Source organism: Mesorhizobium kowhaii, from assembly GCF_003253745.1.
In the GTDB taxonomy this organism is placed as follows: domain Bacteria; phylum Pseudomonadota; class Alphaproteobacteria; order Rhizobiales; family Rhizobiaceae; genus Mesorhizobium; species Mesorhizobium kowhaii.
Genome location: NZ_MZXV01000070.1, coordinates 1 through 57086, shown reverse-complemented (window position 1 = coordinate 57086; position 57086 = coordinate 1). Strand labels below are relative to the sequence as shown.

At 62.6% G+C, this 57086-nt stretch carries 51 protein-coding genes (1 of these 51 running past the window's edge); 21 read left to right on the top strand and 30 right to left on the bottom strand.

All coding sequences use genetic code 11. From position 1 onward, the window contains the following. The 8 genes from B5V02_RS31265 to B5V02_RS31235 form a co-directional block, all read right to left on the bottom strand. Positions 1-4131, bottom strand: the 5' portion of a protein-coding gene (locus B5V02_RS31265) for a trifunctional serine/threonine-protein kinase/ATP-binding protein/sensor histidine kinase (protein ID WP_245446316.1). Its footprint begins 1419 nt before the window's first position; only the first 4131 of its 5550 coding nucleotides appear in the window; its start codon is at positions 4129-4131; its stop codon lies beyond the left edge, outside the window. Between the two features lie 136 nt (positions 4132-4267). Continuing rightward, the gene (locus B5V02_RS31260) at positions 4268-4663 is read right to left on the bottom strand and encodes a response regulator transcription factor (protein ID WP_111547867.1); all 396 of its coding nucleotides are present in this window, start codon (positions 4661-4663) and stop codon (positions 4268-4270) included. A 775-nt stretch (positions 4664-5438) separates the two neighbouring features. Beyond that, positions 5439-5999: a DNA-3-methyladenine glycosylase I gene (locus B5V02_RS31255; protein WP_111547866.1), complete on the bottom strand. Its 561-nt coding sequence runs from the start codon at positions 5997-5999 to the stop codon at positions 5439-5441. A gap of 13 nt (positions 6000-6012) precedes the next feature. Next, on the bottom strand, positions 6013-6189 hold the full coding sequence (locus tag B5V02_RS41990; RefSeq protein ID WP_245446314.1) for a hypothetical protein: 177 nt from the start codon (positions 6187-6189) through the stop codon (positions 6013-6015). A 17-nt stretch (positions 6190-6206) separates the two neighbouring features. Then, positions 6207-6995, bottom strand: a complete 789-nt coding sequence (locus tag B5V02_RS31250; protein WP_245446312.1) for a saccharopine dehydrogenase NADP-binding domain-containing protein — start codon at positions 6993-6995, stop codon at positions 6207-6209. Positions 6996-7030: 35 nt separating this feature from the next. Next, positions 7031-7375: a nuclear transport factor 2 family protein gene (locus tag B5V02_RS31245; RefSeq protein ID WP_245446310.1), complete on the bottom strand. Its 345-nt coding sequence runs from the start codon at positions 7373-7375 to the stop codon at positions 7031-7033. Positions 7376-7379: 4 nt separating this feature from the next. Then, a complete protein-coding gene (locus B5V02_RS31240; RefSeq protein ID WP_111547865.1) occupies positions 7380-7781 on the bottom strand; it encodes a VOC family protein in 402 nt (133 codons plus the stop codon). A gap of 16 nt (positions 7782-7797) precedes the next feature. Further along, positions 7798-8541 carry an SDR family NAD(P)-dependent oxidoreductase gene (locus tag B5V02_RS31235; RefSeq protein WP_111547864.1) on the bottom strand — a complete coding sequence of 248 codons (744 nt, stop codon included), beginning with the start codon at positions 8539-8541 and terminating at the stop codon, positions 7798-7800. 116 nt (positions 8542-8657) lie between these two features. Between B5V02_RS31235 and B5V02_RS31230 the strand changes: the two genes are divergently transcribed. Then, entirely contained in the window at positions 8658-9542 is an 885-nt protein-coding gene (locus B5V02_RS31230) for an AraC family transcriptional regulator (protein WP_111548049.1), read from the top strand. Between the two features lie 484 nt (positions 9543-10026). Further along, positions 10027-10296 (top strand): helix-turn-helix transcriptional regulator, encoded by a 270-nt coding sequence (locus B5V02_RS31225; protein ID WP_111547863.1) that lies wholly within the window; start codon positions 10027-10029, stop codon positions 10294-10296. Here B5V02_RS31225 and B5V02_RS31220 read toward each other — a convergent pair. From B5V02_RS31220 to B5V02_RS31210, 3 genes are all read right to left on the bottom strand, one after another. Next, the gene (locus B5V02_RS31220; protein ID WP_111547862.1) at positions 10286-11542 is read right to left on the bottom strand and encodes a tyrosine-type recombinase/integrase; all 1257 of its coding nucleotides are present in this window, start codon (positions 11540-11542) and stop codon (positions 10286-10288) included. The two genes, B5V02_RS31225 and B5V02_RS31220, sit on opposite strands and share 11 nt — an antisense overlap. A gap of 318 nt (positions 11543-11860) precedes the next feature. Then, entirely contained in the window at positions 11861-13423 is a 1563-nt protein-coding gene (gene guaA, locus B5V02_RS31215; RefSeq protein WP_111547861.1) for a glutamine-hydrolyzing GMP synthase, read from the bottom strand. Positions 13424-13479: 56 nt separating this feature from the next. Beyond that, complete coding sequence (locus B5V02_RS31210; protein ID WP_111547860.1) at positions 13480-13983, bottom strand: MarR family winged helix-turn-helix transcriptional regulator; 504 nt, start codon at positions 13981-13983, stop codon at positions 13480-13482. An 85-nt stretch (positions 13984-14068) separates the two neighbouring features. Between B5V02_RS31210 and B5V02_RS31205 the strand changes: the two genes are divergently transcribed. Beyond that, positions 14069-14386 carry a hypothetical protein gene (locus B5V02_RS31205; protein ID WP_111547859.1) on the top strand — a complete coding sequence of 106 codons (318 nt, stop codon included), beginning with the start codon at positions 14069-14071 and terminating at the stop codon, positions 14384-14386. Between the two features lie 12 nt (positions 14387-14398). On the opposite strand, the gene B5V02_RS31200 is transcribed toward B5V02_RS31205, so the two are convergent. The 3 genes from B5V02_RS31200 to B5V02_RS31190 form a co-directional block, all read right to left on the bottom strand. Then, positions 14399-15034 (bottom strand): 5'-methylthioadenosine/S-adenosylhomocysteine nucleosidase, encoded by a 636-nt coding sequence (locus B5V02_RS31200; RefSeq protein WP_111548048.1) that lies wholly within the window; start codon positions 15032-15034, stop codon positions 14399-14401. 4 nt (positions 15035-15038) lie between these two features. Further along, positions 15039-15497, bottom strand: coding sequence for a PaaI family thioesterase (locus tag B5V02_RS31195; RefSeq protein WP_013530371.1), 459 nt, complete (start codon positions 15495-15497; stop codon positions 15039-15041). 141 nt (positions 15498-15638) lie between these two features. Then, entirely contained in the window at positions 15639-16928 is a 1290-nt protein-coding gene (locus tag B5V02_RS31190; protein WP_111547858.1) for an RsmB/NOP family class I SAM-dependent RNA methyltransferase, read from the bottom strand. Between the two features lie 319 nt (positions 16929-17247). Between B5V02_RS31190 and B5V02_RS31185 the strand changes: the two genes are divergently transcribed. The 4 genes from B5V02_RS31185 (at position 17248) to B5V02_RS31170 (ending at position 22940) form a co-directional block, all read left to right on the top strand. Next, on the top strand, positions 17248-17925 hold the full coding sequence (locus B5V02_RS31185) for an MIP/aquaporin family protein (RefSeq protein WP_111547857.1): 678 nt from the start codon (positions 17248-17250) through the stop codon (positions 17923-17925). A gap of 260 nt (positions 17926-18185) precedes the next feature. Then, positions 18186-19280, top strand: coding sequence for a branched-chain amino acid ABC transporter substrate-binding protein (locus tag B5V02_RS31180; RefSeq protein WP_111547856.1), 1095 nt, complete (start codon positions 18186-18188; stop codon positions 19278-19280). A gap of 11 nt (positions 19281-19291) precedes the next feature. After that, on the top strand, positions 19292-20386 hold the full coding sequence (locus tag B5V02_RS31175; RefSeq protein ID WP_111547855.1) for a branched-chain amino acid ABC transporter substrate-binding protein: 1095 nt from the start codon (positions 19292-19294) through the stop codon (positions 20384-20386). 82 nt (positions 20387-20468) lie between these two features. Next, complete coding sequence (locus B5V02_RS31170) at positions 20469-22940, top strand: adenylate/guanylate cyclase domain-containing protein (RefSeq protein ID WP_111548047.1); 2472 nt, start codon at positions 20469-20471, stop codon at positions 22938-22940. 273 nt (positions 22941-23213) lie between these two features. Here B5V02_RS31170 and B5V02_RS31165 read toward each other — a convergent pair whose 3' ends face one another. The 6 genes from B5V02_RS31165 to hisS all read right to left on the bottom strand — a co-directional run bounded on the left by B5V02_RS31165 (position 23214) and on the right by hisS (position 31721). Beyond that, a complete protein-coding gene (locus B5V02_RS31165) occupies positions 23214-24755 on the bottom strand; it encodes an FAD-dependent monooxygenase (protein WP_111547854.1) in 1542 nt (513 codons plus the stop codon). A gap of 323 nt (positions 24756-25078) precedes the next feature. Next, positions 25079-26182 carry a calcium:cation antiporter gene (locus B5V02_RS31160; protein ID WP_111547853.1) on the bottom strand — a complete coding sequence of 368 codons (1104 nt, stop codon included), beginning with the start codon at positions 26180-26182 and terminating at the stop codon, positions 25079-25081. Positions 26183-26373: 191 nt separating this feature from the next. Beyond that, positions 26374-28146: an AMP-binding protein gene (locus B5V02_RS31155; protein ID WP_111547852.1), complete on the bottom strand. Its 1773-nt coding sequence runs from the start codon at positions 28144-28146 to the stop codon at positions 26374-26376. A gap of 81 nt (positions 28147-28227) precedes the next feature. After that, entirely contained in the window at positions 28228-28926 is a 699-nt protein-coding gene (gene hisG / locus B5V02_RS31150; RefSeq protein WP_111547851.1) for an ATP phosphoribosyltransferase, read from the bottom strand. Next, positions 28923-30044 (bottom strand): ATP phosphoribosyltransferase regulatory subunit, encoded by a 1122-nt coding sequence (locus B5V02_RS31145; RefSeq protein ID WP_111547850.1) that lies wholly within the window; start codon positions 30042-30044, stop codon positions 28923-28925. The genes hisG and B5V02_RS31145 overlap by 4 nt, the downstream gene beginning before the upstream one ends. Before the next feature lie 174 nt (positions 30045-30218). Continuing rightward, positions 30219-31721 (bottom strand): histidine--tRNA ligase, encoded by a 1503-nt coding sequence (hisS, locus tag B5V02_RS31140; protein ID WP_111547849.1) that lies wholly within the window; start codon positions 31719-31721, stop codon positions 30219-30221. 249 nt (positions 31722-31970) lie between these two features. Here hisS and B5V02_RS31135 point away from each other — a divergent pair, with 249 nt between their 5' ends. Continuing rightward, a complete protein-coding gene (locus B5V02_RS31135; RefSeq protein WP_111547848.1) occupies positions 31971-32225 on the top strand; it encodes a hypothetical protein in 255 nt (84 codons plus the stop codon). Positions 32226-32280: 55 nt separating this feature from the next. Here B5V02_RS31135 and B5V02_RS31130 read toward each other — a convergent pair whose 3' ends face one another. Continuing rightward, positions 32281-32919: a DNA-3-methyladenine glycosylase I gene (locus B5V02_RS31130; protein WP_111547847.1), complete on the bottom strand. Its 639-nt coding sequence runs from the start codon at positions 32917-32919 to the stop codon at positions 32281-32283. 213 nt (positions 32920-33132) lie between these two features. Between B5V02_RS31130 and B5V02_RS31125 the strand changes: the two genes are divergently transcribed. Next, positions 33133-33876 carry a L,D-transpeptidase gene (locus tag B5V02_RS31125; protein ID WP_111547846.1) on the top strand — a complete coding sequence of 248 codons (744 nt, stop codon included), beginning with the start codon at positions 33133-33135 and terminating at the stop codon, positions 33874-33876. Between the two features lie 271 nt (positions 33877-34147). Further along, positions 34148-35068: a bifunctional 5,10-methylenetetrahydrofolate dehydrogenase/5,10-methenyltetrahydrofolate cyclohydrolase gene (locus tag B5V02_RS31120; protein WP_111547845.1), complete on the top strand. Its 921-nt coding sequence runs from the start codon at positions 34148-34150 to the stop codon at positions 35066-35068. A 16-nt stretch (positions 35069-35084) separates the two neighbouring features. Here the strand turns inward: B5V02_RS31120 and glcF are convergent, their stop codons facing one another. The 4 genes from glcF to B5V02_RS31095 all read right to left on the bottom strand — a co-directional run bounded on the left by glcF (position 35085) and on the right by B5V02_RS31095 (position 40833). Then, positions 35085-36410: a glycolate oxidase subunit GlcF gene (gene glcF, locus B5V02_RS31115; RefSeq protein ID WP_111547844.1), complete on the bottom strand. Its 1326-nt coding sequence runs from the start codon at positions 36408-36410 to the stop codon at positions 35085-35087. 13 nt (positions 36411-36423) lie between these two features. Beyond that, positions 36424-37629, bottom strand: coding sequence for an FAD-binding protein (locus tag B5V02_RS31110; protein ID WP_111547843.1), 1206 nt, complete (start codon positions 37627-37629; stop codon positions 36424-36426). 247 nt (positions 37630-37876) lie between these two features. Continuing rightward, a complete protein-coding gene (locus B5V02_RS31100; RefSeq protein WP_111547842.1) occupies positions 37877-39373 on the bottom strand; it encodes an FAD-linked oxidase C-terminal domain-containing protein in 1497 nt (498 codons plus the stop codon). A gap of 137 nt (positions 39374-39510) precedes the next feature. Next, on the bottom strand, positions 39511-40833 hold the full coding sequence (locus B5V02_RS31095; RefSeq protein WP_111547841.1) for a DUF3422 family protein: 1323 nt from the start codon (positions 40831-40833) through the stop codon (positions 39511-39513). A gap of 208 nt (positions 40834-41041) precedes the next feature. Here B5V02_RS31095 and B5V02_RS31090 point away from each other — a divergent pair, with 208 nt between their 5' ends. The 3 genes from B5V02_RS31090 to B5V02_RS31080 are packed head-to-tail and all read left to right on the top strand — an operon-like array spanning position 41042 to position 43832. Next, on the top strand, positions 41042-41851 hold the full coding sequence (locus B5V02_RS31090) for a FadR/GntR family transcriptional regulator (RefSeq protein ID WP_111547840.1): 810 nt from the start codon (positions 41042-41044) through the stop codon (positions 41849-41851). Between the two features lie 15 nt (positions 41852-41866). Beyond that, on the top strand, positions 41867-43003 hold the full coding sequence (locus tag B5V02_RS31085; protein ID WP_111547839.1) for an alpha-hydroxy acid oxidase: 1137 nt from the start codon (positions 41867-41869) through the stop codon (positions 43001-43003). Between the two features lie 37 nt (positions 43004-43040). Continuing rightward, positions 43041-43832: a metallophosphoesterase gene (locus B5V02_RS31080; protein WP_111547838.1), complete on the top strand. Its 792-nt coding sequence runs from the start codon at positions 43041-43043 to the stop codon at positions 43830-43832. A gap of 37 nt (positions 43833-43869) precedes the next feature. Here B5V02_RS31080 and B5V02_RS42325 read toward each other — a convergent pair whose 3' ends face one another. Together B5V02_RS42325 and B5V02_RS31070 are read right to left on the bottom strand one after the other, a co-directional pair. Further along, positions 43870-44001 (bottom strand): hypothetical protein, encoded by a 132-nt coding sequence (locus tag B5V02_RS42325; RefSeq protein WP_257784452.1) that lies wholly within the window; start codon positions 43999-44001, stop codon positions 43870-43872. A 429-nt stretch (positions 44002-44430) separates the two neighbouring features. After that, complete coding sequence (locus tag B5V02_RS31070; RefSeq protein WP_111548045.1) at positions 44431-45129, bottom strand: type 1 glutamine amidotransferase; 699 nt, start codon at positions 45127-45129, stop codon at positions 44431-44433. 87 nt (positions 45130-45216) lie between these two features. On the opposite strand from B5V02_RS31070, the gene B5V02_RS31065 reads away from it, so the two are divergent. The 4 genes from B5V02_RS31065 to B5V02_RS31050 all read left to right on the top strand — a co-directional run bounded on the left by B5V02_RS31065 (position 45217) and on the right by B5V02_RS31050 (position 49392). Beyond that, positions 45217-45879, top strand: a complete 663-nt coding sequence (locus B5V02_RS31065) for a hypothetical protein (RefSeq protein WP_111547837.1) — start codon at positions 45217-45219, stop codon at positions 45877-45879. 31 nt (positions 45880-45910) lie between these two features. Beyond that, the gene (locus B5V02_RS31060) at positions 45911-46645 is read left to right on the top strand and encodes a 16S rRNA (uracil(1498)-N(3))-methyltransferase (RefSeq protein WP_111547836.1); all 735 of its coding nucleotides are present in this window, start codon (positions 45911-45913) and stop codon (positions 46643-46645) included. 245 nt (positions 46646-46890) lie between these two features. Continuing rightward, positions 46891-48264: a glutamate--cysteine ligase gene (locus B5V02_RS31055; RefSeq protein ID WP_111547835.1), complete on the top strand. Its 1374-nt coding sequence runs from the start codon at positions 46891-46893 to the stop codon at positions 48262-48264. 102 nt (positions 48265-48366) lie between these two features. Beyond that, on the top strand, positions 48367-49392 hold the full coding sequence (locus B5V02_RS31050; protein WP_111547834.1) for a DUF937 domain-containing protein: 1026 nt from the start codon (positions 48367-48369) through the stop codon (positions 49390-49392). A 165-nt stretch (positions 49393-49557) separates the two neighbouring features. On the opposite strand, the gene B5V02_RS31045 is transcribed toward B5V02_RS31050, so the two are convergent. Then, positions 49558-49848 (bottom strand): DUF1127 domain-containing protein, encoded by a 291-nt coding sequence (locus tag B5V02_RS31045; RefSeq protein WP_111547833.1) that lies wholly within the window; start codon positions 49846-49848, stop codon positions 49558-49560. Between the two features lie 232 nt (positions 49849-50080). Here B5V02_RS31045 and B5V02_RS31040 point away from each other — a divergent pair, with 232 nt between their 5' ends. The 3 genes from B5V02_RS31040 (at position 50081) to B5V02_RS31030 (ending at position 53807) form a co-directional block, all read left to right on the top strand. Then, a complete protein-coding gene (locus B5V02_RS31040) occupies positions 50081-51037 on the top strand; it encodes a LysR substrate-binding domain-containing protein (protein WP_111547832.1) in 957 nt (318 codons plus the stop codon). A gap of 81 nt (positions 51038-51118) precedes the next feature. Continuing rightward, complete coding sequence (xseA, locus tag B5V02_RS31035; RefSeq protein ID WP_111547831.1) at positions 51119-52684, top strand: exodeoxyribonuclease VII large subunit; 1566 nt, start codon at positions 51119-51121, stop codon at positions 52682-52684. A gap of 4 nt (positions 52685-52688) precedes the next feature. Then, positions 52689-53807 carry a DmpA family aminopeptidase gene (locus B5V02_RS31030; protein ID WP_111547830.1) on the top strand — a complete coding sequence of 373 codons (1119 nt, stop codon included), beginning with the start codon at positions 52689-52691 and terminating at the stop codon, positions 53805-53807. 73 nt (positions 53808-53880) lie between these two features. Here the strand turns inward: B5V02_RS31030 and B5V02_RS31025 are convergent, their stop codons facing one another. After that, a complete protein-coding gene (locus tag B5V02_RS31025) occupies positions 53881-54132 on the bottom strand; it encodes a DUF768 domain-containing protein (RefSeq protein ID WP_111547829.1) in 252 nt (83 codons plus the stop codon). A 1007-nt stretch (positions 54133-55139) separates the two neighbouring features. Next, complete coding sequence (locus tag B5V02_RS31020; protein ID WP_111547828.1) at positions 55140-55958, bottom strand: SDR family NAD(P)-dependent oxidoreductase; 819 nt, start codon at positions 55956-55958, stop codon at positions 55140-55142. Positions 55959-56734: 776 nt separating this feature from the next. Here B5V02_RS31020 and B5V02_RS31015 point away from each other — a divergent pair. After that, positions 56735-57086: LysR family transcriptional regulator (locus B5V02_RS31015; protein WP_146606183.1), on the top strand; the 352-nt coding region annotated here is incomplete at its 3' end.

Sequence of the window (57086 nt, the reverse complement as noted above, 5' to 3'; positions counted from 1 at the left end):
CAGGTCTTCGCCGGTCACCCGCGCTTGGCGGAGCTCGACCTTCACCGCGTCACTGCTGGTCGTCGCCTCCGCTTCGATCCGATACTCATCGTCCCGGGGCACGATCAGCAGACCGCGTGTCGCGCCCGCGTATTCGAGTGCCGTGCGCATGAGCGTGTCCAGCAGCTTCTCGAGCACGAGCTCGCCGGAAACCGCTTGCGACACCTTGATCACGGTCGCAAGGTCGAGCCGCTCGACCGGGGCGAGGATCGTACTCGTGCTCACGGCGTCGGAGGATGTCGATTCCTCCCGGAGCCTCGGATACAAGTGCTCGAGCTGCCGGACCTTCCCGTCGGCCCCCCATCGCTGGTAGCCGCGCCTGGCGTCCCGCAGGTACAGGTCGCTGATCCTCTGAAAGCCGCGCGCCGCGTAGAAGCGCGCCGCAAGCTCGCTGGCCAGCGCTTCGTTGTGCACAAAGCCGCCTGCGTGTGCCGATTCAATGGCGCGTTCATAATGCCGCTCCGCATCGAGTTCGCGGCCTTCGATCCGTGCCATCTCCGCACTCAGCAAGGCGAGGCGATTTTCGAAGTTCGCGGGACCGTTCCGCGCCCATACCTCGAATTTCCGCTGGTGAACCGCCAGCTTCTCGAGATGCGCTTCCCGAGCCTCGGGCATCCCGGGATCGCAAGCCGCGGCATGGCTGAGTGCATCGTAGAAATGGAACTCGACCGTCTCCAACGCCGAGAGCGATGCCCAAAGCATCGGCTCCGCTCGGGTCGCTGCATTGAGCGCTCCCACATAGTCTCCCGACAGGTAGCGCGCTTGCAGCTTGCGGATCCAATACCAGCATTCGGGCAGCGCCAGGGCGGGATTGCGCGCCAAGTCGCCTTCGAACTCGATTTCATTGAATCCCGGCTCATCGAACGAGCCGAACCTGTCGGTCAGGCCGCGAAGCATCCGGATGAGGCGAAGCTGGCCGGTGATCCAGCCGACGATCAATCCGAACCGGACTCGGACTGCAAACTCCAAGCCGATTTCGGCTTCCTTCTGCGCCTCGACCAGTGGATCGCCCGCGAGAAGGAAGTTGGTCGTGATCTGGCCGCGGGCATAGCCGGAATAGGTGATGTCGCCGGTTCGACTCGCGATCTCGAAGGACCGGGTCAACAGATCGCGACCGGCACGGACATGCTGTGTCCAGGGTATGACGAAGCCGAAGGTCTCGTAGGTTCTGGCCTGGAAACGCTGCAGTTCAGGTCGTTCGACCAACTCGCAGCCAAGCTGGCCGATCCGGTATCCGGCGTCGTAGTTTCCGAAATGGGGTCCGGCCAGCATCGCAAACAATTCGTAGGCAATGCAGGACGCGTCGCTGTTGCCGTGTTGCAGGCTGAGGCTGACGGCCCTGCAGACCGCCACGGCGAAGAGATGGAAAGATACAAAGAACGCCGGAATGGCGACCCTGACGAGCAGATCGAGAGTTGCCAGGGAAATCGGGTCGGTCATCAAAGGCGAATCCGTCAGCTCCTCGATGGTACGATCCCCGAGCAGGACCCAGATGCCTTGGTATTCGCTATAGGCCTCTTCCTCGGTCGGACGTGGGGACCACTCGATGCCGACTTTCCGAAGCGCCTCCAGACCGACGCTCACCGCATAGTCGCTTCGGTCGATCGACATGTACAAATCCACCCGCAAGCATGCGACGGTGGCTTGCTCGATCGTCTTCACGGCGCGGCCTGACAGCGCGCTCAGGCGCTTCTCCGCCTGGTCGACGGCTCCAGACACAAACTCGCATTGGGCCCGCGCCAGCTCGATGGAGAAAACCAGGGCGTGGCGCCGCTGCCAGCAGTCATCGGTGAGCAGTGCCGCACCGATCTCCAGATAATTGAGAGCCGAGGCATACGCGGTCGACGTTTGGGCTCGCTTGCCGGCGATCAAGTTGAATTCCGCCAGCTGCTCGCGTTCTTCGATCGAGGAGATGAGCGCCGCGCCGCGGTTGAGCTGGCTGACGATCTCGAAGATCGCCTCCTCGCGCCGTTCCGGCGGGATTGTTGCCGCGAGCCTCCTGCCAATTCCGAGATGCGCTTTCGCGCGGGACGCTTCCGGGATCAAGGAATAGGCGGCTTCGTGAACCCGGTCGTGCACGAACTTGTAGGAGCCGTTCGAGTGAACGATAAGTTCGACACGAAGCGCCTCCCAGAGATTCGCGATGACCTCGTGCTCGAGAACGGAGCGCAATGTCGCGGCATCGGCGCTGTTCCCGACGCAGGCCAGGCCTTGGAGCGCGCCTTGGGTCCCGGCCGGAAGCCGGCTCAGCCGCGCCACCATCAGGTCGACCACGTTGTCGGTATGGCCCTTTGCCGCGATCCGATCGAGGTCCCAGCGCCACGCGCTCTTGTCATGAGAGAAGGAGAGCAGGCCCTCTTCGACCAGGGCGTAGATGAATTGAATCGCAAAGAACGGATTTCCCGCCGTCTTCTGATGGATGAGCGCCGCCAGCGGTGCGGCCTCGTTCGGTTCGCAGCGCAGCGCATCCGCGACCAACCGGGCCCAGTCTTCGCTCGCAAGGGGCCCAAGATCGATCTCCAGCACGCTGGCCCCGCATTTTCGGATCGACTCGAGCTTGCGCATCAGCGGATGATCGCGGCCGACCTCATTGTCACGGTACGCACCGATCAACAGCAAGTGGCGCACGTCGGGCTGGGTGAGGAGATCTTCGATCAGATCCAGTGTTGCAAGGTCGAGCCACTGCAGATCGTCGAGGAACAGAGCCAGTGGGTGCTCAGGCCGTGCGAACACGTTGATGAATTGGCGAAACACCACCTGGAAGCGGGCCCTGGCTTCGTGCGGCGGAAGGTCGGGGACCGGCGGCTGCTCTCCTATGATGAATTTCAGTTCGGGCACGAGATCGATCACTAGCGCTCCGTTCGATCCCAATGTCTGGTGAAACTGATCGCGCCACGTCGCCAATTCCGCTTCCGGTTTGCTCAGAAGCGGGCGTATCAGGCTCTGCAGGGCCTGCGCCAAGGTCGCGTAGGGGATATCGCGCTTGTACTGGTCGAATTTGCCCGTGGCAAAGAGGCCGCGCGGCAAGACCAGGACTTTGTGCAATTCGTTGATCACGGAAGACTTGCCGATGCCGGCATAGCCGGAAACGAGCAACAGCTCCGGGGTTCCCTCCGTCGCAATCCGATCGAAGGACCTGAGCAGAGTTTCTACCTCGGTTTCGCGACCATAGAGTTTTTCCGGGACGACGAGCTGATCGGATGTGTCGCGTTCGCCAAGTGGAAAGGCGGCGATGGCACGCCGCGCCTCCCACTCGACCAGGCACCGCCGAAAATCACTCTCGAGGCCCGCTGCCGTCTGGTAGCGTTCCTCGGGGACTTTGGCGAGCAGCTTCATCAGAATTGCGGAGATCTGATTGGGGGTCGCGATTCCGCGCTCGTTTGGCGACGCCGGAGTGCGCGCGAGGTGACAGTGCACCCATCCCATCGGGTCGGTCGCGGCAAATGGGAGGCTTCCCGTGAGCGCTTCGTAGAGCACAATGCCAAGCGAATAGATGTCGCTCCGAGAGTCGATTGAACGGTTCATGCGTCCGGTCTGCTCTGGCGCCATGTAGGCGAGTGTGCCAGCGATGAACTCGGGGAGCTCAGGCGACTGACGTTCGCGTCGGAGCCGAGAGGCGATTCCAAAACCCGTCAGCCAGGCTTTACCGATTGTGAGATCGACGACGATGTTCGACGGCTTGATGTCCTTATGAATAAGGCCGTGCTCGTGCAGGCCGCGAACCGCGACCGAAGTTGCGATGGCGAGGCCCAGAAACTTGCCGACTTCCATCGGTACCCCGAGGGCGCGATCAAGCGGCTCGCCGCCGGGGAATTCGAGCGTCAGCGCAGTGCGACCCGACTCGTGGAGGAGCTTCAGAGGGCGCAATGCCCAAGCGCTGTCGAGGTAGTCCTTTAGTCCGTATTCATGTGCGAGAATATCGCCGCCGCGAGAGGCTGCCGACTCCGACCCCGCTTGCGCAGAATGCCGTGGGTATTGCTGGCTGCCCTCGTCGGCGTAGCACGTTCTGCAGAAGACGCGCTCACCGTCCTCCCATAGCACTTCGAGGGGAAGATCCTTTTCAGAGCCGTTGAAGCCGGAATACGTGCTCAATTTCTGGGTTTCCCGCGGCTGATCCTCCCAGCCAACCTGCTTTGCTCGTTGCCCCTAGTCAGCGGCTGGACAACTTGCCACAGGGAATGCGGCGCCGATACCCTTAAGTCTCCTGTTGGCCAGATCGGCGGCTGGCTCAGTCGTGTTGTTCTTCCTCCGCTGTGCCCAAGGCGACGCGGAGACACCCCAATAGGACTTCATCGTCAAACGGCTTTGTCAGATAGCAAACGACGCCGTCCGCCAGGCTTCGCACGCGCGTCTCGTCATCTGGGTAGGCCGTAATGAGAATCGTTGGAATGGCATAGCCCGAGCCAACCAGACGACGATACAACTCCACTCCAGTGATCTTCGGCATGTTGATGTCGGCGATCAAGCAAGACGTATTCTTGATGGCAGAGGACGAGAGGAAAGCGCTGGCGGACGGGAATGACTGCGCCCTAAATCCCAAGGACCGCATTAGAGCCTCCGTAGCCTCTCGCACCGACACGTCGTCATCCACAATCGAAATTAACGGCGTTGCCTGTTCCGACATCTAGCGATCTTCCGACGTCGATGTGTCGCATCCCATCAAAATGCTGCCGTCTTGCATGAAGGTCTGCAGCCATCGTCACCAAATCGTCGAGAAGCATGTCCGATGCGGACCAATGCCAGCCTCCATACCCTCGCTTCCATTCGCCCAAGCTTGAGTGCCTCCGGGGTGGGAGCGTCAATTATATGTTGGTATTGGTACGCCCTAGGCCGAGCTGCTACAAAACGACGCGAATGGGTGCAACCCGATTTGACATCGGGCAGTTAGGGGACCTCATCAAACGGAGACTGGTTCGCCTGTGACTGCTCTGTTCACCATGCTTTTCAATGGCTTAGCGAATTGTCGCCGTACTGTTTTGCAAATTGGCGAACCGGTCAATAAACCATTGATAAATAACGATAATGGTGGGCCCGGGGGGACAGGATTTTCAATAGAAACTCAAGGATTTAGCGGCCGGTTCGCCAACCCATATCCGTCGTATGTTCCCGTATGGTCTGGCGAACCCATAAAGGCGATATCCGGCACCGTCGACTCCTCTATGAGAACCCTGCATTCGCAGCGGCATTTCTAAATCCCCACAAAGGTTCGACCCGGAACACGTTGTGCAAACCGGCGTCACACGAAAAATGGACCGCGCATCAGAGAAGTATGAGTCCTCTTGACGACCGACGTCTGTTCATGACGAGCGGATGAATGATACAGTGAAGCCATCCATCCTCAGTCCTGGAGCCGGATTGAGAGGCGTATTCTTAGTGACCCGCAGTCATTTTCAACTCTACTATTCTCCTGGTATTTCATGGGTCCGAAAGCATGTCGGCGAATGATCATTCACAATCCCAATCGCCTGCATCCAGGCGTATACGATTGTCGGCCCGACGAACTTGAATCCTCTACGTTTCAGTTCTTTCGATATCCGGGCGGATAGCTCGGTTTGGGTGTTGTATCCCAACCCCTGCACCGGCTTGCCGTCCGTGAAAGACCAGCAGAACGCTGCGAAATCGTCGCCGCGTTCCTGCATGTCGTTGAAGATCTGTGCACCCCGTATGGTCGCCTCGATCTTCGCACGGGCCCGGACGATACCGGCGTTGCCCATCAGCCTTTCAATATCATCGGTACCGAAGGCGGCGACCGCTTTCGGGTCGAAGTTCGAGAAGGCCGCGCGGAAGGCCTCTCGCTTGCGCAGGATGATTTCCCAGGACAAGCCCGCCTGGAATCCTTCCAGCATCAGCGTCTCCCATAACACGCGAGCGTCGCGCTCGGGCACGCCCCATTCTGTGTCGTGGTAGTCGCGCATGAGTGGGCTGGAATTCGCCCAGCCGCAGCGATGCATGTGATCCATGATACCCCCTTGATCAGACGTCGACGATCGTTGTGTCGGCAATCGTCTCGGCGAAACCGTCGCCGAACAGTCTGGCGGGTGTCTGGAATCCGGGAACCGCTTCGCCTTCCAGCACCCGCCGTCCGGCCTCGGCTGCTGCCATCGCGGTGAAGGTGTAGCCGTTGACCGTGTCGAGAAGCGCGCGGGCCATAGTACCGTCGGCACCCATCACCTCGACGACGGCCTGATATCGGTTTGCCCGTCGCTCTTCCTCACTCGGACCGTCGGGAAGCGCTGAAAGATCGCCCTGCGGGAAGCCGTCCCCCGTGACATGAACGAAGGTCTCGATATTCGGACACCGGTGGCCTGCCAGATCGTGATCAGATCCGGCAGCGTGACCGGAAAGCAATCCACGGCCCCATTGCCGAAGTCGAATTGTTGAATATCGCTGACGGCCTTGTTGACCAGCTTGCCATCAACGCGCTGCAAGGTTTCGACGGTGAGGTTTTCGCTCGCGCTGATTGCCGATCCACGCGACAAGCCGCCAGCGACATGAAGCGCGATCCTGATCTTCCTGGGATCCACGACCCTATCGACAGCGTGACCGGCTAGGCTTCCTAGCATCGCGACGCTGCCACCGCCGCCTGGCAGGAGCATCACGCCCGCCGCAGCTGCCTGGCCACCGAGGACTTCTGCCAGCCGGTAGCTATCGAGTTCCGCAGCCGTGTCGAGATAGTGCACGCCATTGCGGATGGAGGCCTTCATCAGGATTTCTGCCGTCCGCATGAACGGGCCGGCGCAGTTCAGTATAACCGAGATGTCCGTCAGCATCTGGTTGATGGCTGCGGCATCATCGAGTGCGAAAACGCGGTATTGCACACCAAGTTCAGAGGCAAGCTTGGCAAGGGTCGCTTCGTTGCGTCCTGCTAGGACTAGAGGCGTTCCAGCCGCGTGAGCATGCTGGGCGGCCATACTTCCGGTATAGCCAGCGGCTCCGTAGATCATCAGTTTCTTCATGTCAGTGCTTCCGTTCTGTTCGACCCACATAGGCCCTATTCAAGATCGGCATCTATGCGAGCGATCAGGCCGCCAGGATCGAAAGTGAGGTCGAGCAGCCCTATCTCGTGCCCAAAGTCGCCTGTGAATTCGACACGAGCACGAACACGGCTCGCATCGAGGGACTTGACCGACAGGAGCTTTGAAACGGTGTGATAGTTGACGAAAAATCGCTCTACATATTCTTGGATGCCAAGATGTCCATCAAATCGCTCGCCTGTCGACGGGTCGTCGATGACGGCGTTAGGCGTGAAGAGCGCAAGTACCGCTTCGACATCGTACCCGTTGGTGGCGTTGAGCAGAGCATCCACGATCCTGCTATCGGCTTCTTTCATGGTCATAGCTTCACCTTTCGTGCTGCCAGCTTTTATAGACGAACTCGATGCTGTAGCCGTCCGGGTCGGTAACCTGGGCGGCGTAGTATCGGGGGTCGTAGTGAAGCTGCGGTCCAGGCGGATGGATTTCCGCGGCACCCGCTGCCATGGCGGCTGCATAGGCGGCATCAACTTCGGGCTTGCCGTTGGCGACGAAACCGACGTGAGCGGCGCGGCCTTCGACGACACCATTGCGAAGCCAGAAGAACACCCGGCCGTTCGCGCCGAATCCCTTGAGATCGGGATGACCGGGAGGGCCATCCTTCCCGTCGTAGTCGACCGCATGAGCGATACCGAGTGGCGCAAGTGCTTTTTCGTAGAAAGCGACTGAGCGGTCGATGTCGCTGACTGAAATGAAGACGTGGTCGAGCATGGTGCTCTCCTGCGGGTTAGATGATGTAGCCGCCCGCGACCTCGATGTTTTGGGCGTTGATCCAGCGGTTCTCATCGGAGAGTAGACTGGCGATAACGCCACCAATTTCCTCAGGCTCGCCGACGCGACCGAGCGCCGTCTGACCTGCAAGTACGGATTCGAACTCGTCGTTCAGTCCGCCGCCGAGTTCGGTGCGGATGGCGCCTGGAGCGATGGAATTTGCCCTGATCCGGCGCTCCCCGAATTCCTTGGCCATGTAGCGCGTCAGCACCTCAAGACCGCCTTTGAACGCCGCATAGGGAGCAACGCCGGCTGTGGCGACGCGGGTGGTGGCACTCGTCATATTGATGATGTGCCCGCCATCCTCCATTTGCGGAAGAAGGGTTTGGGTCAGGAAGAATGGACCCTTCAGATGGACGTTGAACAGGCCGTCGAACTGTTCTTCGGTCACCGTCGCGATTGGATTGAAAAGGCCATATCCGGCATTGTTGACCAAGTAGTCGAAGGTCTGACGGCCCCATACCGTGTCGAGCTGGGCGACAACGGCATCCCGGAAGGCCGGGAACGTGCGGCTGTCGGCGACATCCAGCTTAAGAGCCACGGCCTTGCCGCCCTCTGTCGTGATGGTATTGACCACATCCTCGGCCGACTTAGGGTTATTATTGTAGGTGACAATTACACCCATGCCGCGCTCCGCGCATTTGAGGGCGGTGCTGGCTCCGAGGCCGCGGCTGCCTCCGGTGATGATGACGATCTTCATGCGTCTCTCCTTCGTGTTTGGTGAGAGGAACCTACGTCCATCGAACGCTGCGCACTCACCCGATCCTCCTCGATGCTTGCCTATTCCTGCTTTTAACTTGTGTGCGCCTCGAACCCCTGCCAGAGTTACAGGAACTCCGGGCACTGGCCTCAAAGGCCGAGAACAAGCGCACCGAGACGGGTATTCCGCGCGTTGCCATGGTTCAGGGCGAAATCCCCGAACACCAGCTCGCCGCCATATACGATCCGATGGTCAACCTGATCCTCACGGGCAGCAAAACCATGACGGTCGGTGACAGAACATTCCACTACGACCCGGCGACCTATTTCGTCATGTCGGTCGATCTGCCGGCGGTAGGTTCAGTCCATTCATCTGAGGGGGGCGCCCCCTATTTGGCCATCAGCCTCACGCTGGATCCGACAATCGTTGCCAAGCTGCTGTCCGATATCCCAAAGCCGTCCGGTGGAGGCTTGTTCGATTCGGCATTCTCGGTCGCTCCGGTGACTCCTGAGCTTCTCGACGCCTGGCTGCGGATGATGCGGCTCCTGGACCGCCCGGATGAGATCGCGGCGCTGGCCCCTGCCTACGAGCGGGAGATCCTCTTCCGTGTGCTACAGGGCCCGCACGGCTGGATGCTGCGCGACATTGCAACGCCCGACACCGCGCTGTCGCGCATCAGTGTGGCGATCGACTGGATCAGACGGAACTTTGCCCAGCAGATCAGGGTAGAGGCGCTGGCGGAAATGGCGGCCTTGAGCGTTTCGGCTTTCCATCGGCACTTCAAGGCGGTCACGGCGCTGAGCCCTCTTCAATATCAAAAGCGCGTCCGCCTTCTGCATGCGCGCTCGCAGCTCATCGCGGGCCATGGCAGCGCGACATCTATTGCATTCGGCGTAGGTTATGAAAGCCCGAACCAGTTCAGCCGAGAATACGCCCGCCTGTTCGGTCTGCCGCCGTCGAGAGATCTGGCGAAGGCCATGCGTGAGTTGAAAGCGGCATAGCGGCGCCGTGTTGAACGCCCCCGTTTCAATCGCGACGAGTAGGAATGAAGTCGGTCGCCTTGAAAGTCGGTCGCCTTGAAAGAATGTGAACCATCGGCACGTCCCTCGACTGAGATAAGCCGCTGACACACTTCAATCAAAACTAATCCTAGAGCAATTTCCATCAGAATGCCCCATATCTGCGGCGCCGGCTTATCCTTTAGATAAAGGTGGTGCGGGTGGTCGGAATCGAACCGACACTCCTCTCGGAACCGGATTTTGAAGTGAATCGCGGGTTCCACCGGATTGAAATTCCGCGGCTGGCGCCGGTTCGAACAAGAGCCGAAGGGTCGGCCGACACTCCCAGACGACACTTGCCCGTTGAGACCACCCGTCCGATTTACACGCTATAGCCCGATATTACCGCACACGTTCACGCGCGGGCTTCAAAGCGGAGGATCTATCGCCTTCTATCTCCACAAGAGCAAAGAAGTGGAGATACGGTATGAGCGCTGCCCCACATGTCGCCCGAAGAACAATTCGCCGGCAGCAGTTACGAGAGATCGTACCGCTTGCCGACAGCACGATTTACGACATGGAGCAGCGGGGAGAATTCCCGCAGCGCTTCTATCTCACCTCGCGCTGCGTCGTCTGGGATTTGGCAGAGGTAGAAGCCTGGCTCGATGCTCGGCGCCATGCCTCTCGCGCAAATGCCATCAAACGTGTTCCAAGCCCTGACGTGAGGCTGCGCCGTTCGCGGCCCGTCAAACACTAGGCTCCAACTCAAGCAACTCCATTGTGGCCGGGAGCAGCGTCGGACGATACTTCTGACCCAAAACCCAGGCGTCCAACATATTGGACCACTCCTGCATCATATGCCGGCGTTGATGCTCGTACTCCGCCTTGTTATAGACGCCACGCGAGGATCTTCCGTCCTCATGCGCCAAGCACTTCTCGATCCAGTCGCTATTGAAGCCCAGTTCATTCAGCAGGGTAGAACCTGTGCGTCGTAAATCATGGACAGTGAACGGTTCGAGCGGCAGCCCCTCTTTTTTCGCTCTGACAACGACCGCTGTCGTTATCCGATTGAATGTCGCCCGCGACATCGGTGCGTCAGCGTCGTATCGCGAAGGAAGGACATAGCGCGAGTTACCCGCGCAAGTTTTCAGCGCGATGAAGATGTCCACCGCCTGTTCCGACAGGTAGACGTTGTGTGCCTTCGACCGCTTCATTCGCTCTTTTGGGATCGACCAGACGGCGTTCTCGAAATCGACTTCATCCCAGGTCGCATCCTGCAGCTCGCTTTTCCTGACCATCGTCAGAAGGAAGAGCTTCATTCCCAGCCGTATAGTCGGCAGGGTCGGTACATGCTCGAGCTGACCGAGCATGACGCGGATCTCCGCGGGTGATAGCGAACGATCCTTCGGTACGAAGGTTGCGATAGACGCGGGCCCCACTTCATCCGCCGGGTTGGCGACCTTCTCGCCATGCAAGATCGCGAACGCAAAGATCAGCTTCACGATATCCCGCACATGGACGGCCGTAGCTGGAGCACCGCGATCCTTCACTTTTCCGCACATCATGCGGAGATCGTCAGGCGCGATCTCCGTCAAAAGCTTGTTTCGGAACATTGGTAGAATGTCGCGCTCGTAGATCGAGCGTCGCATGGCGCGTGTGCTGTCGGCCATGCGCGACTCCTGGAACCATTTCTCGCCGAACTCGCCGAACCTCTTCGCCTCCTTCAGTCGCCGCTTGTCGTGCTGCTTCTCCTGGGCCGGAGACCTCCCCTCTGAAATGGCCCGCTTGGCATCGATCAGCTTTTCCCGAGCGCGGGCCAGCGAAAGGCCTTCTGGCCCGTACCGACCGAGCGTTAGCGTCTCGCGACGGCCGTTTAGGCGGTAGTCATACCGGAACACGATCGCACCCGACGGCTGCACCACGACGTACATACCGTCACGGTCGCTCACCTTATATAATTTATGCTGTGCTTTCAGCGCCTTAATCGCCGTGTCGGTAAGCATGGGGGCCTCCAAAATCGTCCCAAAAATCGGGGAGAAGCGCCAATTATACCGTCAGGCCAAAACAGACGATGCTGGAAGCATGATTCCTTTTGGAAATCAGCCTGTTATGTCTGAAAAAAATACCGTCAGCAGCTCTCTTGGCCCTGACGGTATCGCGAATTCGCTGATCGAACAAGATTCCCCATACCGTCCGCTATACCGTCAAATCGGAGCACTACCCCTCGATAGATGGCGATAGACCTAGTTAGGATTATCCTTTTCCATCAATATCTTATAGCGCATCCTGGCGTACAAGGGATACTGGCGGATGGGCCTAAATCATTCCCACTCGATTGTGCCGGGCGGCTTCGAGGTGACGTCGTAGACGACGCGGTTGATGCCGCGTACTTCGTTGATGATGCGGGTGGCGGCAGCGCCGAGGAACGCCATGTCGTAGTGGTAGAAATCCGCCGTCATGCCGTCGACCGAGGTGACGGCGCGCAATGCGCAGACGAACTCGTAGGTGCGGCCGTCGCCCATGACGCCGACGGTCTGCACCGGCAGCAGCACGGCGAAGGCCTGCCAAATGGCGTCGTAGAGGCCGGCCTTGCGGATCTCGTCGAGATAGATGGCGTCGGCCTCGCGCAGGATCTCCAGCTTCTCGCGGGTGATGCCGCCCGGGCAGCGGATGGCGAGACCAGGACCCGGGAACGGATGCCGGCCGATGAAGCTTTCGGGCAGGCCGAGTTCCTTGCCGAGCGCCCTTACCTCGTCCTTGAACAGTTCGCGCAGCGGCTCGACGAGCTGCATGTTCATGCGCGCGGGCAGGCCACCGACATTGTGGTGCGACTTGATGGTCACCGACGGACCGCCGGTGAAGGAGACGCTCTCGATGACATCGGGATAGAGCGTGCCTTGCGCCAGGAAGTCGGCGCCGCCGAGCTTCTTCGCCTCCTCCTCGAACACCTCGATGAACAGCCGGCCGATGGTCTTGCGCTTCTTCTCGGGATCGGCCTCGCCTTCCAGCGCCGAGATGAACTTGTCCGCGGCATCGACCAGGATCAGCGGCAGATTGTAGTGCTGGCGGAACATCGCCACCACGCCGGCTGCTTCGTCCTTGCGCATCAGTCCGTGGTCGACGAGGATGCAGGTGAGCTGGTCGCCAACCGCTTCATGGATCAAGAGGGCCGCGACCGAGGAATCGACGCCGCCCGACAGCGCGCAAATGACCTTGCCCTTGCCGACCTGCTTGCGGATCGCCTCAACCGCATGTTCGCGGTAGGCGCGCATGGTCCAGTCGCCTTCAATGCCGGCTATGTTGTGGACGAAGTTGCGCAGCAGCCTTGCACCATCCGGGGTGTGCACCACCTCGGGGTGGAACATGATGCCGTACATCTTGCGCTCGATATTGCCGAAAATGGCGAAAGGCGAGCCTTCCGACTTGCCTAACACCTCGAAGCCCTTGGGCAAGGATATGACGCGGTCGCCATGGCTCATCCACACCTGGTGGCGCTGACCGGGCGCCCACAGGCCCTCGAACAGCGGACTGTCCTTCTCGATCTCGACGAAGGCGCGGCCGAATTCGCGATGGTCCGAGCTTTCGGCGACGCCGCCCATCTGCACGCACATCGCCATCTGGCCATAGCAGATGCCGAGCACCGGCACGCCGGCATCGAAGACGATCTGTGGCGCGCGCGGGCTGCCGATATCGCTGGTGGAGGCCGGGCCGCCGGAGAGGATCACGGCTTTCGGATTGATGCGCTTGAACGCCGCCTCGGCCGACTGGAACGGCACGATCTCGGAAAACACGCCGGCCTCGCGGATGCGGCGGGCGATGAGCTGCGTAAACTGGCTGCCGAAATCGACAATCAGGACGGTGTCGGGATGATTGGCTGTTTTCATGGCGAGCGTTTAGAGAAAGAAATGAGTCGACGCAATGGGTTGCGAGGCCTTGGCCGTCACTTCGATTCCACGACTTCGCCTTCAGCGCCAGCATCCTCATCCATCGCCGCAGCCTGGGCGGCCGCAAGCGCCCGCAAAGCGTCCATCAGCGCCGTGAACCGCTCCTTGCCAATGCGACCGATATAGCGCCGCTCAATCTCCATCTTGACCCGGTCGCCGTCATGCAAGGCATCCAGCCCCTTGCGCGTGTAGCGCACCAGCTTGCCGCGGCCATCTTGCGGATCGGGCAGACGCTCGACGATGCCCTCCGCCTCGAGGCCGTCGAGCAGTTGCTGGATCGCCTGCTTGGAGATTGCCGAGCGTTCGATCAACGCCGACTGGCGCATGCCGTTCCTGGCGATGTGTCCAAGCAGTCCGGCGCGCGCTTCGGTGAACCAGCCGTGGCCGGCGGCCCGCATCGCGGCGGCGAACTCGGCCTGCCAGGCACGGCTTGCCTGCCATAGACGCCAGCCAACGTGATCGGGCAGGGCCTCGATTTTTTTGTCAAGCTCCTTGACCATTTTATCCCAACTCCATATAGTCAAGATACTTGACGATACTCATCCCGTCGAGGCTCTTTCGAACTCAAGCACGTGGACAGGGACCATGACAATTCTCGACAGGAACACGCTGGCCGTTATCATGATTGGCACCACGCATGTCATCGACATGGGCGGCAAGGACGCGTTCATCCACTACGAAAACGAGAACCAGGCGCATATGCTGCTGCCGGATGGTACCCTTTTCCATGGACTTTGGACGCTGCTCGATGACGGCTACAAGGTCGAATGGAACGATGGCCCCACCGGCTCGTGGAAACTCGATCATTCGCCGGGAGCAATCGACTATGTCGATGCGAACGGTGCCGTGCGCGGCCGCATTTCGCGCATCGATTTCGGCGATCCAGCGAGCTTGGCGGCTTGAGCTATTTGCGGGTCAAGCGCCCAGCAAGCCATCGCCGATCGCCTGTTCCAGCAGCCCGACCGCGTCCGCCAGCTTCTCATCGATGACGTGCAGATATTCGGTCCAGTCGCCGACGTGCCGCAGATCCGCCGCCCCATCGGAAATGCCGCGCAGGCCGATCAGCGGGATGTCGAACAGCTGGCAGGCGCGCAGGCAGGCGAAGGTCTCCATATCGACCATGTCGGCGGCGATCGCGTCATAGGCGGCGCCGGTGACGATCGCGCCACCGGTGGACAGCGTTGCCTCCCTTAAGTCGGGAATCCTGAACGGCAGCGGCACGGTCACCGGCAGGTCGAGAAACGGCGTCGCCCCCTTCTCGAAGCCGAGCGGCGAGGCGTCGATGTCGCGGTAGCTGACCGAGACGGCCTGGTAGATTTCCGTCTGCTCCAGCGTTCGGCTACCGGCTGAGCCGAGCGAGACGACGAGATCCGGCAGGGCTTTTTGGGACTTCATCAAGGATAATTGGGCGCCCAGCCTGACGCCGGCCTCGACCGGCCCAACGCCGGTCATGAAAGGTGCGAACAATCGCTTCAGGTGCGGACCATACTCGGCCTCGGCGGCCATGACGAAGAGGACGTCCTTGCCGCCAAGTCGCACAATTTTACCCATCGGATCAGCCTTCGATGCCATCACGCCCGACCACCGTCATCATCGTGCCGGTCATGGTGGCGATCAGCTTGGCCTCGCCGTCGGCGGCGAAGGCATAGGCCTGGCCGTCGGCGACGATGATGGTGCGGCCGGGTTTTGTCACCGAGCCGCGAAACAGGAAGCGCTCGCCCCTGCCCGGCGCCAGCAGATTGACCTTGAACTCGATGGTCAGCACGCCGGAGTTTTCCGGCATCAGCGAGAAGGCGGCATAGCCGCAGGCCGAGTCCAGCGCCGTGGAAATGACGCCGGCATGCAGGAAACCATGCTGCTGGGTCAGTGCCGCCGAATAAGGCATCTCGATCTCGATGATGCCCGGCGTCACCAGCGTCAGTTCGGCGCCGATCGTGGCCATAGCCTTCTGGCGCGCGAAGGAGGTCCTGACGCGATCCTCATAGTCCGGGGCGGGTACGATCTTTGCTGCCATGGCCGCTGCCTTCCTTTATGCGGATAAGCTTATTGCAGAGGCATGGGCGACAGGCAAATGCTTTTGCTGCACTGCAACATTGAACTCACCTGCAGGCGGGGAAACACGCATCCACCAAGGATTGGCGATATCCGGTGAGGTTCAGGCCGACCTTCGCATGGCACAGAAGTAAAATCCGTCAGTGCCGCTCAGCGCCGGCGACAGCGAGATGTCGCTGGCCGCGCCGATCCGCGCGGCTGCCGCATGGCCGGGAAAACGACTGTCCCAGAGCGCCCGATGATCGACCGGGACAAAGCCGCTGTTGCGGTGCCGGAACGCCGCGACCTGCTCGCCATTCTCCTCGTCGAACACCGAGCAGGTGATGTAGACCAGCAGGCCGCCCGGTTTGACATAGGCTTTGGCCGCTTCGAGGATCGCCGACTGCTCACCCTTGCGGGCGTCGAGCTGTCTTTGCGTCAGCCGCCATTTGGCATCGGGACGACGCCGCCAGGTGCCGCTGCCGGTACAAGGCGCGTCGACCAGCACGATGTCCATGTGGTTGCCGAGCGGAGCGAGTTCGGCCGGCTTGGTGACGACCTGCACATTGCGGTTTTCCGAGCGGCGGATGCGGTCGAAGATCGGCGCCAGCCGCGCCTTTTCGGCGTCGTGGGCAAAGATCTGGCCGCGATTGCCCATCGCAGCCGACAGCGCCAGTGTCTTGCCGCCGGCGCCGGCGCAGAAGTCGAGCACCTGCATGCCGGCTTCGGCCCCGGCAAGGGCTGCCGCGACCTGCGAGCCTTCGTCCTGGACCTCGAACCAGCCTTTCTGGAAAGCCGGCTCGGCTTGCACGTTCGGATGCCTGCCGTCGCCATCGATCGGCGGGATGCGGATGCCTTGCGGCGCGATGGCGGCAGGTTTGGCGCCGGTTCCCATCAGTTCGGCCAGCACCTTGTCACGGTTGGCCTGTAACGTGTTGACCCTGAGATCGAGCGGCGGGCGCGTCGCCAGCGCCGCACCCTCATCGGCCCAGGTCGCGCCGAAGGTTTTCTCGAAAAGCGGCGCGCACCAATCCGGTACGTCGGCCCGTACTGCGTCCGGCGCATCGGCAAGCCGGCGTTCGGCAATTGCCTGAAGCTCGGTGGTCGTCAGCAGCGGTGGCGCGAATTTGTCACCATCGAGTGCCTCGTTGAGCGACTGCGCCGTCTGGCCCCATTCGAGCAGCAGCGCGCCGAAGCCGATGGCGCGCGGCGTGTCTTCGCCGAGCAGCCAGCCGGCGGAACGCTTGCGGCGCAAGGCATCATAGACGATGTTGCCGATCGCGGCGCGATCGCCGCCGCCGGCGAAGCGGTGCGACAGGCCCCAATCCTTCAGCGCGTCCGCAACCGGCCGGTGACGCCGTCCGATGTCTTCCAGCACTTCGATGGCCGCAGCCAGCCGTCCGCCCAGTCGCATTCTTCATTCCACCAAATCGAGCACATTTCTCCGGGCCTGCTCTTAGAGCCTTTCACGTCCGGAATGAACCCCCGCTTCCGTCCCGCGAGCCGACGCGATCTTGGCCAGCCTGCGAGCCTGCCCGACCAATGAAATGTCCCAAGGCTGCAGCACAGATCGATAATAGATGAAAGGTCTCTAATGTTCGCAACTGGCGCCTGCAAGCACGGCTCGTGGCGCAACCGCTCTGCTTCCCAAGGTTTTCGGTTGGGAATACTCTTGCCGTCATGATTCGCGGCGCAGAAAAGGCGGACCGGCGGATCGTTACGAGGAGAGGGCAATGAAGACTTATCTGGCGGAAGTTCTAGGCACATTTTTATTGGTGTTCATCGGTACGGCTTCTGTGGTGACGGGCGGCTTCGGCGGTGCGCTGCCGCTTGGCCAGGAAGGCATCGGTCTGGCGTTCGGCATCGGCCTCATTGCGGCGGCCTATGCGATCGGCCCTATTTCGGGCGCGCATCTCAATCCGGCGGTGACGCTGGGTGTCTTCCTTGCCGGCCGGCTGCCGGCCAAGGATGTCATCCCCTACTGGATCGCGCAGATCATCGGCGCCATCCTCGCTTCGCTGGCGCTGTGGATCATCGTCTCCGGCCAGACCGGCGGACACACCGGCGGCTTCGGCGCCAATGGCTGGGACGTGGCGAAATGGGGCGTCAGCTCGGCGTTCCTGTGGGAACTGATCGGCACCTTCACCTTCGTCACCGTGATCCTCGGCGTCACCGCGGAAAAGCACTCGACGGCGTTCGCCGGACTGGTCATCGGCCTGACGCTGGCAGGGTTGCACTTCGCCATCATCCCGGTGACCGGCACGTCGCTCAATCCGGCCCGGTCGATCGGCCCGGCGTTGTTTTCCGGTAGTGCGGCGATCGGCCAGCTCTGGCTGTTCATCGTCGCACCGTTGATCGGCGGCGCCATTGCCGGCATCGTCGCCAAGGCGCGCGTCTTCGAGAAGGACTGAGCTTTGGAAGCTTGAACACGAAAAAGGCGCGGGCCATGGCCCGCGCCTTTTGTGATTGGCGCAAAAGACCCATCAGGTCTGTCCGGATTTGGCGCGCGATTCCGACCTCAGCGAACGAAGTTATGACAAGCCATTCCAGTGTATGATCGCGTCGCCAAATTGGGTGTGCGCTGCAAATAGCAGCCGAGATAGTCGCGCTTGCCGAAGGGGCTGTCGGCTCTGACGGGATTGGCGTAAGCTACAGTTAAGGGGGTGCACACATGCACCGCATCATCGCCATAGCGATCGTAGTTCTCGCGGCCGTGTTCAGTTCCGCGCGGGCTGAGGTGCTGATCGGGGTCTCGGCTGCGATGACAGGACGGCTTGCCTGGATCGGCGAGCAGGGACAGCGCGGCGCGGAGATGGCGGTGGCCGATGTGAACGCGGCGGGCGGCGTGCTCGGCCAGAAGGTGAGGCTCATCTCGGTCGACGATTTCTGCGATCCCGAGCAAGCGGTCGCGGCCGCCCAGAAGCTGGTGGCTGACGGGGTCGTGCTCGTCGTCGGGCATTATTGCTCCGGGGCCTCGATCCCCGCGTCAAAAGTGTACGAGGAGGCGGGCGTCGTTGAGATATCCCCAGGCTCGACCAATCCGCAGCTGACCGAACAGGGCCGTGCCAATGTCTTTCGCACCATTGGCCGCGACGACGCGCAAGGTTTCATCGCCGGCAACTACCTTGCCGATCGCTGGGGCAACAAAAAGATTGCGATCCTCCACGACAACTCGACCTATGGGAAGGGTCTCGCCGACGAGACCAGGAAGCAGCTGAACAAGCGGGGAGTGACTGAGGCCGTTTTCGACGCATACCTTCCCGGGAAGGACGACTATTCGGCCGAGGTCGCTGCGTTGCAGACCGCCGGCGTCTCCGCCTTATATGTGGGTGGGTATCATGCCGAGGTTGCGCTGATTGCTCGCGCTGCACACGACCGTGGCTACACGATTCAGCTCATATCCGGAGATGCTTTGGCGACCGAGGAATTTGCCCTGATCGCAGGCTCAGCGGCGGAGGGAACCCTGTTCACCTTCCCGGCGGACCCGCGACGAGATGCCGGCGCGGCCGCGATCGTGGAGCAGTTCCGTGCGGAGAACTTCGAACCCGCTGGCTACACGCTGTTGAGCTACTGCGCGGTCCAGGTCTGGGCCCAGGCAGTCTCGAAGGCAGGTTCGCTGGAGCCGAAGGCCGTCATTGCGGCACTGCACGAACAGGAATTCGACACCGTAATCGGCCGGGTCGATTTCGACGACAAGGGCGACCTCACGAAGCAGAGCTGGGTTTGGTACGTCTGGCGCGGCGGAGAGTACGTGCCGGTTGAATAGGGGCTGCATCCATGCACCGCATCATCGCCACAGCCATCGTCGCGCTCGCGGCCGCGTTCAGCTCCGCGCGGGCGGAGGTGCTGATCGGCGCGGCAGGCCCGCTAACGGGGCAGCTTGCCTGGATCGGCGAGCAGCTGGAGCGCGGCACAGAGATGGCTGTGGCCGACATCAATGAGGCGGGCGGGGTACTCGACCAGAAGGTGAGGCTCGTCACGGTCGATGACTTCTGCGATCCCGAGCAAGCAATGGCGGCAGCCCAAAAGCTAGTGGCTGACGGTGTCGTTTTCGTCGTCGGGCACATGTGCTCTGAGTCGTCGATCCCGGTATCGAAAGTCTATGAGGCAGCAGGGGTACTGCAGATATCCCCGGCATCGACCAATCCGCAGCTGACCGAACAGGGCCGTGCCAATGTCTTTCGCACCATTGGCCGCGACGACGCGCAAGGTTTCATCGCCGGCAACTACCTTGCCGATCGCTGGGGCAACAAGAAGATTGCGATCCTCCACGACAACTCGACCTATGGGAAGGGTCTCGCCGACGAGACTAGAAAGCAGTTGAACAAGCGGGGCGTAACCGAAGCGATCTATGAAGCTTACGACCCCGGAAAGACGGATTATTCAGCTGAAATCGCTGCTCTGGAGGCAGCGGATATTGCCGTGTTGTACCTCGGCGGTCGCCATCACGCAGCCGCGCTCATGGCCCGTGCTGCACGCGACCGCGGATACTCGCTTCAACTCGTCTCGGGCGATCCTATGTCGACCGAGGAATTTGCCCTGATCGCCGGCCCCGCGGCGGAGGGAACCCTCTTCACGTTCCCGGCGGACCCGAGGCGAAGCCCCGAAGCGGCCGCGGTCGTTGAGCAGTTCCGTGTGGAGAACTTCGAACCCGCGGGCTACACGCTGTTGAGCTACTGCGCGGTCCAGGTCTGGGCCCAGGCAGTCTCGAAGGCAGGTTCGCTGGAGCCGAAGGCCGTCATTGCGGCACTGCACGAACAGGAATTCGACACCGTAATCGGCCGGGTCGATTTCGACGACAAGGGCGACCTCACGAAGCAGAGCTGGGTTTGGTACGTCTGGCGCGGCGGAGAGTATGTGCCGGTTGAATAGGGGTTCGCTGATCGCCGGCGTGCCGGCTGAGACGTCTAGTCTGATGCAGACCAGTGTGGCCGGACTGTTCCGACTCGCCGAGATGCTTGAACGCCTCGGCATACGCGGCCGGCTGTTGCTCGCCTTTTTCGGGATCAGCGCCCTTGCGGTGCTGGCAACCGCTGCGGCGCTTTATGCCTTCCTCCAGGTTGGCGACGTCGTCGACCGAATTACCACGGATCGAGTGCCGTCGGCGCTCGCCTCCCTCCAGCTGTCGCGCCAGGCCGAACGGGTCGCTGCTGCCGCGCCATCGGTGCTGGCAGCGACAAGCAGGGCTCAGCACAGCGAGGTCTCGGCTGCCGTCGCGCTCGAGATGTCCCGCCTCGAGGCCCTGCGCACGGACCTCCGGGATGCCACGTTGGGCACAGTGCCTTTGGCCGAGATCGAGGAAGCCGCGATTGTTCTGAGGCGCAACCTGAAGGAGCTCGACTCTCTTGTTGTCGCCCGGCTCGACGTGGTCGCCCGCAAGGAGGAGCTCCTGAACCGCCTCGCCGCGACGACGACCGGAAGCCAGCGCCTTGTCGCCACCGGCATCCTAGTGATGGATTCCAGGCTCCCGCAATGGCGGGCGGTCGCGGCCGACACGTCGCTGTCGCCCGATCGACGCGCAGCGGCGATGGCCGACCTGGTCCAGGCGATTGCGGCCTACATCCCCCAGCAGAAGGCGCAGCTGGAGATCTCGGCGGTCAACGACGCGCTGGTGAAGGTCGCGAACGCGCCGACGCCGGGCGACCTGGCGTTGATCCTTTTTCCGCTACGCCGTTCGCTCACTGCTCTTGAAAAGGTTTCCACGGAGATCGACGAAAAGCTGCGGACCCGCTTCCGGCAGCGTGTCGACGAATTCAAGGGTTTGACCGACGGCGAGGACAGCATCCCCAAGGCGCGGGAGGACGAGTTTGCTGTCCTGGCACAGGGCGAAAGGCTTCTGGCCGAGAACAATCGACTGTCGCGCAATCTCACCGCTGGCGTCGATCGCCTGGTCGCCACGGCAAACCAGGAGATCGCTGCGTCCGGTCGCGAAGCCGCGCTCGTCCAGCGCTACGGCACCGCGGTTGTGCTCGGCTCCGCCTTCCTCAGCCTCCTGAGTTCGGTTCTGGTTGTTTGGCTCTATGTCGACCGCAGCCTCCTCGCCCGACTGGGGGCCGTGAGCCAGGGCATGCTCGCGATTGCGGGGGGCAACCTTCGTGCCCCGCTGCCAGCCGCGGGCAGCGACGAAATCGGGCGCATGGCCGAAGCGCTGAGACTCTTCCGGGATACTGCTGTCGAGGTCGAGGAAAAGAACCTGCGCGACGTTGCGGAAGCTCGCCAGCGGCTCATCGATGCCATCGAAAGCATCTCCGAAGGGTTCGCTCTGTACGATGGGGAGGACCGGCTCGTCCTCAGCAACAGCCGCTACCGCGAATTGCTCTACACCGGTCTGGAGACCGAACTGACACCCGGCACGACATTCGAGCAGATCATTCGCCGATCCGCTGAGCGCGGCTACATCAGGGACGCCGAGGGGCGGGTCGAGGAGTGGGTCGCCGAGCGCCTCTCGCGGCACCGCAACCCTGGGGAACCTTGGGTGCAGCGGCGAGGCGACGGGCGATGGGTCATGATCAGCGAGCGGCGGATCAGCGCCGGCGGCACGGTCGCCGTCTATTCGGACATCACTGAGCTGAAGCAAAGGGAGGAGAACCTCGCCGAGAAATCCGTGGTTCTGGAGGCGCTTTCCAGCAAGCTGGCGAAGTATCTGGCGCCCCAAGTGTATCGCTCGATATTCACCGGCCGCCAGGAGGTCAGGATCGCCAGCCAGCGGAAGAAACTGACAATATGCTTCTCCGATATCGCCGGCTTTACCGAGACCACTGACAAAATGGAATCCGAGGATCTCACCCAACTCCTCAATCACTATCTGACGGAAATGTCGAAAATTGCTTCGGACCACGGCGCGACGATCGACAAATATGTCGGCGACGCGATCCTGATGTTTTTCGGCGATCCCGAGACTCGCGGCGTCAAGGAGGACGCGCTGGCTTGCGCGCAGATGGCACTTGCAATGCAAAAGCGGATTAGCGAGCTTGCCGAAGTCTGGCGGGACATGGGGATCGAAACACCGCTGCGCTGTCGCATCGGCATCCATACCGACTACTGCACCGTCGGTAACTTCGGCAGCGAGGACCGAATGGACTACACGATAATCGGCGGCGCCGTGAATCTCGCCTCGCGCCTGGAGCAGGAGGCGCCGCCGGGGGCCATCCTCATTTCCTACGAGACGTTTGCGCAAGTGAAGGACTCAATCGACTGTGAGGAGCTGGGGCACGTCCAGGTCAAGGGGATCGCCTATCCCGTCGCCACCTACCGCGTCATCGATCTGAAGGCCAATCTGGCGGCCGCTCGTCGTGCCGTTCGAACCGAGCTGCCGCACTTCAGGCTGGAACTTGAACCGGAGCTGATGTCCCCTGACGAGCGTGGCGATGCCGCCACTGCACTTCGAGACGCGCTGGATCGGCTTTGTCACAAGCCCGGGGAGTAGGGCTTGGTCCACAACGACCCCTCCCAATGACGCAAGGAGTGGGATGTGGGACGCCGCTCATTGGCGCTATCGATGCGAAGGCCGCAGAACGGTCGCGGTCAGTCTTCGAACTCGGGCGGAACGTCCGCATCGGAGCCGAGACTTAACATTCACGGCATCACTGGCAAGGTCCGGCTATGGCGACCCGTAGCAGCCATTCCGGTCTGTACGAAAGTCACGGATTATGCACTGGCTGCGGTGTTAGGCGGATAACGCCCAGGCAGATTCACGCAGCTATTCGGGTTCGCCGAACCATCGCGACGCGGCCTGAGCAGCTTCATCGAGGTCAGGGGCTGCGTCGGCGGCCCAGGCGACGAAGCCATCGGGGCGCACGAGCACCGCGCTCAAACCCAGCCGATCCTTGGCGTCGCCTGCGACATAGTTGATCCGTCCACTCCAGCGGCCTGCAAACGCTTGAAGAGGAAAGGGAGGATCAAAGTCCAGAAGCAGGCCGCGCCCATTCCTGACGAGTTCGCCGAGCTTCGTCCCGTCGGCCAGCTCGAAGTCGGGAGCACTGCGGCCCACCAGCGGATGGTCGCCGCCGAGATCGTATCGGAGAGAAACACCCCACACGCGCTCGGCGAAGTATGTCGCGCCGTCGCGCGTGTCGATGAGATCGCGGATGATGGCTTCGAGCGCGCGCGAGCTCCGGCTCGGCCGCATCAGCGCGACCTGGGCGCGCGACCAGTCAAGAACCTGCGCGCCCACCGGATGCCGTTCATTCAAATAGCTGTCGAGCAGGCCGACCGGCGCGTCGCCACGGATCGTGGAAACCAGCTTCCAACCGAGGTTCATGGCGTCGCCAAGGCCGAGGTTGAGCCCCTGGCCGCCCAAGGGGGAATGGATGTGCGCGGCGTCGCCGGCGAGCAGCACCCGCCCCCTGCGGTAAGCGGTCGCCTGATAGGCGCGATCTGTCCAGGTCGTGGCAGACTGGAGGGCCGTCAAGGTGACGTCGGCACCGGAGACGCGGCGCAATACATCCTGCACATGCTCAAGCGTGATTGGCTGGGTTCTGTGGAAAGCGCCCCCGTCGAACTCGACCATCGCGATCGTCCCGGGCCGTGAATAAGTATACATGCCCGTCGGCGTGTAGTGGCGGCCCAGGCGGAGCTTGTCCGGATCGGCCATCTCGACTTCAACGGAATAGCCGGTGAACTCGGGATCGGTGCCGACGAACTCAAAGCCGCCAGCTTTGCGAACCGTGCTGCGGCCGCCATCACATCCGACGAGCCAGCGTCCGCGGAAAGTCTCGCCACCAGCGCGAATGGTCACGTCCACGTCCGACTGGTCGAAGTCTTCGAGGCCGAGGCCGCGCCTGATCTCGACGCCCATCACGCTTGCGCGAGCGGCCAAGGCGGCTTCGAGATGTTCCATCTCGACCGCCATGCTGGTGCGTGCCGGACCTGGCAGGCGATGCTGCCATTTCGAAGTGTCGATGTTGTCGTGGTAGAACTGGATGCCGGCGAAATGGCCACCCAGGCGGCGCGGCTGTTGCATCCAATGCGCGGTAACGGAAGCGCTGCTGCCACCCGAGCCATCGTTCGCGCGTTGCGACGCGGCGATGTCGTTCAGCAAGCCGCGACGCCAGAAGGCCTCAATGGTGGGCAACGAAAGGCCGCGCATGCCGAACGGAAGCCGCTTCAGCGGAGAGCGTGGGTCCTCGGCCTGCTCCAGCACCAGGACCGAGAGGCCTGCGAGGCGCAGCTCACAGGCGAGAAACAGGCCGACGGGGCCGGCGCCGGCAATCAGGACATCATAGGGGTGGGGGTTGTGCATGAACTACTCCTTGGTCGATGTTCGACCGGAGCGTTCCTCGAGCTTGAACACCACACGGACGAACGATTAGACGCTTGAGAAGCGTCCGATGTTCGTCGTGGGGATCTCGTGCACAAAGCCAAAGACCAGAGCTTTCGTTACCGAAAGGACTTGGGCTTACCAAACCAAGTCTGCCTTTTCCGACACGGGCCATATAACGTTGTGGCGATTGATCTGCAACGGGCACCGTTGCGGCGGCCCAGGCTGATGAGTCCAAGCCGTCCGTTGACGGAACCGATGGCCGTCTCGTCCCTGCACCCGATTGCCAGCCTGCACCAAAGTTTTCATGGTACAAATATAAGAAATATATACGTAAAAAATACCACGATATGGACCATGCCAGTCAAGAATGTTGTTCTTTCGGTACTAAAGCTCACGTTGCATATGAAGAGTGCTAAAATCAAAAGTACTGTGTCAGTCGCTGGAAGCCCCAGGGTTAACCCTCTTCCCGTCAGCAGGCTGGCGGCTGCGACCGCCGGTATTGTCAAACCAATTGTAGCGCAAGCGGAACCCATCGCAACATTCAAGCCGCGTTGCAGCTCATTATTGAGTGAAGCGCGAACCGCCGAAATGGCCTCTGGCATCAAAACCAACCCGGCGATCAATGCTCCCACAATACTGTCAGCCTGAGTCACCTGGTAGGTAACGAGCGTATCTTCAACACTTGCGGCGACTTGCTCGGCGAGCATGACAATTCCAATCAGCCCGATCAACAGGAGCAAAGTGCTGGCAGAGACGCTTTCGTGAGGGGCAGTCCGCATCGAAACGTCGTGTTCTTGTCCTTGGACGAAATCGTCTCGGTGCCGGACAGTCTGCGCGAACACAAAACTTGCATAAAGCATCACTGAAAGTACGCTCACAAAGCCAAGTTGAGCTGCTGAAAATGTGCCAGGCCCCGTAGTTTGTGTGTAGGTTGGCAGAATAAGCGTCATGACGGTCAGTGCGATCAGAACCGCCAAATATGCGCTGGTCCCTTGTCGAACAATTGCCTGCTTGCGATGACGCCAGCCGCCAAGCGCGAGACACATGCCGACGACGCCAGTCGATGTAATCATCACCGTTGAAAAGACGGACTCACGTGCAAGCGTAGGGTTGTTCTCTCCATGCAGCATCATGGAAACGATGATCGACACTTCGATTGCCGTGACGGCAAAAGTCAGCACCAATGTGCCGTAGGGCTCTCCTACACGCCGAGCCACCGCCTCGGCATGGTCGAGCACCACGAAAATGGTGGTGAACATAATCGCGCTCGAAAGTGCTCCGACAAGGATCCTGACGCTCAGCGAACCTTCGTCTACTGACAGCCCGCTTGCCCTGACTGCGACAGCCATCACCAAAGCGGCTAAGGGCATCGCATAAGAAGTCACCGATCGTCCGAAACCACTCATTCAAGCCCCTTATGCATTTCTGCGAAACTTGCGGAAAATCCGTGTGGAGCACCTTCGCCAATATCCGGCAGGCCCCAGCGGCCGGCGTTCGACTCCTCAAAAACAACGTCACCCGCAGCTCCAAACGATGCCGCAGGATCCGCGATCCTTGGCTGCATTCAGTGCACCGACAAATCGAAGCGCTGCTCCCCTCACGCCGTCTTCTGCGTCACCAACCCCAACTCTTCCACCATCGCCTCGCGCATCAAGAACTTCTGCGGTTTGCCGGTCACTGTCATCGGCAATTCGGTGCGGAAGCGGATGTGGCGGGGGACCTTGTAGTGGGCGATCTGGCCGGCACAGAAGGTCTTGATCTCCTGTTCGGTGGCGATCTGGCCGGGCTTGAGCACGATCCATGCGCACAGCTCCTCGCCATATTTTGGGTCGGGAATGCCGAACACCTGCACCTCCCTGACCTTGGGATGGCGGTAGAGGAATTCCTCGACCTCGCGCGGATAGACGTTCTCGCCACCGCGGATGACCATGTCCTTGACCCGGCCGACAATGTTGCAATAGCCCTCGGCATCGATGGTGGCGAGGTCGCCGGTGTGCATCCAGCCGTCGGTGTCGATGGCCTCGCGGGTCTTGTCGTCGTCGTCCCAATAGCCCTTCATCACCGAATAGCCGCGTGTGCACAGTTCGCCCGGCGCGCCGACGGCGACGGTTGCACCATCGGCATCGACCGCCTTGACCTCGACATGCGGGTGGATGCGCCCAACCGTCGAGACGCGCTTTTCCAGCGGGTCATCAACGCCACTCTGGAACGACACTGGACTGGTCTCGGTCATGCCATAGGCGATGGTCACTTCTGACATATGCATCAGCGACACCACCTTCTTCATCACCTCGATCGGGCATGGCGAGCCGGCCATGATACCGGTGCGCAGGCTGGACAGATCGAAGGATGCGAAATCCGGGTGATCGAGCAGCGCGACGAACATGGTCGGCACGCCATAAAGCCCGGTGCAGCGCTCACTCGCCACCGCTTTCAGCGTGGCGCCGGGATCGAACCCCTCGCCCGGAAAAACCATGGTCGCGCCTTTCGACACGCAGCCCATCGTGCCCATCGACATGCCGAAGCAATGGTAGAGCGGCACCGGGATGCACAGCCGGTCGTCGACGGTCAGCTTGATCGCCGAGGTGACGAAATTGCCGTTGTTGACGATGTTGTTGTGGGTCAGCGTCGCACCCTTGGGTGCTCCTGTCGTGCCTGACGTGAACTGGATGTTGATGGCGTCGCCGGGCTTCAGGCCCTCCGAGATGCGGTCGAGGCTGTCATGCTCGTCGCGCCCGGCCATGGCCAGCACATCGCCGAAATTGAACATGCCGGGCGAGTTGTCCTCGCCCATGCGGATGACGATCTTCAGCGTCGGCAGCTTCGTTGCCTTGAGCTTGCCGGGCGTAGCGGTGGCGATCTCCGGCGCCAGCGTCTCGATCATGCCGAGGTAATCGGAGGTCTTGAACTTGGCCGCCGTGACAAGCGCCTTGCACCCCACCTTGTTCAGCGCATAGTCGAGCTCGGTCAGCCGGTAGGCGGGGTTGATGTTGACCAGGATCAGGCCGATGCGGGCGGTGGCGAATTGCGTCACTAGCCATTCCCAGCGGTTGGGCGACCAGATGCCGACGCGATCGCCCTTTTCCAGGCCCAGCGCCAGGAAGCCGGCGGCCAGCGCATCGACCGTGTCCGACAGTTCGCTCCAGGTGAAGCGCTTGTCCTGGTCGACGAAGACCGCGGCATCGAGCGTGGCGTATTTGCTGGCGGTGTCGGAGAAAAGCGCGGGAATAGTCTTGTTGAGCAGCGGCACGCTGCGCTCGCCCGAGACATGAGCCTTGCCGTCGACGGGTGCTACGAAGACACCACCGTCGCGCGATCCACGCCCGCGCAAATTGCTGGCATTCTTCAGCTCGTCGAGATTGATCGGCATCGCTGTCTCCTCCCGGGATTGGGCGAGCCTATCAGCCTGCCGGGACGGTGGAAATCCCGTCGATGGTACTGGAGGGCATCCCTAGCTGACGATGGCGGCCATCCTGGCGGCGATATCGCGCAGAACCGCTTCGTCAGCCGCCGCACGCGTCTTCCTTGATGCCACCAGACAGGCCTGCGAGCGCAGGACGAGGCCGTCGCCGAGCACCTTGAGATGATTGGCGCGCAGCGTCGAGCCAGTGGTGGTGATATCGACGATGACATCGGCCAGGCCGGCCGCCGGCGCGCCTTCGGTGGCGCCGAGGCTCTCGACGATGCGATAGACCTGGATGCCGTGTTTTTGCGAGAAGAATTGCTGCGTCAGCCGCCAGTATTTGGTGGCGATGCGCAACCGCCTGCCGTGGCGCTGACGAAAATCGGCAGCGACATCATCGAGATCAGCCATGGTGTCGACGTCGAGCCAGATGTCGGGCACGGCGACCACGACATCGGCATTGCCGAAGCCGAGACGGGCGACGATTTCGGCGCGGGTTTCCCAGTCGGCAAGATTCTCGCGCACGAGGTCCTCGCCGGTGATGCCGAGATCGATCGCGCCCTGGCCGATCTCGCCTGATATCTCGGAAGCCGACAGGAAGGCCACTTCGATGCTTTCCGCGCCTTCGATGCGGGCGCGATAGGCGCGCTCGTCGCCGGGCAGGCTGACGGCGAGCCCGGCATTGGCCAGCACCTCCAGCGCCTGCTCCTTGAGCCGGCCTTTCGACGGGATCGCCAGCGTGATCATGGCGCCGTCTCCCGCAATGCGTCGATGCGATCGAGCCAGACGGAAAAGCCGACGCCGGGGATCGGCGTTTTGGCGCCAAGCAGCGTCAGCAGCCGGTCATAACGGCCGCCACCGACGAGCGGCCGTTCGCCGTCTTGCGCCGCGATTTCGAAGACCAGGCCGGTGTAATAGTCGAGCGGACGGCCGAAAGCGGCGTCGTAGCGGATTCTCCCAGTCGGCAGGCCGTGCGTCTCGATCGCCTTGGCGCGGGCGGCGAACTTCTCCAGCGCGGCGCCCAGCGAGAGACCGGCGCCGCTGGCGAAGGTCGCCAGCGCCTGGGCCGCGCCATCGAGCGGCACGTCGATCGCCAGAAAACCCTTCAGAGCCGCGAAGGCCTCATTCGAGAGTCGCACGCTGCGCAATTCGGCCTTCTCGATCAACCGTCGTGCAATGTCGGCCGGCGCGCGCCCGGCAGACGCCGACAGGCCGGCCTCTTCCATGCCACTGGCGATATGCGCGGAAAGACCTTCCAGATCACCGTCGAGGACAAGGGAAGCGACCGGACCGGAGAGCTGGCCGTTGCGTGGCGGGTTGGCGAGATCGGCGAGTGCAGCCTGCAGCATCGGCGCCGAGCCGAAAGCCCGGGCAAGACGCATGCGCCAGCCGCGCGGCAGGCCAAGGGCGGCCAGCACGGCCTCGAAAATGGTCTGGTCGCCGAGCGTGATCGCCAGCGCCTGGCCCGGCAGCACCAGGGCAAGCAGCGCATGCGCGTCTGCCAGCGAGCGGGCATCGGCTTCGGCAGTATCGCGATCGCCGAGATCCTCGATGCCGGCCTGGAAGAACTCGTTGCCGCCTTCGCGGCGCTGGCGAAACACCTCGCCCAGATAGGAATAGCGGCGCGGCGTGCCGGCCTGCGATCTTATGTGGTCGAGACAGACCGGAATGGTGAATTCCGGCCGCAGACACAGCGCCTGGCCGGTCTCGCTTTCGGTGAGGAAAATACGCCGGCGCAGATCCTCGCCGGCCATGTCGAGGAACGGATCGGCCGGCTGCAGCACGGCGACCTCGACCGCATGCGTGTCGCGCGTGGCGAAGAGGTTGATGATGTCGGCTGATATGGCGGGGTAGCGGGAGGTCATGAAGCGCCACCTTGCCTTCTCCCCTTGTGGGAGAAGGTGGATTGGCGCGCAGCGCCAAGACGGATGAGGGGTGCTGGAAGAAACGAGGCGTTGGCGTTCCCTGGAACACCCCTCATCCGACCGAGCTCCGCTCGGCCACCTTCTCCCACAAGGGGAGAAGGCAAGGCTGGCGCTCTACTTGCCACGCGCCCTCTCCTCGACCTGCGCCGCCAAAATCTTCTTCACCTCGGCGACCAGTTCGCTTTCGGCCACGGTCACCTGCGCCGGGCGCGCGGCGCGCCATTCGGCGTTGCCGGTGATCTCGGCCGACAGGCGCGCGCCTTCGATCAGATCCTTGATCTGCAGCTCGCCCTTGGCGCGCTCGTCGCCGCCCTGGATGATTGCGACCGGGCAGCCGCGGCGGTCGGCATATTTCAGCTGCGCCTTCATACCGGCGCCGCCGAGATACATTTCGGAACGGATGCCGGCGGCACGCAGCTCGCTCACCATCTTCTGGTAACGGCCGAGGCTGTCGGTGTCCCTGTCCATCACCAGCACGACGACCGGCGCGATCACATCCGCGCTGTCGAGCTTGCCGAGGTTCTTCAACGCCGTCATCAGCCTGGAGACGCCGATGGAGAAGCCGGTCGCCGGCACCGGCTCGCCGCGGAAGCGCGAGACCAGACCGTCATAGCGACCGCCGCCTCCGACCGAACCGAAGCGCACGATCTGGCCGTCCTCGTTGGGGATCTCGGCCAGCAGCTCGGCCTCGAAGACCGGGCCGGTGTAGTATTCGAGGCCGCGCACGACGGAACGGTCCATGGCAATACGGTCTTCGGCGTATCCAGCTGCCCTGACCAAGGCTTCAATCGTCGAGAGTTCGCCAACGCCTTCCTGGTAGACCGCGTTCGAACTGACGCTGGAATCCTGGCCGGGCTGTTCATTCCTCGCTGTCGCGAGAAGAACTGCCTCGGCTTGCACGTCGTTCAGTCCGGCGCCTTTGGCGAAGTCGCCTTCGCCTTCCTTGCCGCCATCCCAGCGCCCAGGCCCAAGCAGAAGCTTCACGCCTTCGGGCCCGAGCTTGTCCAGCTTGTCGATCGCTCGCAGCACCGTCAGCCGGCGGCCGGCATTCTCGTCGCCGCCAAGGCCGATCGCCTCCAGCACACCGTCCAGCACTTTGCGGTTGTTGACGCGGATGACGTAGTCGCCGCGCTTGATGCCGAGCGCTTCCATGACGTCGGCCATCATCATGGCCATTTCGGCGTCGGCGGCTACGCCCGGCGTGCCGATCGTATCGGCGTCGAACTGCATGAACTGGCGGAAGCGGCCGGGGCCGGGCTTCTCGTTGCGGAACACCCAGCCGGAGCGATAGCTGCGATAGGGCTTGGGCAGGCGCTCGTAATTCTCGGCGACAAAGCGCGCCGTCGGCGCGGTCAGGTCATAGCGCAGCGACAGCCACTGGTCGTCATCGTCCTGGAAGGAGAATACGCCTTCGTTCGGCCGGTCCTGGTCGGGCAGGAATTTGCCCAGCGCATCGGTGTATTCGATCAGCGGCTGGTCGGCCGGTTCGAAACCGTAGAGCTCATAGACCGAGCGGATCGTCGCCATCATCTTCTCGACGGCGCGGATGTCTTCGGCGCTGCGGTCGGCAAAACCGCGCGGCAGTCGCGCTTTCGTCTTTTCCGATTTGTCGGCCATGGAATGGGTACTCGGTGTTTCGTGGCGCTGTGTAGTAGGAAATTTCCTACTTCCGCAGCGCGCGTGTCCTAACCGATGCAGCTTTGTGCGGCAAGGGTTTGCCGCCTTGCCTCTCCTGCCGGGAGAAGGCAGAACCGAACCGCCCTGAAACAGAAACGCACCGAGAATGAAACAATCCCGCCATGAGCGCGGCATCGTGCCGACACAATCGCAGCCGATAACCCGCGGCGACACGAAGGGGTTCGGGCCATGACCAGCACAGCAAGATTCCATGCCATTGACGGCGATGCAGGCGAATTGCCCTCGCGCCTGCGTGCAGCCGACATCCACGCTCAGAAAATGGTCAGCCAGGCCGCCGGTCCGTTCGAGATACCGGCCGGCACCAGCAAGGGACCATCGATGCGCGACGCATTGATGACCGGCCTGCTGGTGATCTACCCGACCGTGGCCACGGTGGTGGCGATTGTCGCCGGGCTGGTGCTGGCCAGCGCCAACGGCACCTGAGATTGCCCCACCCGCGCCTTTGGCGCGGCCTCCCCACAAGGGGAGGTAAGAGCCTCTACTTCGGCCGCTTAAAAGCCTTCCGCTCCTTCTCGACTTGCCTGCGGCAGACGCAGCCCTCGAGATGGTCGTTGACCAGGCCCATGGCCTGCATGAAGGCGTAGACCGTGGTCGGGCCGACAAAGCTCCAGCCGCGCTTCTTCAGTTCCTTCGAAATCCGGGCCGAGACTGCCGTGGTTGGGTTGGCGCGCAGATGGGCGAGATCGACGATTTCGGGCCGCTCGTCCTTGCCGGGCTCGAACTTCCAGAACCAGGCGGCCAGCGAGCCGAATTCATCGGCCATCTCGCGGGCGCGCTTGGCGTTGTTGATGGTCGAGACGATCTTGCCGCGGTGGCGGATGATGCCGGCATTGCCAAGCAGGCGCTCGACATCCTTGTCGGTGAAGGCGGCAACCTTGTCGAATTCGAAATTGGCGAAGGCCTCGCGAAAATTCTCGCGCTTGCGCAGGATGGTCAGCCACGACAGGCCCGATTGAAAGCCTTCGAGGCAGATCTTTTCGAACAGCCTGCGGTCGTCGGCGACAGGCCGGCCCCATTCATGGTCGTGGTAGTGCAGATAATCAGGCAGATTGCCGTGCCAGAAGCAGCGCGCGACACCGTCGGGACCGGCAAGCAGACCGGTGTTTTCCTTTTCCATAGCCAAAAATCCGTTCGTTAATGCGCCTTTGCACTGCATTTACTGCGGCTTTACCAGATTCCTGAACCCGGCGGTAACCACACCAAAAGCTTTACTGACACTTACGCATTTTACGCATTCCGATTCATGTTTCGGTTGCTGCTTCCGCGCCAATAATCGCTGAACCGGCGGGCGTTTCCACCCGGTTGTATCAGACGATCAAGGTGCGTTCCGATGAAGACAGTTCTGTTTCCCGTACTCGGCACGGTGGCTGTGTTTGCCGCTGGCGTCACGCCGTCAACCGCCGGCGACCGCTATGCCGACAGGCCGCCGGTGATGGTGAGCCCCGACCTTTCCGCCCCCTGGGTGCTGCAGCTTGGCCATGCGCCCGGCATCGTTCGGCAGAACCACCAGGTCGTGCAGCAACCGCGCTTGCGCTACGCACAGCCGGCGCAGCCCGACCGGGTGCACACGGCGGCGGTGCAGCCGCAGTCCAAGCGCATGGTCATGCGTCCGCAGATCAACCCGATCTACCTGCCGCAGGAAGTCGCCTATGACGGCCCGCAGAAGCCGGGCACGATCGTCATCGATACGACGCAGAATTTCCTCTTTCTGATCGAGAAGAACGGCAAGGCAAGGCGCTACGGCGTCGGCACCGGTAAACCCGGCTTCGAATGGTCGGGCACGCACAAGATCACCAACAAGCGCGAGTGGCCGGACTGGCGCCCGCCGGCGGAGATGATCAAGCGTGAAGCCGCCAAGGGCCGCTACCTGCCGACCTATCTGGCCGGCGGCATGGAGAACCCGCTCGGCGCACGCGCACTCTATATCGGCACGACCGAATATCGCATCCACGGCACCAACCAGCCATGGACGATCGGTGGCGCGGTGTCGTCGGGTTGCATCCGCATGCGCAACGAGGACGTCGTCGACCTCTATGAACGCGTCAATGTCGGAACCACGGTCGAGGTGATATAGTCCGGGTTGCGAATCACTTGGCCGGCAAAGCAACTCGCTTTTCGCGGCCAGTCCAGAGATAACGGGGGACGGGCCGGATGGGGATGCGGCCAGTCAGGAAGGGCAGCACGGGAAACCGCGCTGCCCTTTCCGTTTTTGACCGAAGCCTAAGGGCCAGCGAAACACGGGCTTGGTCGGTACGTCGCGCAAAAAGCATGACGGTTCGCTTTCGCGCTGCCCTTGCCGATGTTCTTTTGCTATGTCGGCGGCAACCAAGCAAAAGAGTCCACCCATGTCCCTGTCCGACGACAGCCGCTATCTCAAGGGCGGCCCGGTTGCCCAGCGCATCATTGCCGCCGTGCGCGAGGATGCGGCGATCGCCAAAGCCGAGGGTTTTCCGCCCAAGCTGATCTCGATCACTGTTGGCGACACCGCGGCGGTGGATGTCTATGTGCGCAACCAGCGCGCCAAGGCGCAACTGGCCGGCATCGATTTCGAGGAGCGGCGCTTTCCCGCCACCATCACATCAGGCGAGCTGGAAGCGGCCATCCACGGCCTGAACGCCGATCCGCGCGTCACCGGCATCATCATCCAGCGGCCGGTACCGGCGCATATCCCGGTCAGGACGCTGCAGGCGGCGGTGCATCCGCTCAAGGATGTCGAGGGCATGCATCCGGCTTCGATCGGCAACATCGTCTACAACCAGCTCGACCTCGCCCCCTGCACGGCGGCGGCTTCGGTCGAACTGCTGAGGGAGACCGGCCTCGACCTCAAGGGGCTGGAAGTCGTCATCGTCGGCCATTCCGAAATTGTCGGCAAGCCGATCGCCTTCCTGCTGATGAGCGAAGGCGCGACGGTGACGGTCTGCCACCACATGACGCGATCGGTTGCCGCGCACGCGCGGCGTGCCGATGCGCTGTTTGTCGCCGTCGGCAAGCCGCGGCTGATCAAGGCCGACATGGTCAAGCCGGGTGCTGCGGTCATCGACATCGGCATTAATTCCGAAATCGGGCCTGACGGGTCCAGCCGTATCGTCGGCGACGTCGACACCGAGAGCGTCCGCGAGGTCGCCTCCTGGATCACGCCGGTACCGGGCGGCGTCGGCCCAATCACGGTCGCGATCCTGCTGCGCAACACCATGGTAGCGCTGAGCCGCCAGCGCGCGCTCTACGAGGCGACCTACGGCACGGCGGACAGGCTGGCGGCGGAATAACCGCCGGGACGGGCTTCTACTCCGCGGCGACGAGGCTCTCTTCCAGAATGCCTTCCGGCTTCGGCCCGCCATAGGCCCAGTCGAGCAGCTTTATCGTGTGCACCACCGGCATTTTCGCCGCGGACGCGATCTGCGTGATGCAGCCGATGTTGCCCGTGGCGACGATTGCAGCCCCTGTCGCTTCGATATTCCTGACCTTGCGGTCGCGCAGCTCGGCCGAAATCTCGGACTGCAGGATGTTGTAGGTGCCGGCCGAACCGCAGCACAGATGGCCCTCGCGCGGTTCGCGCACGATGAAGCCGGCCTTGGCCAGCAATTCCTTCGGCTGGCGCGTGATCTTCTGGCCGTGCTGCATCGAACAGGCCGAATGATAGGCGACGATGGTGCGCGGCTTGCGCACCGGTTCGGGCAGGTCGAGACCGGCCAGATACTCGGTGATGTCCTTGGCCAGCGCCGACACCCGCGCGGCCTTGTCGGCATAGGCCGGATCCAGCCGCAGCATGAAGCCATAGTCCTTGATCGTCGTGCCGCAGCCGGACGCGGTGATGACGATGGCATCGAGCCCGCTCTGTTCGATGGCGCGTGTCCAGGCGTCGACATTTTGCCTGGCCGAGGCAAGGGCGGCCTGCTCCCGGCCCATGTGGTGCACCAGCGCGCCACAACAGCCTTCGCCCGGCGGCACCACGACCTCGACGCCGAGCCGCGTCAGCAGCGAAATCGTCGTCTCGTTGATGGCGGGATCAAGCACCGATTGCGCGCAGCCGGTGAGGATTGCGACGCGGCCTTTTTTCGTCCCTTGCCCGGCATGGAGGCCCGGCGAGGCCATCGGCGAAGTTTTGGGGATCGATGCCGGCGCGAGCTTGAGCATTGCGCCAAGCGGCTTCAGCGCCGGGACCTTTTCGAACAGGCCAATGAACGGCTTGCCCAGCTTCGCCAGCCTGAGTGCGGCGCGAAAACGGGTGGGATAGGGCAGCACGAAGGCCAGCATGGCGCGGGTCAGGCGGTCGAGCAGCGGCCGCCGGTAGGTCTCCTGGATATGGGCGCGGGCATGGTCGACCAGATGCATGTAGTTGACGCCTGACGGGCAGGTGGTCATGCAGGCAAGGCACGACAGGCAGCGGTCGATATGGGTGACGATCTCCTTGTCGGCCGGGCGGCCATTCTCCAGCATGTCCTTGATCAGGTAGATGCGCCCGCGCGGTGAATCGAGCTCGTTGCCGAGCGTGACATAGGTCGGGCAGGTGGCGGTGCAGAAGCCGCAATGCACGCATTTGCGCAGGATTTTTTCCGATTCCGCGACATGCGGGTCGGCGAGCTGGGCAAGCGAAAAATTGGTCTGCATCGCTGTTCTAGTCCTAGGCCATGCGGCCGGGATTGAGGATGTTTTTTGGGTCGAATTCCTGCTTCAGCCGCGCGCTAAGTGCTGACAGCGCCGGTGCCTGCGGCTCGAACACCGGCAAGGCGGCGCGGTGAGAAGGTGCGGCGCGCACCAACGTCGCATGGCCGCCGCCATGTTTTCTCAACAGCCCGCGCAGCAGAGCGGCTTCCGGATCGCCCTCTTCCATGCGCAACCACACCAGCCCGCCCTGCCAGTCATAGAAGGCGCTGACGGCGGCCTGCATGCGCAGCGTCAGAACCATCTGGTGGCCCTCTCCCGGCGTCATCGACACGCGCCAGACCGGTTTCTCGCTGCCATCGGCGAAGGGCCTGCAATCGCGCACATCGCGCCAGATCACCCGTGAAGCTTCGCCCGAAATCTCCTCCAGCGGACCAGCCTTGCCGAGCAATGTTTTCAGAGCGGCGATGCGATAGGCGACGGAAGGGCCAAACCCTTCGACGCGCAGCAAAGTCGCGGCCTCGTTGCCGAGCGTGCCGCCGGCGACGCGCGCGGCGATCCGCTCCGGCAGATGAGCGGCACTCGACACTTCGGCGCTGGAGCCGAGCGTCAGGGCCATGGCGGCTGCAGCGGCATCGTCGAGCAGGCCGCGGACGGCGAGCGTGACCTCGGTCTCGGCGGCGGGCAGCACCTTGAAGGTGACGTCGGTGAACGCGGCCAGCGTGCCCCAGCTGTTGGCCATCAATTTTGACAGATCGTAGCCGGTGACGTTCTTGACGACGCGGCCGCCGGACTTGAAGGCCTCGCCACGGCCTGAAACTGCATTGATGCCCAGGATATGATCGCGCGCAGCACCTGCCTTCAGCCGGCGCGGACCGGAAAGGTTCGCGGCGAGCACACCGCCGATAGTGCCTTTGCCAGCTTCGCCCCCGAACAGCGGGCCGTAATCCAACGGCTCGAAGGCAAGCTGCTGGCCGTTTTCCGCCAGCAGCTTTTCGATGTCGGCCAGCGGCGTGCCGGCCTTGGCTGACAGCACCAGTTCGGCCGGCTCATAGAGCGTAACGCCGGTGAGTTTCGACAGGTCGAGCGTGTGTTCGCTCTGTTGCGGACGACCGATGCCGCGCTTGGAACCATGGCCAAGGATTTCGAGCGGCGATTCCTCCGCCGCGGCCCAGGCGACGGTGGACAGGACTTCGTCCGAATTGGTTGGGGTGAAGATGGTCATGGAGCCGTCGCACCCTTGGTGAATGCAAAGGCGTCGCGATCCTTCGCGCCCCCCTCTGTCCTGCCGGACATCTCCCCCACTTGTGTGGAGATTGGCAGCGTCGCGAACAGCACTCTTCCTGCAACGTTGGCGATTGGCGAAAGCGGACCCAGCCTTTGATCTCCCCCCTTGTGGGGGAGATGTCCGGCAGGACAGAGGGGGGCGCGAAGAAACACCAAGGCGGAGACACTGGGCACGATTGCCACCCTCAAAACCTCGGAATGTCCGGAAACGGCAGCTTGCCGCCAGAAATGTGCATGCGCCCGAGTTCGGCGCAGCGGCGAAGCTGCGGGAAGACCTTGCCGGGATTCAAAAGATGGTTGGGATCGAAGGCGCATTTGACCCGCATCTGCTGGTCGAGGTCGATCTGGTTGAACATCTCCGGCATCAGGTCGCGCTTTTCGACGCCCACGCCGTGTTCGCCGGTGAGCACGCCGCCGACCTTGACGCAGAGCCGCAAAATGTCGGCGCCGAAGCTTTCGGCCTTGTCGAGTTCGCCCGGCACATTGGCATCGTAGAGGATCAGCGGATGCAGATTGCCGTCGCCGGCATGGAAGACATTGGCGACGCCGAGACCGTATTTCTCCGACAGCTCACGCATGCCGGCAAGCACGCGCGGCAGCTCCTTGCGCGGGATGGTGCCGTCCATGCAGTAATAGTCGGGCGAGATGCGGCCAACCGCCGGAAACGCCGCCTTGCGGCCGGCCCAGAAGCTCAACCGCTCCTGCTCCGACTGCGAGATGCGGCAGGTGGTCGAACCGTTCCGGATGGCGATCGCCTCGACGGCGGTGATGAGGTGATCGACCTCGACGCTCGGCCCGTCGAGCTCGACGATCAGCAGCGCCTCGACATCCAGGGGATAGCCGGCATGGACGAAGTCCTCGGCGGCGTGGATCGCCGGCCGGTCCATCATTTCCATGCCGCCCGGAATGATGCCGGCGCCGATGATGTCGGCGACGCATTGGCCGCCCTGCTCGCTGGTCGGAAAGCCGATCAGCAGGGCGCGTGCGGTCTCCGGCTTCTTGAGGATGCGCACGGTGACCTCGGTGACGACGCCGAGCAGCCCTTCGGAGCCGGTCATGACGCCGAGCAGGTCGTAGCCTTCCGCGTCGAGGTGACTGCCGCCGAGCCGCATCACCTCGCCATTCATCAGCACCATCTCGATGCCGAGCACGTTGTTGGCGGTGAGGCCGTATTTCAGGCAGTGCACGCCGCCGGAATTTTCCGCGACATTGCCGCCGATCGAGCAGGCGATCTGGGAGGATGGATCGGGGGCGTAGTAGAAGCCCTCCTGCTCGACGGCGGTGGTGATGCCGAGATTGGTGACGCCCGGCTGGGCGACGACGACGCGGTTGGGGAAATCGATCGCAAGAATGCGATTGAAACGGCTCATGACCAGCAGCACCGCATCCTCGAGCGGCAGCGCGCCGCCGGACAGCGAGGTGCCGGAGCCGCGCGGCACGATGCGGATGTTGCGGTCATTGCAGTATTTCAGCACGCGGGAAACCTGCGCCACCGTTTGCGGCAGCACGACGACCAGCGGCAGCTGCCGATAGGCGGTCAGGCCATCGCTCTCAAACGCCCGCATGGAATTGGCGGCGTCGACGACGCCCTCGCCCGGCACGATGATACGCATGTCGGCGACGATCTCGTCGCGCCGGCGCATCGTGGCGTCGTCTGGTTTCGGCATGGCCAAGCCGGACATCAGCAGCCTCGTTTTGCTTGACTGGTCAAAATCTTTTACCAGTGAAGCGCGTTGGTTGCAAATCCGGCTTTGGTGGAGATTCCAAAGTCATGGTCAGACAGGCTTCCGCAGCGGCAATCTGCCGCTGCGGATACAGGCTATTCGCCCGCCAGCTTGCCGGGTTCGGAATGCATCCGACGCACGCGGCGAACGCCCCACCAGACCAGCACGATGGCGACCGGTACCGAAGCAGCGGTGACGACCTCCGGCGCGAAGGCATGGCCGAAGATCGAGGCGCCCTTGGCGACATAGCCGACGAGGCCGACCACATAATAGGAGACGGCGGCGACCGAGAGGCCTTCGACGGTCTGCTGCAGGCGCAGTTGCAGGCGGGCGCGGTTGTTCATCGACGCCAGCAGGTCGCGGTTCTGCTTTTCGACCTCGACATCGACCCAGGTGCGCAGCAGCGTCGTGGCGCGGGTCAGCTTGCGCGACAGATTGGCCTGGCGCTCCTCGACCGAGCGGCAGGTGCGCATGGCCGGCGCGACGCGGCGCTGCAGGAACCCACCCCAGGTGTCGTAACCAGGCACGGCTTCTTCCTCGAGTGCTTCCAGCCGCTCGCCGACGATGCCGTCATAGGCGCGGCTGGCGCCGAAGCGGTAGAGGCTCGACGCGGCGTCCGCCTCCAATTCGGCGGCAAGCTCGGTGAGGTCGGCCAGCAGTGTCTGGCTGTCGCGGGTTTCGGCGACCTTCATTTCCAGCGTGGTCTGCGCCAGCCTGTCCTCGATGCGGCGCGCGCGGCCGGACAAGGTCAGCGCCAGCGGCAGGCCAAGCATGCACAGCGTGCGGTAGGTTTCGATGTCGATCAGCCGTTGCGACAGCGCACCGGTGCGCGCCGGCGTCAGGCCGCGATCGAGCACCAGCATACGCGTCATGCCGTCGCCATCCTGGCGGAAGTCGGTGACGATGGCGGCGTTGCCGCGCTCGACCAGCGAATAGCACAGGCTGGTCGGGTCGAAGGCGGCGATCAGCCGCTCGCTCGCTTGCGTCCATTTGCGGATTTCGAGCCTGATGCCGGAGATGACGGTGCCTGGCGGCGAAAACCCGTTGCCGAACGGCGAGTCCTCCTGCGCCCTGCCGCTTTCGGAGAGCGGCCCTTCCCACAGATAGGTCGAGAATTCCGTGTGCCGCTCCCAGCGCAGCGAGCCCTTGCCCCACTTCATGGCGTGGTGGCGGGCCTGGCGGTCGGGTGCGGCAATGCCGAGACGCCGCGACAGTTCGGACAGCACCGCATGGTCGACACTGGATCCGCCCTCGGTCATGAAGGCGAGTTGCACCAGGACACGCGGCTTTTCGATCAGCGGATGCGGCCGGGCATGGACCTCGCCAAGCGCACCGGGCCGGCCCTCATGCGCGGGAAAACCCATGACGCTGCCCTTGGCGCGCGGCTGGAACTCGAGATTGGACGGGTCGTCTGACACGGCTTGTCCCCCGGGGTTCTCTAGACCCTCTTACATTGCGTCCCTCTAGGGCCAATGGCCAGATGACGCAAACAGCAAAGTTTAGCCGAAGACGATATAGCGCCAGGCGGCAAAATCGACCCACTTCGACCAATTGGATAAATAATTTGACCAGTTGGCGACGCAGGCTTTATCCTGCGCGACACCGGTTCACCTTCCAGGCATTCTGTTGAGCGACATTTTTTCCAGGATCGAGCATTCGCGCACCGCCGACGAGGTGGTGCAGCAGATCGAGAGCCTCATCCTCGAAGGTGTGCTGCGCACCGGCGACCGGTTGCCGGGCGAGCGCGAGCTTGCGCGCCAGTTCAACGTGTCGCGGCCGATCCTGCGCGATGCGCTGAAGGCGCTCGAAGGGCGCGGCCTTTTGACGACGCGGCCGGGCGGCGGCACGCATGTCGCCGACATCATCGGCCAGCTGTTCACCAAGCCGGTGGCGGACCTGATCTCGATGCATCGCAAGGCGGTGGCCGACTATCTGGAATACCGCCGCGAGATCGAAGGCGTGGCGGCCGAGTATGCGGCGCGACGCGCCACGCCGGAGGATCTGGCGCTGCTTGACCGCATCATGGCGCGCATGGATGAAGCGCACCGCACCGGCGATTTCGACGACGAAGCCGAAATCGATGTCGAGTTCCACCATGCGATCTGCGAGTGCGCGCACAACATCCTGCTCTTGCACACGCTGCGCTCCTGCTACCGGCTGTTGTCGGAAGGTGTGTTCCAGAACCGGCTGCTGGTGTTCACCGTGCCCGGTGCACGCGACGCCCTGCTTGCCCAGCACCGGGCGATCCACGCAGCGGTCAAGGCCGGCGACCCGGCGGCCGCGCGGCAAGCGGCAATGGACCACATGATCTATGTCGAGCGGTCGATGGCCGAGGCCGAGCGCAGCGGCGACTGGCAACGCGTCTCGCGGCTGAGGTTGAGGCAACGCTCTGACGCCGGCCAGATCGAACCCACACGCAGACGCTCCCAGGACTGATAAGCGGGGACCCTCATGAGCCAAATCCTCACCATCGCCGATCTCAAGGATCTCGCGCGCCGGCGCGTGCCAAAAATGTTCTTCGACTATGCCGATTCCGGCGCCTGGACCGAAAGCACCTACCGGGCCAACGAGGAGGACTTCGGCAAGATCAAATTCCGCCAGCGCGTGCTGGTCGACATGAGCAACCGCTCGCTGGAATCGACCATGATCGGCGAAAAGGTGGCGATGCCGGTGGCGCTGGCGCCAACCGGCCTGACCGGCATGCAGCACGCCGATGGCGAGATGCTGGCGGCGCAGGCGGCTGAGGAATTCGGCGTGCCGTTCACTTTGTCGACGATGAGCATCTGCTCGATCGAGGATGTCGCCTCGGTGACGAAGAAGCCGTTCTGGTTCCAGCTCTATGTGTTGCGCGACAAGGATTTCGTGCTCAGCCTGATCGACCGGGCGAAGGCGGCAAAATGCTCGGCGCTGGTGCTGACGCTCGACCTGCAGATTCTGGGCCAGCGCCACAAGGATGTCCGCAACGGACTTTCGGCGCCACCCAAGATGACGCTCGCCAACCTTGTCGACATGGCGATCCGCCCGCGTTGGTGTCTGGGCATGGCCGGTACCCCGCGCCGCACCTTCCGTAACATTGTCGGCCACGCCAAAGGCGTCGGCGACGTCGCCTCGCTGGGTTCATGGACGACGGAGCAGTTCGATCCGCATCTGTCGTGGAAGGATATCGCCTGGATCAAGGAACGCTGGGGCGGCAAGCTGATTCTCAAAGGCATTCTCGACAAGGAAGACGCGCTGATGGCGGCCAAGACCGGCGCCGACGCGATCGTGGTTTCCAACCATGGCGGGCGGCAGCTTGACGGCGCGTCGTCTTCGATCATGGCACTTGAGGAAATCGCGGATGCGGTCGGCGACACCATCGAAGTCCATATGGATGGCGGCATCCGCTCCGGCCAGGACGTGCTGAAGGCGCTCTGCCTCGGCGCCAAGGGCACCTATATCGGCCGGCCATTTCTTTACGGTCTGGGTGCGCTTGGCAAGGAAGGGGTTACCAAAGCCTTGGAAATCATCCGCAAGGAGATGGACATCACGTTGGCACTGTGCGGAAAGCGTCTGGTCACCGACATGGGCAAGGACCAGCTCCGACGCTAGAGGTCCGTGACAGCCTGACCACGGAGACGGCGCAAAGTTGGCAGAACCCGGCATCCATTTTCTCGACGCGCATGGGCCGGAAGGGGTGCGTCTTTATGCGATTGGCGACGTGCATGGCCGGCTCGACCTGCTGGCCGCCATGCATCAACGCATCGAGGCCGAGATCGAGCAGGAGGCGCCTGCCGACTGGCGTGTCATCCATCTTGGCGACTATGTCGACCGTGGACCGGACTCCAAAGGCGTCATCGACTTCCTGATCGAGGCGCGAGAGCGCGACCCGCGCCATCTGATGCTGGCCGGCAACCACGACGTTGGCTTTCTCGACTTTCTCAAGAAGCCCGACCCGGAGGGGCTTTTCATCCGTTTCGGCGGCATCCAGACGGCGCTGTCCTACGGCGTGGCGATCAGTGAAGGCACCAGCATGTGGTTCGGCACAGCCGAGTCCGCAGTGCGCAAAGGACATCAATCCCTGGTCGAGGCGGTGCCGCAAACCCACATCGATTTTTTGCGATCGCTGCGGCTTTCGCTGACGCTGGGGGATTTCTTCTTCTGCCATGCCGGCATCAGGCCGGGCGTCGCGCTGGCAAGGCAAAACCCGCAGGACCTGATCTGGATCCGCGATGTCTTCCACAACTATCCCGGTCTGTTCCCGAAGATCGTCGTGCACGGCCACACGCCGGTGCCGGAGGCGGAGGTGATGGCCAACCGCGTCAATGTCGACACGCTTGCCTGGCAATCGGGGATGCTGACCGCTCTCGTCGTCGACGGGCCGGACAAACGCATCCTGACGATCACGATCAAGGAGCCTGGGACGATAAAGGAAGCTTGAGCGCGGCGCGTCCGGGGACGCGAAAGACGCTTCGGCTTTAGCGAAGCGAGGCGGTGACGCCGTAGCCGTCGACGGCGTTGTGGTTGTTGGCCGCGTCGGCGGAATAGATGCCGAGACCGCACAGTACGATGGCGGATAACATGGCAAAGGACAGAAGCGCTGCTTTCACGGACGTCATCTCTTGTTGAGCTTGCTGCATCTGTGCACCAGGCGGTTACCAATGGGTTGAAACGGAGAATTCGCTTCAAAGTTTCGACGATTTTGCGCTTCTAGGCATATTCTGTATCGGCGGTGTGTCGCGCGGGTCACACAAAAGGTTCAGCGCGGTTGCACAGCCGATGCAGCGCGCGCGCCTTCTAGGATGGCGGGCGGACACAAGCCAAGGATGAAAGGTGTTTTCCCAGACGGTTTCACCGCCGCGTGCCAATTATGTCACGCGGCAGGGCATCGAGGGGCGAACGCTCAGAGACTGTTTCGAAATTCGCTCTGGCGCGTCAGATGGTGGTGGTTTTGAGAACCGCAGCGCAGCGGACATTTGGTCCGTGAGCGCAGAAAACGCCATCAGATGGCCGCCAGAGTAGAATTTCGAAACAGTCTCTCAGATCGTCGCCACCCAGGCGCGAGCAATGGCGAGGCCGGCAGCATCTGCGTCAGGTCCGTTGCGGGCCATTTCGCCATCGAGCTTGCCGGCCCAGTCGGGATGGCGCGCGGCGATGGTCGGGGCAAAGGATGTGCTCCAGTCCTGCACCATCGGCCGGTCGGCCTCGAAATGGAACTGGAAGCCGTAGACGGCACGGCCGACGCGAAACGCCTGATTCTCGGCGACATCATTGCCGGCGAGCCGCACGGCGTTTTCAGGCAGCACGAACGTGTCGTCGTGCCACTGGAAGATCGGGAATTTTTCCGGCAGCGCGCCCAGCACCGGATCGGCCTTGGCGTCCGGCGTCAGCGACACGCCGCGCCAGCCGAACTCGTTGGCGCCGCCAATGCGGTTCTCGCCGCCAAAGGCGCGGGCAACGAGCTGGCTGCCGAGGCAGATGCCGAGCACGGCGCGGTCCTTGTCGGCGAAATCGCGGGTCAGTTCGAGCAGTGCCGGGAAATAGGGATAGTCGTCGTCGGCCAGCGCATTCTGGCCGCCGCCGAGCACCACCATGGCATCGTGCCCGGCCGCGTCATCCGGCAGGGGATCGCCCTTGTAGGGCAAGCGCAGATCGAGATCGGCACCCGCTTCCGCAAGGGCCGCGCCAACCTGGCCAAGGCCGGTATTGTCGTAGTTCTGGACCACCAGTACCCGCATGAAAAACCCTGCTGACATGAAAATGATGTGACGAGCGATATCATGCCGCCAGCATTGCAGCCAAGATGCGTGTTGCGGGAGAAAGCTATGCCACTGCAGAACCGGGTCGATCCGTTCGGCGCCATCCATGCCGTGCCCGAGCGCGGGCTATTTACCGGCAATCGCGGCATCATCCACGATCCCGAGACAAAGACGCTTAAGAAAAAGCGCTGGGCGCTTCCGGCCTGGATCATCTGCGTCTGCAAATTCCGCAATGTGCGGCGCGAGCCGATGGGCCGCAACCGGAAGAGCGATGACCATTTGGGTGGCAAAGCGGGCTGGACCGAGCTGTTCTTCCTCGACGAGGTGACGGCGCTGGCGGCCGGGCATCGCCCCTGCTTCTATTGCCAGCGCGAGCGGGCCAAGGATTTCGTCGGCCGCTTCGGCGAAGCCTTCGGCATTGCCGAGCCGCGCGCACCGCAGGTCGACAAGCGGCTGCACAAGGAGCGGTTGGCCTCCGGTGGCAAGCCACCGATAGTGGCCCTTGAAGAACTCGCCGGCCTGCCGGACGGCGCGATGGTTGCGGATGGCGGCAACGCCTATGCCTTGCGCGGCGGCAAGGCACTGTGCTGGTCGTTCGCCGGATATGGCCCACCCGCCGATGTCGGTCTGCTGGAAGGCAAAACACTTTCGCTGCTGACGCCGGCCACGACGCTCGCCGTCCTGCGGCACGGCTTTCGACCGGTGTGGCATCCATCCGCCGAGGCTTGACGCCGACGGCCGGCTCGCTCATTCCTCGGCCATGCGCGCCAATTACAAGATGCAACGCCTGTTCGTGCCTGACGATCTCGGGCCAGATGTCGAGTTCGATGCCGGTCAGCAGCAGAGCCACTATCTGCTGCATGTGCTGCGGCTTGGCGAGGGCGCCGAAATCCTGGTGTTCAACGGCCGCGACGGCGAATGGTCGGCGGCCATCGCCGCGAAATCAAAAAGGGCGGTGCGGCTTAAGGTGCTGGCGCTGCAACGGCCGCAGCCGCCGTTGCCCAATCTCATTTACTGCTTTGCGCCGCTGAAGCAGGGGCGGCTCGACTATCTCGTGCAGAAGGCGGTCGAGATGGGCGCCGGCGTCCTGCAGCCGGTCATCACCCAGCACACGCAAGTGGCAAAACCTTCCATCGATCGCTTGCGCGCCAATGTCGTCGAAGCCGCCGAACAATGCGGCATCCTGGCGGTGCCGGAGGTGCGCGAAGCCGAAAAGTTCGACCGCCTGCTGGCCGGCTGGGACAAGGAACGCCGGCTGATCTTCTGCGACGAGGACGCCGCTACCAACAATCCGCTGCCGGCTCTGCAGGCGGTCAAGGAAAAGAAGCTTGGGCTGCTGGTCGGGCCCGAAGGGGGCTTTTCCGACGACGAGCGCAAGATGCTGCGCGCCCTTCCCTTCGTGACAGCCATTCCGCTCGGACCGCGTATCCTGCGCGCCGATACGGCGGCGGTGGCCGCACTTGCGGTGATCCAGGCAACAGTCGGAGACTGGTGAGACTTCATTTCTTGCAAGGGACGACAGGGCGGTATCGTTCAATTCCTGTTGACCTGTGGCTCAGGATTTTTCGCTTGATCGACTACTGACATTTCGTCCATCTAGCGCCGGCGGTCGTCCGGCCGTCCTACAGCGCCGCACGTCCTTTCGGACGCGCAAAGGACGCTGTAGCATTTTGAAGGGGCACATGATCCTTTCCGAAAATCGAAAGCCGATTTTCGGGATCATGTGCGGAGGGCTTTATCATGGCGCGCGATACTACCGATTTCCGCCCGATCGAAGGCATCGATGAACTCGTCGAGCATCTGGCCGAAGGCAACAAGCCGCGCGACAAGTGGCGCATCGGCACCGAGCACGAGAAATTCCCCTTCTATGTCGACGGCAACGCGCCTGTGCCCTATGGCGGCGAGCGCGGCATCCGCGCCATCCTCGAAGGCATGCAGCAGAAACTCGGCTGGGATCCGATCATCGATGACGGCCGCATCATCGGCCTGGTCGAGCCAACCGGCCAGGGTGCGATTTCGCTGGAGCCGGGTGGCCAGTTCGAGTTGTCAGGCGCGCCGCTGGAGACGATCCACCAGACCTGCCGCGAGGGCAATGCCCATCTGGCGCAGGTGCGCGAGATCGCCGAGCCGATGGGCATCCGCTTCCTCGGCCTCGGCGGCAGTCCGAAATGGTCGCTGGCCGAGACGCCGAAAATGCCGAAGTCGCGCTACGAGATCATGACGCGCTATATGCCCAAGGTCGGCACCAAAGGCCTCGACATGATGTATCGCACCTGCACCATCCAGGTGAACCTCGACTTCGAGAGCGAAGCCGACATGCGCCGCAAGATGCAGGTGTCGCTGAAGCTGCAGCCGCTTTCGACGGCGCTGTTCGCCAACTCGCCATTCACTGACAGCCGGCCGAACGGATTGCAAAGCTGGCGCGGCGACATCTGGCGCGATACCGACAACCAGCGCTCGGGCCTGCTCGAATTCTGCTTCTCGCCGGAATTCGGTTTTGCCGACTATGTCGAATGGGCGCTCGACGTGCCGATGTATTTCGTCATCCGCGACGGCCACTATCACGACATGACGCACATCACCTTCCGCCAGTTCATGGCGGGGGCTGCCCGCAACGAAGTGCCGGACGGGCTGCCGACAATGGGCGACTGGGCGAACCATCTATCGACGCTGTTCCCGGACGTGCGGCTCAAGCGCTTCCTCGAAATGCGCGGCGCCGATGGCGGACCATGGCGGCGCATCTGCGCGCTGCCCGCCTTCTGGGTCGGGCTGCTCTATGACGAGGCCGCGCTCGATGCGGCGGAGGCTTTGACCTCCAGCTGGACGTACAAGGAAGTGCTGGCGATGCGCAACGCGGTGCCGGAACAAGGCATTTCCGCGCCCTTCCGCAACACCACGCTGCGCGAGATCGCCCGCGACGTGATGGTCATCTCGCGCATGGGCCTGAAGAACCGTGGCCGCAAGAACCGCGACGGCTATGACGAGACCTCGTTCCTCAACACGCTCGATGAAGTCGTCGCACGCGGCACCACCAGCGCCGAGGAGATGCTCTCCGCCTATCATACGCGCTGGGGCGGCTCGATCGAGCCGGTTTTCATGGAATACGCCTATTAACCCTGCGGGTTTGGCGCGGCCAATTGATTGGCAAAAGCCGCTTCAATCGGTCATCGAAACGAATTAGGCTCTCCACCCTAGGATTTCCCGGAGGAGAAGCCGATGCCTACCTTGTTCGATATGCTGGCGCAGGCCCAGAACGGCAATGGCATGCAGGCCCTTGCCCAACAATACGGGCTTTCGATGCAGCAGACACAGGCGGCCGTTGCCGCTCTGCTGCCGGCCTTTTCGCAAGGGCTGCAACGCAACACTGCCGACCCCTATGGGCTCGGCGCCTTCATGACGGCAATGGCAAGCGGCCAGCATGCCAAGTATTTCGAGGACGCAACCCGAGCCTTCTCGCCGCAAGGCGTCGATGAAGGCAACGGCATTTTGGGGCACCTGTTCGGCTCGAAGGCTCTGTCGCGCGCCGTAGCCAGCCAGGCGGCGCAAGCGAGCGGCGTCAGCCAGCAGATCCTGCAGCAGATGCTGCCGGCCATCGCCTCGATGGTCATGGGCGGATTGTTCAAGCAGACGACAAACCAGATGCAGGCCGCCGGTGGTTTCGGGGGCGGCGGCAACAATCCGCTCGGCGAGATCATCGAGCAGATGATGCGACAAGGCGGCATGCAGGCCCCGGCTCCCCAGCCACGCCAGGCACCGCAGCCCCAGAATCCGATGGACAATCCGCTCGGCAAGGTTTTGCAGGATATGTTCGGCGGCGGGACGCCGCAGCCGCAAAGCCAGCCGCAGCCGGCACCCAATCCCTATGGCGACAATCCGCTCGGCAAGGTGCTGCAGGACATGTTCGGCGGTGGGGCGCCGCAGCCGCAGCCGCAACAATCGCAACCGCAGCAGACCCAGAGCCCCTATGGCGACAACCCGCTCGGCAAGATCTTCGAGGAAATGCTGCGGCAAGGCGGCGGTGGCGGCTTCGGCGGGGGTGGACAGCCGGCGCCGCAACAGCCACAGGCACCACCGCAGCGCCAGGCGCCGCAGCCGCAGGCCAATCCGAGCGGCCGGCCGAGGAACCCGTTCGACGATCTGTTCGGCAAGATGTTCGAGACCGGCGCCCAGCAGCGTGACGAGTACCAGAAGGGCGTGGAAACGATCTTTGACCAGTTCAAGCGGGACATGGATCGGCGATAGCACCGATCGGCGCTTCAAAAGAAAAGCCCGGTCCTGGGAGGACCGGGCAGAGTGCAGGCGGGCCGGCGGGGATCCGGCAGGGAGTGGGGCCTGCATACTCGTCAGTCGCCTCGAACCTTAAAAAGGTTCACGGCAACCGATACGACAAGCAACCAAGCCAGGCGATCAGGCGACCTTGCGGGCGAGATCCTCGATCGTTTCGACGCGATCGCTGGCGATTTCGCGCAAGATCGCCGTCGGGTCACGGCCAAACGGCACGTCGATGGCGACATGCAGGTCGGCGCGCGTCAGGCCGATATCGGCGAGTTCGGAATCCGACATCTCGCCAAGGCGATAGAAGGCGCGGCGGTTTTTCCAGGCGCGGTAGACGTTGGAGACGGTGTTTGCCACGCGCGTCGCAACGGCCGGACGCGAGGTGATGCGCGAGGTCTCGGTGGCGAAATCAAACGTGGTCATGTCGGTCTCCTTCAGACTCGAACGGACAAAACCAGACGATCGGCGCTGGCGTCAGCGGCCGTTCCGGCTTCGATTCACTTCGGTGATGCATGTCGTTGTCCCAAAACCGGTGTCCACTTTTGGGCGACATGCATTGGCTTCATGTGGACAATGCCAATTTGCCATCGACCGATTGATTAATCCAACGAATGTTTCTAATCTTTAGCATCAACACTAGTGATGGATCACGCCGATGAAAGCGCCGCTCGATCTCGATCAGTTGCAGACCTTCATCTCGATTGCCGATACCGGCAGCTTTACGCGGGCGGCCGAAGAGGTGCACCGCACCCAGTCGGCGGTATCAATGCAGATGCGCCGGCTGGAGGAACGGATCGGCAAGCCATTGTTCGAGAAGGACGGGCGCACCAACAGGCTGACCGAGGAAGGCGACAAGCTGCTCTCCTATGCGCGGCGGCTGCTCTACCTCAACCGCGAAACACTGGCGGCCTTCGACGACCGGCGGCTCGAAGGCACCATCCGCATCGGCACGCCCGACGACTATGCCGACCGTTTCCTGCCCGAGATCATGGCGCGGTTCACGCGCTCCAATCCGCGCGTCGAACTGACCGTCATCTGCGAACCGACGCCAGGGCTGGTCGAGCACATCAAGCGCGGCAATCTCGACCTGGCGCTGGTGACGCACAACGACACGCGCGGCCAGTCGGAGGTGGTGCGGCGCGAGCCGCTGCTGTGGGTCACCTCGGCCAACCATGCGACGCACGAGCAGCAGACGCTGCCGATGGCCTTTGGCCGGCCGAATTGCATCTGGCGACGCGCCGCCGTCGATGTGCTCGACCAGCAGAACCGCGACTATCGCATCCTGTTCACCAGTTTCTCGGCCACAGTCATCACAGCCGCGGTGCTTTCCGGCCTGGCGATCTCGGTGCTGCCGGAATGCGCGCTGAGGCCCGGCATGCGAGTGCTGGGCGAAGCCGACGGCTTCGGCGCCCTGCCCGATTGCCGCATCGGCATCATGCGCGGCCAGACGTCGCGACCGGAGATCGTCGATGCGCTTGCCCGCCATATTTCGGAAAGCCTGGACAATATTTCCGTGCCGATCAGCGAAGAGACCGGGACATTCGACTTCGCCGCACTCGCCTTCGCCAAGATGAGGCGAACCAAGCCGAACCAGATCCTGCCGGGCTGGTAGGCAGGCCGCGCGCAACGTTATGAGGGCTTGGGCTGAGACGGGTCCCTTGACGTGGAACGCTAACCGTTCCCCAATCGGCCGATGAGCGAGGCAGCATCCGAATCACGCACCAACGCCGCCGAATACACGGTGAGCGAGATCTCCGGCGCACTGAAACGCACGGTCGAGGACGTCTTCGGCAATGTGCGGGTGCGCGGCGAAATATCCGGCTATCGCGGGCCGCATTCGTCCGGTCATGCCTATTTCGCGCTGAAGGACGACCGTGCCCGGCTGGACGCCGTGGTGTGGAAAGGCACGATGAGCCGGCTGAAATTCCGCCCCGAGGAGGGGATGGAGGTGATCGCCACCGGCAAGCTCACCACCTATCCCGGCAAATCCAACTACCAGATCGTCATCGACAATCTGGAGCCAGCCGGCGCCGGCGCCCTGATGGCGCTGCTGGAAGAGCGCAAGCGCCGGCTGCAGGCCGAGGGCCTGTTCGACACCGGCCGCAAGCGGTTGCTGCCGTTCATGCCGCGCGTCATCGGCGTCGTCACCTCGCCGACGGGCTCCGTCATCCGCGACATCATCCACCGCATCAAGGACCGGTTTCCATTGCATGTGCTGGTCTGGCCGGTGCGCGTGCAAGGCGAAACGGCGGGCGCGGAAGTGACCGCCGCGGTCAATGGCTTCAACGCGCTGGCCTGGGATGGCACCATCCAGCGCCCCGATCTGCTGATCGTGGCGCGCGGCGGTGGCAGCCTCGAAGACCTTTGGGGTTTCAACGACGAGGCGCTGGCGCGCGCCGTCGCCGCCTCCGCCATTCCGGTGATCTCGGCTGTCGGCCACGAGACCGACTGGACGCTGATCGACCTGGTCGCGGATGTGCGGGCGCCGACGCCGACAGGTGCCGCCGAAATTGCCGTACCGGTGAAGGCCGACCTCGAAGCGACGCTTGCCAGCCTCGGCGCGCGGCTGAAGGCGGCGGTCTTGCGCAATTTCGAGCGCAAGCGGCAGGCAGCCCGTGCGGCGGCCCGCGCGCTGCCCTCGCCCGATCAATTGCTGGCGCTGCCGCGCCGACGCCTCGACGAGGCGACAAGCCGGCTCGGCCGGGCGCTGTCCGTCAGCGTCGATCGGAAGCGGGCGCGGCTTCAAGGCCAAAGGCTGACGCCTGCCACGCTGTCGCGGCGCATGAATGAAGCCCGCACGCTGACCGGGCGCGACCTCGCCCGCGCGCAGGCGGCGTTTTTTGCCATCGTGCGCGAACGTCGCGCGCGATTTTCGCGCACCGCAACGCGTCTTTCGCCGGCACCGATCGTGCGACGCCAGAAACTGCAAGGGGACGCGCTGGCAGCATTGGCGCGGCGGCAGGATCGGGTGATCTCCGTCCGGCTCGAGCGCCTGCGCGGGCAATTGAGCCAGGCCGACCGCCTGCTGACCACGCTTTCGCACAAGGCCGTCCTGGCGCGCGGCTTCGTCCTGGTGAAGGACGCCGACGGGGCGGTGATCAAACATGCGGCCGAGGTGGCGTCGGGAATGGCGCTTTCGCTGGAGTTCGCCGACGGCACCGCCGACGCGATTGCAACCAGCGGCACGGCAAAACCGAAAGCCGTGGCCAAGCCGGTGGCCAAGGCCAAAGAGCCCGGCAACCAGGGATCGCTGTTCTGAGACGATGACTGACAATCCGCACCATCTGGCAACGCCTTCCGGCAAGCCGCGCGCGCGACGTTTCGGCATCGGTTTCGACGGGACACCCGGTCCGTTCAATGCGATCACCGATGTGCCCGGTGTAACGGTCGGTTATGTGACATTGATTTCGGGCGATGGCGCGCTCGTCGTCGGACAGGGACCGGTGCGCACCGGCGTGACCGCGATCCTGCCCAGGCCGCGCGCCGAGCTTGCGACGCCGGTCTTTGCCGGCATCTTCAGCCAGAACGGCAATGGCGAGCTGACCGGCTCGCACATCGTCGAGGAAACCGGCGCTTTCAACTTCCCGATCACCATCACCAACACGCATTCCTGCGGCGTCTCACGCGACGGCACGCTGCGCTGGATGCAACGCGTGCTGCCGGCGGCACTCGACAGCGGCTGGGGCCTGCCGGTGGCGGCGGAAACCTATGACGGCTTCCTCAACGACATCAACGGCCACCATTTGACATCAGAGCATGTTGCCCAGGCACTTGACGGTGCGGCCAGCGGACCGATCGAGGAAGGCAGCGTCGGCGGCGGCACCGGCATGATCACGTTCGGCTTCAAGGCCGGATCTGGAACCGCGTCGCGCATCGTCGAATGGCAAGGCCGCGCCTACACGGTCGGCGCCTTCGTGCAGTCGAATTTCGGCAAGCGGCACAATTTTACGGTTCGCGGCCTGCGCGCCGGGCCAGACCTGGCCGAGCCGGCGATCCGGCAGGGCACGCCGCGTGCCGAAAAGGGCTCGATCATTGCCGTCATCGCCACCGACGCGCCGTTCCTGCCGCACCAGATGAAGCGGCTGGCCCGCCGCGTGCCGCTTGGCGTCGCCATGACAGGCGGCTTCGGCTATCACAGTTCAGGCGATATTTTTATCGCCTTCTCGACCGCCAATGCGCGCGCGGCGCTGGCGCCATCCGGCCGCATCGCCAGCGCCGATTTTGTTCCGGACACCGACATCGATCCGTTTTTCGATGCGGTGATCCAGAGCATCGAGGAATCGATCCTCAACGCCCTGGTCGCCAATGACGACATGAGCGGGCGCGACGGCAATTTCGTGCCGGCGTTGCCGAAGGCGTGGTTGAGAGAGAAGTTTGGCTGAGGGATAGCTGATACGAAGACGCGGGCCGAACAGCCAGCGTTTCAGACAGTTTTCCTGGAATTGCTCTAAGCGGCTATTCTGCGGCTTTGGGGGCCTGCTGCTGCTCGTCGGCCTCGGCCGCTTCCTCGAGCCGGGAGGCGATCAGTTCCTGAATGTCGCCGACTTCTTCCTGGATATCCTCCAGGGGGATGCCGACTTCTGCCGCCTTGGCAGCGCATTCCCTGGCCAGAGTCTCGGCCTGCTTCTCGATCCTGGCCTCGGATGACTGGCAGTGGACCTTTTCGCCGATCCATCCCCGCAAGAACTCGATCGCGTGTTCACTCATACTGCTGTTCCCTGGCGGCAAAGCCGGTTGGTAATCATAAACGCCGACATCCCGCAAAGGATGCATGTCCCCATACGAGCCGAGTCGTCGCCAACCGGCAAGCCGATCTTGTCCAAGGTCCACAGAGCCAAAGGAAATCGAGGGGGCAAGAGCATTTTCTGTTTCTGAGGGGTCGGTACCGTTGGCTGGGATCGATCTCCCCACCAAACTATTGTTTCTATTATATTTTGTCCATTTACTAGCATGATTTGTATCACAATATGTGTCACAATAGGTAGGACATTTCTCGGCGGCTCACGGATATGCCGCCGGCGAGGCGTCGAAGCCGCGGGCAGACCCATCTCGGCCTCCTGCCACATTCCGTGGCGCTGGGCTGAACGCTCTTCATCCAGTCCGTATCATCCCGTGACCAACAGCCGACCGAAGCGAAATCTAGGAAGCCGCTATCGCCTCGCAACCTGGACGTCTCGCCCGCAGGCTCAGATCACGGACACGCAACGAACGATACTTTTAGTGGAATGCCCGACACCTAGGCTTGTGGCATGGATTGGGCCGTCCTCATTGGTGAAAGAGGAATCCCCATCTTATCCTCAAACGGAAGGAAGAATTGGCCATGTCCACTGGAACGAAGTCTTCGCATAGCGGGCCTTCAATCCCGTCAGGCCGCGACATTCTCAATGACACGACGGCGCCGCTGGATCCGGCAGCGCGGACAACCTTGGGGAAGTGGCTCGCCATGATCGCAAGTGGTGACTTTGGCGACCTGGACTCTGTCATTGCCGCCGAGGCGGTCTACCATTCGCCAGTCGAATGGCACCCCCTACCCGGGACACGATCTGGTGTGCCTTCTGGTTCGGACCGCGGCGGGGGTTTTCGAGGACTTCAAATATGAGCGCCAGATGGCAGGCGACGACAGCGCCATGCTCGAATTCTCCGCGCACGTCGGCGACATCCGGATGAAAGCAGGCTGTGAGGCGTGTGATCTTCGGGTCTGTTTGAGGCCCGCTTTACGGAGTGTCACCGATCATACCGGAGAACAGCACTGAGCCGCGCTGCTCGAGAAGCGACAGCGAGGTGTAATCCAGGATCGATAGGCCCCCGTCGGCGACCAAGGTTTGGCCCGTGATGAACGACGCCTCATCGCTCGCAAGGAACGCGACGGCCGCAGCAATTTCGGCCGAGGTGCCCATCCGGCCGAACACGCTTGGCGCCACAGTCCAGTCGCCGGTACCCGACGCGGGCGCCGCTGTATCGGTTTCGGTGGCAATCCAGCCAGGACTGACGCAATTCGCTCGGATCCGATGCGGAGCACCTTCGATGGCCAACGATCGCGTGAGCGCCTCAACGGCCGCCTTGGCGACGCAATACAGGCCCCAGTTGCCGTGCAAGGTAGCCGTTGACGATATGTTCACAATAGCACCGCCGCCGGAATCCCGCATCACCGGCAGGGCGTAGGAGGCTACAAAATAGGTGGAGTCCAGGTTGGCGCCACGCATCTTGTCCCATCTTGCCCCGGGGCGATCGCTGGGTTCAATCCCGCTCCGGCGCGAGCCAGCGCCTGCGTTGTTGACCACAACCCGCAGCCGCCCCCAGTGGCCGATTTGGCCGATCAGATCCTCGACTTGATGTTCCTCCGAAAGGTCGCATGGGAAAAAGCGGGCTTCGCCTTTGATCGCCCTTGCTTCCTCTTCAACGGCGCGGCCCTTCTCGTGATCGCGGCCTGCAAACGCCACCCGGGCTCCTTCCATCAGGAAATAGTGGACGATTCCGCGGCCTATCCCCGAATTCCCGCCGGTCACGAGAACGTCCTTACCTTCAAATCGCATGGTACCTCCTGCAGACGGTGCAGATGCGCGCAAATAGCGGCATCTCCGATCCATTCCACTGAGAAACGGTGGACCGAAACAGGGATATGCCTCGCTCTTCAATTCAGCGTCAGTGCCACAGCGGGTCGAGGATTGGGCATCGAGCGGGAGCGAGTTCTTCCCTAGCAGCGGGGTGAGCCATATCCGGCAGTTTTTTGAAGTCATGGACCCTTTATTGGTTGAAAACTGCTGTCAGATATCCTCGTGTTCGCCAAAAGTTGCAGAAAGGCCTTCGGCGCGTGATCTGAAGGGCAATGATTTGGGCCGTCACCGCCTGCGTAGGCTACGACAAGTTCCCAGAAGAGTTCTGTTTGTGCGATCGGGTTGATGCTGAGCGTGCAGGCCGTGCTTCGGCGATGGCTTCCGGAACAAGGGCTATCGCGGGATCGCGCGCAACCAGTTCCAGGAGCGTTTCAAGATCGCTGACCCTCGAAGACTGTGCGACGCTCGATGCCCACCTCCAGAAAGGCGCGGTCGACGAGTTTCCGCGTCCTCCAATCCGGCCGAAATCGACGAATGGTTCGTCTTTCAACGCGGAGAGCACCCGTCACGGCTGGCCAGGGCATGATTGAGCGCACTCGTGGGTTCGACACATCTGGCGGATGGCGGCGTTATTTTTGTGTGGCATGGTGGATCAATCGTGATGATTTCGATCTCGACTGCTTAATGCCATATCGGTGAGTTTTTATCTCTGCACCGACGCCCAGGCTATGGCGATCTAGATATTGGGAGTTTTTATGTCGCTCAGTCGCGCTGAAGTGTACGACCTTTCGATATTCCTGCTCATCGTACAGTATCGCAGTTTTAGAAAGGCTGCGGACAATCTCGGCGTAACCGCATCAGCACTCAGCCACCGGGTGAAAGCGCTTGAAGAGCGACTTGGTGTAAGGCTGCTAAACCGTACAAGCCGAAGTGTTGCTCCAACAGTGGCGGGAAGCGCGCTGGCCGAAAAAGTGAGTGCTGGCCTCGATCTTATCAATTCCGGCTTGGAAGAACTGCACGGGCACCACGAAGGGACCGCCGGTAGTGTGCGGTTGAATGTACTGCGCGATGCGTCGACTTTACTTCTGCGCCCGGCATTGCCGATCT

What these genes read in the sequence shown, in the direction of transcription:
- B5V02_RS31260 (WP_111547867.1), bottom strand. Translation starts at nt 4,663, where the DNA reads ATGTCGGAACAGGCAACGCCGTTAATTTCGATTGTGGATGACGACGTG.
- B5V02_RS31255 (WP_111547866.1), bottom strand. Translation starts at nt 5,999, where the DNA reads ATGGATCACATGCATCGCTGCGGCTGGGCGAATTCCAGCCCACTCATG.
- B5V02_RS41990 (WP_245446314.1), bottom strand. Translation starts at nt 6,189, where the DNA reads ATGGCCCGCGCGCTTCTCGACACGGTCAACGGCTACACCTTCACCGCG.
- B5V02_RS31250 (WP_245446312.1), bottom strand. Translation starts at nt 6,995, where the DNA reads ATGAAGAAACTGATGATCTACGGAGCCGCTGGCTATACCGGAAGTATG.
- B5V02_RS31245 (WP_245446310.1), bottom strand. Translation starts at nt 7,375, where the DNA reads ATGACCATGAAAGAAGCCGATAGCAGGATCGTGGATGCTCTGCTCAAC.
- B5V02_RS31240 (WP_111547865.1), bottom strand. Translation starts at nt 7,781, where the DNA reads ATGCTCGACCACGTCTTCATTTCAGTCAGCGACATCGACCGCTCAGTC.
- B5V02_RS31235 (WP_111547864.1), bottom strand. Translation starts at nt 8,541, where the DNA reads ATGAAGATCGTCATCATCACCGGAGGCAGCCGCGGCCTCGGAGCCAGC.
- B5V02_RS31225 (WP_111547863.1), top strand. Translation starts at nt 10,027, where the DNA reads ATGAGCGCTGCCCCACATGTCGCCCGAAGAACAATTCGCCGGCAGCAG.
- B5V02_RS31220 (WP_111547862.1), bottom strand. Translation starts at nt 11,542, where the DNA reads ATGCTTACCGACACGGCGATTAAGGCGCTGAAAGCACAGCATAAATTA.
- guaA (WP_111547861.1), bottom strand. Translation starts at nt 13,423, where the DNA reads ATGAAAACAGCCAATCATCCCGACACCGTCCTGATTGTCGATTTCGGC.
- B5V02_RS31210 (WP_111547860.1), bottom strand. Translation starts at nt 13,983, where the DNA reads ATGGTCAAGGAGCTTGACAAAAAAATCGAGGCCCTGCCCGATCACGTT.
- B5V02_RS31205 (WP_111547859.1), top strand. Translation starts at nt 14,069, where the DNA reads ATGACAATTCTCGACAGGAACACGCTGGCCGTTATCATGATTGGCACC.
- B5V02_RS31200 (WP_111548048.1), bottom strand. Translation starts at nt 15,034, where the DNA reads ATGGGTAAAATTGTGCGACTTGGCGGCAAGGACGTCCTCTTCGTCATG.
- B5V02_RS31195 (WP_013530371.1), bottom strand. Translation starts at nt 15,497, where the DNA reads ATGGCAGCAAAGATCGTACCCGCCCCGGACTATGAGGATCGCGTCAGG.
- B5V02_RS31190 (WP_111547858.1), bottom strand. Translation starts at nt 16,928, where the DNA reads ATGCGACTGGGCGGACGGCTGGCTGCGGCCATCGAAGTGCTGGAAGAC.
- B5V02_RS31185 (WP_111547857.1), top strand. Translation starts at nt 17,248, where the DNA reads ATGAAGACTTATCTGGCGGAAGTTCTAGGCACATTTTTATTGGTGTTC.
- B5V02_RS31180 (WP_111547856.1), top strand. Translation starts at nt 18,186, where the DNA reads ATGCACCGCATCATCGCCATAGCGATCGTAGTTCTCGCGGCCGTGTTC.
- B5V02_RS31175 (WP_111547855.1), top strand. Translation starts at nt 19,292, where the DNA reads ATGCACCGCATCATCGCCACAGCCATCGTCGCGCTCGCGGCCGCGTTC.
- B5V02_RS31170 (WP_111548047.1), top strand. Translation starts at nt 20,469, where the DNA reads ATGCTTGAACGCCTCGGCATACGCGGCCGGCTGTTGCTCGCCTTTTTC.
- B5V02_RS31165 (WP_111547854.1), bottom strand. Translation starts at nt 24,755, where the DNA reads ATGCACAACCCCCACCCCTATGATGTCCTGATTGCCGGCGCCGGCCCC.
- B5V02_RS31160 (WP_111547853.1), bottom strand. Translation starts at nt 26,182, where the DNA reads ATGAGTGGTTTCGGACGATCGGTGACTTCTTATGCGATGCCCTTAGCC.
- B5V02_RS31155 (WP_111547852.1), bottom strand. Translation starts at nt 28,146, where the DNA reads ATGCCGATCAATCTCGACGAGCTGAAGAATGCCAGCAATTTGCGCGGG.
- hisG (WP_111547851.1), bottom strand. Translation starts at nt 28,926, where the DNA reads ATGATCACGCTGGCGATCCCGTCGAAAGGCCGGCTCAAGGAGCAGGCG.
- B5V02_RS31145 (WP_111547850.1), bottom strand. Translation starts at nt 30,044, where the DNA reads ATGACCTCCCGCTACCCCGCCATATCAGCCGACATCATCAACCTCTTC.
- hisS (WP_111547849.1), bottom strand. Translation starts at nt 31,721, where the DNA reads ATGGCCGACAAATCGGAAAAGACGAAAGCGCGACTGCCGCGCGGTTTT.
- B5V02_RS31135 (WP_111547848.1), top strand. Translation starts at nt 31,971, where the DNA reads ATGACCAGCACAGCAAGATTCCATGCCATTGACGGCGATGCAGGCGAA.
- B5V02_RS31130 (WP_111547847.1), bottom strand. Translation starts at nt 32,919, where the DNA reads ATGGAAAAGGAAAACACCGGTCTGCTTGCCGGTCCCGACGGTGTCGCG.
- B5V02_RS31125 (WP_111547846.1), top strand. Translation starts at nt 33,133, where the DNA reads ATGAAGACAGTTCTGTTTCCCGTACTCGGCACGGTGGCTGTGTTTGCC.
- B5V02_RS31120 (WP_111547845.1), top strand. Translation starts at nt 34,148, where the DNA reads ATGTCCCTGTCCGACGACAGCCGCTATCTCAAGGGCGGCCCGGTTGCC.
- glcF (WP_111547844.1), bottom strand. Translation starts at nt 36,410, where the DNA reads ATGCAGACCAATTTTTCGCTTGCCCAGCTCGCCGACCCGCATGTCGCG.
- B5V02_RS31110 (WP_111547843.1), bottom strand. Translation starts at nt 37,629, where the DNA reads ATGACCATCTTCACCCCAACCAATTCGGACGAAGTCCTGTCCACCGTC.
- B5V02_RS31100 (WP_111547842.1), bottom strand. Translation starts at nt 39,373, where the DNA reads ATGTCCGGCTTGGCCATGCCGAAACCAGACGACGCCACGATGCGCCGG.
- B5V02_RS31085 (WP_111547839.1), top strand. Translation starts at nt 41,867, where the DNA reads ATGAGCCAAATCCTCACCATCGCCGATCTCAAGGATCTCGCGCGCCGG.
- B5V02_RS31070 (WP_111548045.1), bottom strand. Translation starts at nt 45,129, where the DNA reads ATGCGGGTACTGGTGGTCCAGAACTACGACAATACCGGCCTTGGCCAG.
- B5V02_RS31065 (WP_111547837.1), top strand. Translation starts at nt 45,217, where the DNA reads ATGCCACTGCAGAACCGGGTCGATCCGTTCGGCGCCATCCATGCCGTG.
- B5V02_RS31060 (WP_111547836.1), top strand. Translation starts at nt 45,911, where the DNA reads ATGCGCGCCAATTACAAGATGCAACGCCTGTTCGTGCCTGACGATCTC.
- B5V02_RS31055 (WP_111547835.1), top strand. Translation starts at nt 46,891, where the DNA reads ATGGCGCGCGATACTACCGATTTCCGCCCGATCGAAGGCATCGATGAA.
- B5V02_RS31050 (WP_111547834.1), top strand. Translation starts at nt 48,367, where the DNA reads ATGCCTACCTTGTTCGATATGCTGGCGCAGGCCCAGAACGGCAATGGC.
- B5V02_RS31045 (WP_111547833.1), bottom strand. Translation starts at nt 49,848, where the DNA reads ATGACCACGTTTGATTTCGCCACCGAGACCTCGCGCATCACCTCGCGT.
- B5V02_RS31040 (WP_111547832.1), top strand. Translation starts at nt 50,081, where the DNA reads ATGAAAGCGCCGCTCGATCTCGATCAGTTGCAGACCTTCATCTCGATT.
- xseA (WP_111547831.1), top strand. Translation starts at nt 51,119, where the DNA reads ATGAGCGAGGCAGCATCCGAATCACGCACCAACGCCGCCGAATACACG.
- B5V02_RS31030 (WP_111547830.1), top strand. Translation starts at nt 52,689, where the DNA reads ATGACTGACAATCCGCACCATCTGGCAACGCCTTCCGGCAAGCCGCGC.
- B5V02_RS31025 (WP_111547829.1), bottom strand. Translation starts at nt 54,132, where the DNA reads ATGAGTGAACACGCGATCGAGTTCTTGCGGGGATGGATCGGCGAAAAG.
- B5V02_RS31020 (WP_111547828.1), bottom strand. Translation starts at nt 55,958, where the DNA reads ATGCGATTTGAAGGTAAGGACGTTCTCGTGACCGGCGGGAATTCGGGG.